This window comes from Sphingobacterium paludis (genome assembly GCF_004364125.1).
GTDB lineage: Bacteria > Bacteroidota > Bacteroidia > Sphingobacteriales > Sphingobacteriaceae > Sphingobacterium > Sphingobacterium paludis.
Genome location: NZ_SNZV01000005.1, coordinates 172089 through 229759, shown reverse-complemented (window position 1 = coordinate 229759; position 57671 = coordinate 172089). Strand labels below are relative to the sequence as shown.

The following is a 57671-nucleotide window of genomic DNA, read 5'->3' as shown; positions in this document are numbered from 1 at the left end:
CACACCTAAAGTTGATAGACTATATAGCATTAACTTTATGTGTAAAATTAGTTTATTATTGTCTTCCCCATTTTCTGTGTTTCTTCTTTTTCTTCATACGGTTGGCAAATGCCTGTTCATCGTAGTCTTCGCCCTGTGCTTCCGGCAATAGCCCTCCCAATCCGTCTATCCATAAATCATCGGTCGGCTGTTCTTTATTAAGGAAGTTAAAAAGTGAATGGGCTTCTTCTTTCTCTACGGTGGTGCCTGCGGTCGGCGACTGGTTTTGTGCGGTTGCTTTTTCAGCATCTTGACGTTGCCCGACTGCCTGCTCATTCCACCAATCATTAAAGACATTAGCCGATAGGTTTTTGCCCAAAGCTGAACCGTTCCAAACGGTACGGCTTTCATGGTCGATAAAGGTCATACCGTAGATACGCCCCTCATCGTTGCGCCGTACCACGGTATTGATGCCCTGCTCCAACAGTTGCTTTTTAAAATCGGCTTCGTTAGTGGCGGTGTGCATCGCTACTTCAATGGTGCTTTTCAGTACGGCTCTTGTGGGGTCGGCTTTCATTTTCTCCTTAGCCTGTGCAAATTGGTTTTGCAGTTCGTCCAGTCCTGCCTGTTTACCGAAAAGCGATGCTTTAAAAGGATTGCTCGCTTTTTCTCCCTGTTCGTTCAATGCAAAATAGACAAGCCCGTTTTTGGGCTGTCCGTGCAATTCCCCTTTGACTTCCTCTGCCGTAATATTGAAAAGCGAAAGCAAGGCATTGTATGCGCCGAGGCTTGCGTACCCATAATACTTCGGCAGGTGTCGCACCACCGATGCGATTTGGCTCTTAACGTCTCCGGCTCTGTAATCCACCGGACGGAATACCTGCTCGTTTCCGGTGCGCTGTTTTTCCGTGGCAGGTATAAGGTTGTACGTTTGTTCCAAATCCCGACAGATTGCCATCGAACGTGGATGGTCGTAACTGTCCGGTAGCTTCTTGCCGTCCAAACCCACACAGACCGTTACGATATGGATATGGGTGCGTTCAATATCGGTATGCTTAAAAACGATATAAGGTTGGTTGCCATACCCCATGCGCTCCATATACTCCTGCGCCATATTTACGAACTGCCCATCGCTGACCCTATCCGCAGGATCAGGGTTCAGCGATATGTGGCGCACAGGCTTTTCAGTTTTGATATTTGCGGACAGATACGGCTTAAAACACTGGTGCAGGTAAGCGGTCGAATAGGTATTATCCAATGTTTCGGGTATTCTGTTCAACAACTGAACCTGCCCGTTTTCGCTGTCAATCTTCTTTTGGTTATAGGAAATAGCACCGTACAAATTCTCACCCTTTCCAATCTTTGCTATCATATTATCTGTGTTTTTGCAGGTGTTCTTTTTCAAATTCCTGTGTTAGCTCAATCACTTTCCGGCACAAGTCCGCCATTTCTGCCGTCTGCTTTTCCAGTTTAAAGAGGTAAGCCGATGCCTTTTTCTCCGAGAAATTGCGGTAAAGTATCTTCACGATTTGATTATAATTCACGCCAACCGCTCTGAACTGGCTGTAAAAATTGGTCAGCCTCGTATGAAAATTGACTGCATCCATGTCAATTTTTACGGTCTTGATTGGCTTCTGAAAGATGCAGACTGTAATAAAATGTGCCATTACTTTCATTCCCGATTGCTCAAACAACGTAAGAAATTGTGCGTTTTCCATGTCGTTGAGACTAATCGAATAACGGTGGATGGCAGGGTCTTTCTTAGGCTTGCGACCAACTTTGTTTGTTCGGTTTCTTCTGTTGTCTTCCATATCTAAATCCATTAATAACCGAGCTTCAGCGAGCTCAACTTTAGTTAATTACTATAAACTGCGACTTCGGAGCGGTTTTCACCCCTCTGCAAGGGCAAGTGGTTTTGAGGTGCGGAATTTATTTCGAGCATCTCAAAACATAACTTGCTCTGTTCGGGTGAACAGAAAATCCGCCCTGCGGGTCGGATTGGATAAAGCGGAAAAAAACGGCTTTGTGCCGTTCCGCCCATAACTTCCATACTCCAATGATTTTTCCATCCACCCCTTGCATTTAAGCCCTTACAAAGTAAGGGTAGCTTGTTCAAAGCATTGCCCTTTCCGCCACGACCAAACATTGCCAAAAAATGCCGTGGATTACCGCTTTAAATCAATGGAACGGAATAACCTACTTCTTTGCGCTATCAGTCACGCAAGCCTGTTGGCAGACATCCGCTCCCGATGGCAGTTCTGAAATACGGAGCGCAGGAATGCCGGAACACTTGACGGCGTTCCGCATGGCAGGCAGGAATACCGGACGGCATGAAAGCTATCCGGTAGCCATTCCATCGGGCAGGACGACAGGCAAGCTATCGGTCTTGCCTGTGTGAAAGCCGGAATGACGGCACGGCTGACTGAACGAATGATGGCAAGCCCGACAGACGGGATTGTATCAAGACTGCCGGACGGTGTGCAGGGATGACAGCCCTGTTTCACGCCGGATGGCAGGCAGTCCACGGAAATAGAAACTTAAAAATAGAATAGAAATGGAAGCAACAAACAGGACAAAATTCATTGCTTTTTCAAGCCAAAAAGGGGGCGTTGGGAAAAGCACGTTTACAACAGTTATCGCAAGCGTACTCCATTACCAAATGGGTTATAATGTATCCGTCTTTGACTGCGATTATCCACAGCACAGCATCTGTCAAATGAGGGAACGGGATTTGAAAGCGGTCATGCAGAACGAAGTACTAAAAAAACTGGCACACCGCCAATTTTCCACCATCAACAAGAAAGCCTATCCAGTACTGCAAAGCAAGGCTGACAATGCCCTAACGGATGCGGAAGCATTCGTACAGTCCTCGACCGTTCCCGTGGATGTGGTTTTCTTTGATTTGACCGGAACGGTGAATACTTCGGGCTTGCTGAACACACTGGCAGGAATGCACCATATCTTTTCGCCCATAACGGCAGACCGTGTGGTCATGGAAAGCACATTGAGCTTTACCGATGTGCTGACCAATGTCCTTATGAAACAAGGTCAGACCTCCATCGAAACCATACGGCTGTTTTGGAACATGGTCGATGGCAGGGAAAAATCGCAATTGTACGAAATCTACGGCAACGTCATTAACGTGGTCGGACTGCAAGCAATGGAAACACGCATTGCCGATAGCAAACGCTTCCGCAAGGAAAGCGAGGCAACGGCAAAGACCGTCTTCCGCTCCACGCTGTTACCTCCCGACAAAAGATTGATGAAAGCCTCCGGCTTGGATTTGTTCATCAGTGAATTTTTAAGAACCGTCAAACTGTAACCGCTATGGAGAATGAAAACAAGAAAAAGCCGAATGCTCCGATTGACGAGGCATATCTCATGTCCATTATGGCAGGTGAAACAAAGAAGCCCCAACAGACGGTAGCCCCCCAAGAGCCGAGCGCAGAGCCGACAAAGGAAACGCCAACGGAAAAGCCCGTAGCCAAAGAGCGTACCCGACAAAAGAGGGCTTCCGATACGGGCTATGGCGAGCGTTTCCTCAATAGCCACACCATGACACGCCGTGGCGATAAGAGCATCTACATCCGGCAGGAATACCACGAACGGCTTTCCCGTATCGTGCAGGTTATTGGCGAAGACAAGATACCCCTATACGCCTATTTGGACAATATTCTCGAACATCATTTTGAACAGTTCGAGAAAGCCATCACCGATGATTTCAATAATAAGTTTAAACCCATTTTTTAAAGCATTCGATTATGAACAAGACACAGCAAAAACAACCGGAAAAGGTATTGCGCAAAGCGCATTACAAATCGGCATTTTTAAGACCGACAGGGGTCGTGGCAAGGTGCGGAAAATCGGTCTACATAAGCCCCGATTTCCATAAGAAATTATCCCGTATCGTCTTTCTGCTCGGAGAGGGAGAAATCACCCTTACAGATTACCTGCACAGTGTATTGAAACACCACTTTGAGGAGTTCGGAGACGAAATAAAGATTATCTACGCCGACAAGCAAAAGCCAATCTTATAGCTATGGAAACGTTGATTGTAATATGCCTTATCATCGTCATTATCCTTTTGCTGAAAGATAAGGTGGTCATCCATAAGAACGTCCGCAGGGAAATAAAGCCGGAAAAGAAAAGCCCCGACCTGCCGGATATTATGGGGCTTCCCAAGCCTGTGGAACGCCACACCTTGCCACCGAATGCCACAAAGAGACAATCGAGCGAACGTGACGGGATAGCTGATAATTTTGGTGCAGAAACCTACGGGATAGGTTTTGGATTGGAAAATCCGCAGATTGAGGGAGAGCCGGATGAAGTTTTCGGGAGTATGTCCGATTTTGAAAATGAGGAAGACGAATGGGATGAATACGGGTTTGAGGACAGCGACAATGAGTTTGCCACAGGGGTTACCTTTGATGAACTGACGACCGTGGGGGCATGGTTGGAGCAAGATACACTTGAACCTGCCCAGCAACAGAAAGCGGTAGATATAGTTCAGCGATTACAGGGAACGGAATTGTTAAGTCTGCTCGAAAACTCAATGGATGGGGCTTCACGGAAGATTGCAGAGTTGTTGGACAAGAGCCTCTCCGCCGGAACAGATTTCAGTTCTCCCGATTTGCGGAAAAGTGATTTAGAGGATTTCGACATTGGGGAGTTTGTCTGAAAAGACAGCTTCCCTTTGTTTATCAACTTAAAATAATCTATCAATCTAATCATCAAATTCAATAGTAGAATACCCATAATTATATTCAAGCAAATGAGGTGTTGGACTTTTGCCATTCGGATTATAGCGATTTACCCCCCTTGATGTTTCTGAAATCAAATGCAAATTTTTTCTGGCTCTGGACGCTAAAACATAAAGTAACTTTTTTGAATTTTCATAGCCATTTGTATCATTGAAATGTGGTACATAGTCATCGAGAAGAGCAAAACCGATAACTGTATCATATTCTTCTCCTTTTACGCCGTGAATAGTTGAGACTGTAATTCCATCTCTCTGTTTGAAAACTTTTCTGAAATTTTCAATCTCTCCAATAAAGGGATTTCCTTCATCAATAAGCCTTTGTATTCTACTTTCAGAACTCGCAAAAAAAGATGTATGATGTTCTTCAAGCAATGGGAAATTCTGAATTTGTATTTTTAGGTTTTCACAAATTCGTTCAAAGAAAGACCGTAAGTAGCTCAAACCATCACTTTCATCCACTTGAATAGAATTGCAGATTTTCAAAAATTCTTTATTTGATAAGTTTGATACATCTACCCCCGCAGCTTCAAGTTCATTCAAAACTTCTTTACTCCAACGCAAACGACGAACGTACATATAAGGCGATGGTTCTGTCAAGACAATTCTTGAAACTTTAAACCAAAAATTCTCAATATCCCGGGAGAACGGAGCCATTCCCGGTCCATCAAAACTAAAATCCGGAAGCCTAATCATAAGTTTCCTTGTAATACTTGCAATCTGTATCCATTGAGGTGCTGCGATACAAATTTCGTTAGGACTTATTCCTGCCTCTTGTACATTGAACAAAATCAATTTTGCAATTTCTTCTATCAAGTTATCTAAAGAAACTGATAAATTATACGTAATTAAACTGCTATATTCTTTCTCGTTACCGAATGCTACAATGGGGGTAGCAAATGTTTTATAATAATCAAAGTAATTTATTATAGCTTCAGAAGACCTGTAATTTTTGTCTAAACTCAATTGTGTCAAGTTAAACCCTAAAAGCTTTTCCAATTCATCCTTTGGCATCGGAAAACCACCTAAAGAGTGATAAATAGATTGGTTAGGGTCACCCACAATTAATGTTTTCGAACATCCGTTGTTTGCACTTAATATTTTGGAAATTATATGATATTGTATCTCTTTAGTGTCTTGGTATTCATCAATCAAAATAAATGGAAACAATTTGCACAGGATGGTACAAATGATTGGTTTTGATTTCAACAATTCATAGGCATAAAAAAGTATCTGCTCAAAATCCAGTTGATTATTTGCTTTTAATATCCCAAAATACTCTTGGAGAATAGCTTTTATATGCTCATTCTGATTACTATTTTTTGAAGTAAACTTGTATGTGCCATTTATGGTAGCATAGTATTGGAAATCATAAAAAGTAACTTTTGGATTGCTATATTTTTTACATAATTCGGTCAAGAGCTTTTCAGTATCAAAAGAATTACAAACTTTAAATCCGTTTTTCAACCTATCAGAATACAGGTGGTAAGGTTTTAATATCCATTCCATACAGAACGAATGAATGGTTCCAATCCACAATTGTGTAGTATCAACCCCCAATAATTCCACTCGTTCTTTAATTTCATCAGCGGCATTATTCGTGTATGTAATAGCAATAACGAACTCTTTATTGGAATTTAACCTGCTTAATTCATAGGCGATTTTGTATGTAAGTGTTCTCGTTTTTCCACTACCAGGGCAGGCAATCAAGAGTACACTGTCGTTCTCTAAGATTGCAGTTTCTTGTTCCTCGTTCAGACTTCTTTTTTCCCAAATGAACATAGCCTATTTCAATTTATCTATGAATGTTAATAGTTGGTCATCTGATATTATCAAGTCCAAGTCAAAAGCAAGGTCATTTAAAGTTGCTTCTTCGGCTCTATACTTTGTAAGGGTCTCCCTGCAAGATGAAAAATCCAAAGTATTATCATCATCGAAATGCTTGTTCATCCTATATTCAATGATATCTGCAACAATATTGTTAGCGTATGTTTCTTTGGCAAAAAGAATAGCATCAACGATATAATTCGGAATTTCTGTTTTAAAAGAAATATGTTTACCTAACATTATGGCAAACCAACCTTTACCTTCCTGCTTAGCCATTGTAAGGACACGCTTTCCGTAAATTGCAACATTACCATCTTCAATATCTGTTTTGGCTTGTACTCTTGTTGGTTGGTCTGTATATACTTGGTCTATTATAGCAATTACTTCATCCTTGTTACCTTCAGTTATAAAATCAACTTCAAAGGTGTAATCAGCATAAAATGCCTTTATCCAATCATTCCCTGCTTCAAAAGCATCTAATTTAGCCTTACGTCCCAATCCCTTTTGTTTAGATGCCTCGACTTTTCTTTTGTATTTTTTTAATCGGTCACTGTCGCCCTCATTAATTGTTGTATCACAAATCGCATCATCTAAATCTGTTAGAATTGCACATTTTCTTTTTATCCGGTTATCATGGAAAAGTTGGGCTACATTTTCAAACCCTGTACTTCGTATATTAATGAGGCTAATCCCAAGCTCGTCAAGACTTACACCAAATACTTTCTTGGCCATTATGGGTATTAAAATCTCCTCTGCATCTCCTTCAACCAATATTATTCCCTTTGCAAACAATAGATTGGTTCTTACAGCATCCAAATAACGCTGTATTTGATTGATGCTTTCAGGTGTTAAACCAGTTGATGGTTGATATACTTCCGCGAAATTTAATTTCTTTGCAAGGATGTTTATATTCTCAACATTACTTACTTCGGATATTTGTGTAGAATGAGTAGAATAGATAATTTGAGTATCTCCATAATCCAATTTGTCAAATAAGGTCTTTTGAATATGGTTATGTATATGGGCTTCCGGTTCCTCAATAATAAGGAAATTGGCAAATGTGTCTTTTGATTTTCTATACTTAAACTCAAGTAATTTCAGGGTTAAAAATATTAGATTAGCACCTCCTAAACTTAATTCGTGAATACCGCCCTCATATTCCTCTCCGGGTTCTCCGATAAAAAGTTTCAATGATTGTAACAATTTTTCGGCTTCATTAGGAACACTCGATTTAATAGACAATGAAGATGGAGAATAGGTAAGACCGACAGCATCCTGAATGGTTGATTTTATATCTGACCTTATATTTTGTACATCAGGCAAATCTTCGATACTTTCATTTAATTGCTCAACCAAATCGCTGATAGGTTGGTAATCTTCCTCTTTGATTTCTCCACTTTTATTTTTCAAAAGAGTTAGTAAAGGATTAGTTCTATTGTTATGAAAATCGCTTACTACATCCCTTAATGCTTGTATAAACGTGAAAGATGTTTCTTTGGAAACAGATAATTGATGTGGAATTTTAGAGCCAAATTTGGAAGTATCAATTGTAGATGGAAAAATAACATTTTCAAAATCGCCTACAAGTTCTTTATATACATCAGGGTCATTAAAATCGGCAGTGCTTTTGCCAGTGAAGAAAGTTTCGTAATTATCCAGAATTGTGATGCTATCGAGTATCGCTTGTAATCCGGCAGTATCGCCTTCAGCTAATTCGGAAAGTTTTTGTCTGATGTCCGCTTTAGGACGAAAGAAAAGGTTGTAAGTAGCTTTTTTCACATAATCTTCTGCGGCAATTCCAACACCGTGAATGAACAAGGATTGTATTGCTTCTTCATCGTTAAGCTCATCAAATTCAACACTGATAATAATCCAATGACCTTTCCATTTTCCCTTATCCAAAGACCTATTAAAATCTCCATCCGTCAATTTATAAGCATATTGCAGGGAAGCATCTTCTAATAACAACCTTATTGCCCTAAAGACATTTGTCTTTCCAGAACCGTTTTCTCCGATTATGGTATTTATTCCTTTATTGAATTGAAAACTTGCATTTGCAAAATTTCTATAATTTACCAAGCTGACTTTGGAGATATGCATTAAATATAAGGTTTAAATAATCAAGTGTTTTCAAATGTACTAATATAAGACATTTTCATTGCTCTATGCCATCCACTGCCAATTAATTCCACTGATTTCCAGTTTCCCATAACGCTTCGATTTCTATAAGACTTTTGTTGCGAAAGCCCGCACGAGGTGGGAAGTAGTAACAGTTTAATTCAGTTAAATCATGGAAAAACAAAGCAAAAAAGTGTTGCTGACAGGCGTTGCGTTCCTGTCGGCATTCGGTGTGTTCGCACAGGGCAACGGCTCGGCAGGCATCCAAGAAGCCACGCAGATGGTGACATCCTATTTTGACCCAGCAACCCAACTCATCTATGCGATTGGGGCAGTGGTCGGGCTAATCGGAGGCGTAAAGGTGTACAACAAATTTAGTAGCGGTGACCCTGATACAAGCAAGACTGCGGCATCGTGGTTTGGGGCTTGTATCTTCCTCATCGTAGCGGCGACCATTCTCCGCTCATTCTTCCTTTAAGCCGACGACCTATGAGCAATTACAATATCAATAAAGGTATCGGCAGGACGGTTGAGTTCAAAGGACTGAAAGCACAGTACCTGTTCATGTTCGCAGGTGGTCTGCTGGGCGTGCTTGTCCTTGTCATGGTTATGTACATGGCAGGCGTAAACTCCTATGTGTGCCTGCTTGTCGGGGTAGGCGGTGCATCGCTCATCGTTTGGCAAACATTCGCATTGAACGGTAAATACGGCGAACACGGATTGATGAAAGTCGGGGCAAAGAAAAGGCATCCGAAATACATCATCTGTCGCAGAGCCGTACACCGCTATTTGAAGTTCCACACTAAATCCAACGCCCTATGAGAAATACAGGAAAAGCCACAACGTTGGAAAGCAAGTTTCCATTACTGGCGGTGGAACAAAACTGCATCATTTCAAAGGATGCGGACATCACGGCTTGCTTTCGGGTACACCTGCCGGAACTGTTCACGGTCGCTTCGGCGGAGTACGATGCCATTCATTCGTCATGGCACAAAGCTATCAAGACCTTGCCGGACTACACCATTGTCCACAAACAGGACTGGTACATCAAGGAAAGTTATGCGCCGGATATTGCACAGGACGGATTGAGTTTCCTTGCTAAGTCCTATCAGCAACATTTCAATGAACGTCCTTTTTTAAACCACTACTGTTACCTGTTCCTAACCAAGACGACAAAAGAACGGATGCGGATGCAGAGCAACTTTAGTTCGCTTTGCAAAGGTGTCCTTATCCCGAAAGAAATAAGGGATAAAGAAACCGTCCGCAGGTTCATGGAAGCGGTGGCACAGTTTGAGCGCATCGTCAACGATAGCGGTTTTGTAAAACTGGAACGCTTGACCGAGGATGACATCATCGGCACAGGCGACACACAGGGATTGCTCGAACAGTACCTTACCCTGTCGAGTGAAGCCGGAACACCCATGCAGGATATAGCTTTGGGAAGCGAGGACGTGCGTATCGGCAACAAAAGACTGTGCCTGCACACCCTGTCCGATACGGACGATTTGCCCAACATGGTATCGGCAAATACGAGGTATGAAAAGCTGTCCACGGACAGAAGCGATTGCCTGTTGTCCTTTGCCTCTCCCGTGGGCCTGCTCCTTAGCTGTAACCATATCTATAACCAGTATCTGTTTTTGGATAACAGCGATGAGAACCTGCGCAAGTTTGAAAAGTCAGCCCGTAACATGCACTCACTGGCAAGGTACAGCCGTGCTAATCAGATTAACAAAGAGTGGATTGAAAGGTATCTGAACGAAGCGCACAGCTTCGGGCTATCCTCCATCCGTGCGCACTTCAATGTGATGGCGTGGTCGGATGACCCGAACGAGCTAAAACAGCTAAAGAACGATACGGGCAGTGCGCTCGCTTTGATGGAATGCAAGCCGAGGCACAACACGGTGGATGTTGCCACACTGTATTGGGCAGGCATGGCAGGTAATGCAGGTGACTTTCCGGCAGAGGAAAGTTTTTACACGTTCATTGAACCTGCGCTATGCTTCTTCACAGAGGAAACCAATTACCAAAATTCGGTATCACCTTTCGGTATCAAGATGGCGGACAGGCTGACGGGCAAACCCATCCATTTGGATATTTCCGACCTGCCCATGAAAAAAGGCATTATCACGAACCGCAACAAATTTATTTTGGGGCCATCGGGTTCGGGTAAGTCTTTTTTTACCAATCACATGGTGCGCCAATACTACGAACAGGGCGCACACGTCCTGCTCGTGGACACCGGAAATTCCTATCAAGGATTGTGCGAACTGATTAAGGGCAAGACCAAAGGCGAGGATGGTGTTTACTTTACCTATACCGAGGATAACCCCATTGCCTTTAATCCGTTTTACACGGACGATGGAATTTTCGACATCGAGAAAAGGGAAAGCATCAAAACGCTCATCCTTACGCTATGGAAGCGTGACGATGAACCGCCGACCCGTTCGGAGGAAGTGGCGTTGTCCAATGCGGTAAGCGGTTACATCGAGCGTATCAAGCAAAGCGGTGAATATCCCTCTTTCAACGGATTTTACGAGTATGTACGGGGCGACTACAAAACGGTACTGGAAGACAAACAGGTAAGGGAAAAAGACTTTGACCTTGCTGGCTTTCTGAACGTGCTTGAACCCTATTACAAGGGCGGAGAGTACGATTACCTGCTCAATTCAGACAAGCAACTCGACCTGCTTTCCAAACGCTTTATCGTGTTTGAAATAGATGCTATCAAAGACCACAAAATCCTCTTTCCCATAGTGACCATCATCATTATGGAGGTTTTCATCAACAAGATGCGCAGGCTCAAAGGTGTGCGTAAACTGATACTTATTGAGGAAGCATGGAAAGCCATTGCCACAGAGGGAATGGCGGAGTACATCAAGTACCTTTTTAAGACCGTCAGAAAATTTTTCGGAGAGGCGATAGTCGTCACCCAAGAGGTGGACGACATCATCCAATCACCCGTGGTCAAGGAAAGTATCATCAACAATTCCGACTGTAAAATCCTCTTAGACCAACGCAAGTACATGAACAAGTTTGACGACATCCAATCGATGCTCGGACTGACGGAAAAGGAAAAATCCCAAATCCTTTCCATCAATCAGAACAATGACCCGTCAAGGCTTTACAAAGAGGTATGGATTGGGCTTGGCGGTACGCATTCCGCCGTGTATGCCACAGAGGTTTCGCTCGAAGAATATTTGGCATACACCACCGAGGAAACCGAAAAAATGGAAGTCATGCAACTGGCATCCGAACTGGACGGTAATGTGGAACTGGCGATAAAACGCATTGCCCAACAGAGACGTGAGAACGCAAATAATTATTAATCATTTAAAAAAATCAGAGACAATGAAAAAAGTAATGTTACTGGTGTGTACGGCATTTATGCTTGCCGTTGCACCGTCCGCAAAGGCACAATGGATTGTGACCGACCCTGCAAACCTTGCATCGGGTATCATCAACAGCGCAAATGAAATCATACAGACTTCTTCCACGGTTTCAAACGTGGTAAAGAATTTCAACGAGGTAAAAAAAGTGTATGAACAGGGTAAGGAGTATTACGACAAACTGAAAGCCGTAAACAACTTGGTGAAAGATGCCCGAAAAGTTCAGCAAACGGTGCTACTCGTAGGCGATGTGTCCGAAATGTACGTGAACAATTTCGGCAAGATGTTGAACGACCCCAATTTCTCTCCGCAGGAACTCACGGCAATTGCCAACGGTTATTCCACGCTATTGAATGAGAGTACCGAACTGCTCAAAGAACTGAAACAGATTGTAAGCTCGACCGGACTTTCCCTAAATGATAAGGAACGTATGGACATCATCGACAGGGTTTACAAAGAGGTCAAGGACTACCATAGCCTTGTCCGCTATTTCACCAACAAGAATATCTCCGTAAGCATTTTGAGGGCTAAGAAACAGAACAACACCAAAAGGGTGCTTGAACTGTACGGAACTGCTGAACAAAAATACTGGTAAGCTATGGAATGGAAAAATCTTCACGAACTCCTGCGCTCGCTGTATGATGAGATGCTCCCACTGTCCGCCGATATGGCGACAGTGGCTAAGGGCATCGCCGGATTGGGCGCACTGTTCTACGTGGCACTGAAAGTGTGGCAGGCATTGAGCCGTGCAGAACCGATAGACGTGTTTCCGCTCCTGCGACCTTTCGCCATCGGGCTTTGCATTATGTTCTTCCCGACCATCGTATTGGGAACTATCAATGCGGTAATGTCTCCGGTGGTAAAAGGAACACACGCCATGCTCGAAAACCAAGTGCTTGACCTAAACCAATTGCAGGCACAAAAAGACCAGTTGGAACGGGAGGCGATGCTCCGCAATCCCGAAACCGCTTACCTCGTAAGCGATGAGGAATTTGATAAGAAACTGGACGAATTGGGATGGTCGCCGTCCGATTTGGCTACCATGTCGGGAATGTACCTTGACCGACAAGCCTATAAGATTGAGAAAGCCATAAAGGAATGGTTTCGCAATCTATTGGAGATACTTTTCCAAGCATCCGCTTTGGTCATAGACACCATACGGACGTTCTTTCTTATCGTGCTGTCCATTCTCGGGCCGATAGCCTTTGCGATAAGTGTATGGGATGGTTTTCAATCCACACTTACGCAATGGCTGACCCGATATATCAGCGTGTACCTGTGGTTGCCCATCGCCGATATGTTCAGCTCTATGCTTGCAAAAATTCAATCCCTCATCATCGAACGGGATATTGATATGCTTGCCGACCCGACCTACATCCCCGACACATCCAACACCGTGTATATCATCTTCATGATAATTGGCATAGTGGGCTACTTCACCGTTCCAACGGTGGCAGGTTGGGTAATACAGGCAGGGGGCGCAGGAAACTTCATGCGTAACGTAAACTCTACGGCATCGAAAACCGGAAACATCGCCGGAGCGGGAACGGGGGCTGTTGCAGGCAATATCGGTGGCAGGTTAATGAACAAATAAAAATCAAGAAGCAATGGAATTTAAGACACTAAGAAATATCGAAAACAGCTTTAGGCAAATACGGCTGTACGCTATTGTATTTGCGGTACTCTGCATCGCTGTGGTAGGTTATGCCCTATGGCAGTCCTACCAGTTTGCCGAGGCGCAACGCCAAAAAATATATGTACTGGACAAAGGCAAATCTTTGATGCTGGCACTGTCACAGGATGCAAGCATCAACAGACCTGTTGAGGCAAGGGAACACGTTAAGCGTTTCCATGAACTGTTCTTTACGCTCGCACCCGATAAGAACGCTATTGAAAGCAACATGAGAAGGGCTTTTAATCTTGCCGACAAATCGGCTTTTGATTATTACAAAGACCTCTCGGAAAAAGGGTATTACAACCGTATCATTTCGGGCAATGTGCAACAGCGTATCGAAGTGGACAGCGTGGTCTGCAACTTCGACACCTATCCCTATGCCGTAAGAACGTATGCCAAACAGTATATCATCCGTCCAAGCAACGTGACCAAACGGAATTTGGTCACTTCATGCCTATTGTTGAACTCGGTCAAGTCTGACAACAACCCACAGGGCTTCAATATCGAAAAGTTTGCCGTGTTGGAAAACAGGCATATAGAAGTCGTAGACCGTTAAAGTCAAGATTATGGAAGCAATATCAGATTTGAACACGTTCGCCAAAATCCTTACCGCAAAAGGGTATGACGGCTATTTCCATACGCAGGGTGCGTATGCCGGAAAACTGAAAGCAAGCATCAGCGAATATCTCGCCAACAGCCCCAAAGGTGTGGTTAAACAGGAGTTGTTGCTGACCTGCTTTCTGCAATGGGCAGGCGAAGACCTGCCCAGGGTAGAATGCCTTATGAGGGTGAAGTACCTAAACGGCAAATTCTTCCTTAACAGCATGGAAGTTGCGAAAAAAGACCGTTACGGGCAAGTGCTGAAACAATCGGAACTGACCGACCTGTCGGTCGTGACCGCTCCCAAAGCAAAGGAAGCAATCGCTATGGTCAGCGATGCACCTGCACAAAAGGCTACTTCCCAAAACAGGCGTTTCAAGCACTAAACATGGTCAAGGCATGAAAAATCTAAGAACAACAATCAATAATTGGTTTGACAGGCTCGATGGACAGTGGCGAGCGATGCCTGTTAGAAAACAGCACCGCTATACGCTACTGCTCTTTTTGGGCTATGCGCTATTGTCCGTTGCCGTACTGTTGAAAGTGTGCTACGATATAGCACATTCCGATAGCACCCTAACCATAGAGCATATCGAAAACCCGATTAACGGCCAAAATAAATCCTCGGTTTCTCCGCAGGACAGTATTAACAAAATCTTAAAACGTAAAATGTATGAAACCTGCATGAGTTGCCTCTAAAAGGGAAATAACATCAACTCATGCAAGCTTCATCGCCTTTAAAAAACAAATTATAAAGATGAAAAACAGTGAAAACAAGAGGGTAAGTTTTTTGGTCGAAGATGACGACCCGAAAAACGGAATGGATGCACCGCAGGACGGTGCGCAGAACAAAGCCGAAAAGCTAAAGAAGCCTATCATTTTTGCCCTTATGGGCGTGGTATTCTTCGGCTGTATGTACCTAATCTTCAAACCGTCCTCCGATAAGAAAACGGTTGAGGATATTGGTCTGAACGATGCCGTACCACAGGCGACAGATGCAGGGCTTCAATCCGATAAGCAAAAGGCTTATGAACAGGAAATGCTCGAACAGAAAATGCAGGAAAAGCGCAATGCGCTCCTGTCACTATCCGACTATTGGAGCGAGGACGGTAACGCCGATCCGGAAGCGGAGCAACCGGATGAGGGCTACGAAGACGGCTTCGCTTACGGCGGTGGTACACGCAGGAACAGCAACCCTGCATTAAACAGTTACCGAAGTGCGCAAAGTACGCTGACCTCGTTCTACGACAACAGCGATTACGAAACGAAGGAACTCCGCAGACAGGTTGAGGAACTGAAAGAGCAACTGGCGGAAAAAGACGTACCGCCTACAACGACCGTGGAAGACCAACTGGCTTTGATGGAAAAGTCATACGAAATGGCTTCCCGTTACCTCCCCTCAACTCCGGCACAGACGGGCAATGCTGACACAACAGCTTTGGCAAAGAGTACCTCGCAAAAAGAGCATTTCGTGGCATTCACCCCCGTAAGGAAAAATACGGTTTCCGCCTTGTACCGTGAACCGACCGACAGTGCTTTTTTGGCAAACTGGAACGAAACCCGAAACCGTGGCTTTTATACGGCAGGCGTTTCGGAACAGGTCATACAACCGAAAAACAGCATTAGGGCTGTAGTACAGGAAACACAGACCGTAACGGGTGAAAGCGGTGTGCGTTTACGCTTGTTGGAAACGGCACAAACTCCCGTCCGCTCCATTCCGGCAGGAACGGTACTGACGGCTAATGCCAAGTTTCAAAGTGGAAGGTTGCAGTTAAAGGTAACCTCCATCGAATTTGAGGGCAACATTATTCCGGTCGATATAACCGTGTATGACGTGGACGGACAACAAGGGCTATATGTGCCGTATTCCCCCGAAATGAATGCCCTTACCGAGATAGCCTCCAACATGAGCCAAACGGGGGGAACAAGTATCATGATGACACGCTCGGCAGGGCAACAGATGGCAGGCGACCTTTCCCGTGGGTTGGTGCAAGGGGTATCGGGGTACTTCTCCAAGAAAGTAAGGACACCGAAAGTAACCGTCAAAGCCGGTCATCAGCTATTCCTCGTTTCAAAAAATTAATGTTTAACTAAAATCAAAAAGAAGATGAAAGCAATATTTAAAAGCCTCATGGCAATGGTCTGTTTAATGGTCTTTATCACAGGTGCAAATGCACAGCAAATTGCATCCAGTACAAGAAAATTGAGTATGGGCAAGGTTGACCCTTACGAAATGCAGGTAACGTACAGCAAAACCTCGCACCTCATATTTCCGTCCGCCATCCGCTACGTGGATTTGGGCAGTGAATACCTTATTGCAGGCAAAGCCGAGGATGCGGAAAACGTACTGCGTATCAAGGCAAGCGTAAGGGATTTTGACGAGGAAACCAATTTTTCGGTTATCACGGACGATGGTCGGTTTTACAATTTCAATGTCTTTTACAGCCCTTATCCTGCAACATTGAATTATGATTTGCTGACCATGCAAAAGGCATCGGACAGGGAAAACGGTAACGATGTTCTGTTTGAGGAATTGGGAAGCAACTCGCCGTCACTGGCAGGCTTGCTCATGGAAACGATTTACAAAAAGAATAAAAGGATTGTAAAGCATATTGGGGCGAAAAGCTACGGCATACAATTCCTGCTAAAAGGTATCTACGTCCATAACGGAAAATTCTATTTCCATACGGAACTGCGCAACAAAAGCAATGTTCCGTTCAGCATTGACTTTGTGAATTTCAAGGTCGTGGACAAGAAAGTCGGCAAGCGTACCGTGGTGCAGGAAAAGGCAATGAACCCGTTGCGTATGTACAAAACGCTCGGTGAAATAACGGGCAATACCACTGACCAAAACGTGTTCCTGCTTGACCAGTTTACCATCACGGATGACAAAGTTTTGGTTATCGAAATTTTTGAAAAGAACGGGGGCAGACAACAGGTATTGCAGGTGGAAAACTCCGACCTCGTACACGCCAAGCTGATAAGCGATATGCACCTAAAGATTAATTAACCCAAAAAGAACGAACAATGATGAGATACATTTTTGCCATGGGGCTTGCCATGCTAAGCATGAAGGCGGTACAGGCACAGCGAATGCTCCCCAAACAAAAGGGATTGGAAATAAACGCAGGTATGCTGTCCAAAGAAATAAGCGACAATTACTATCTGAATTTGGCATTGACCGTGAACAGAAAGAACGGCAATTACTGGATATGGGGTGCGGAGTACACCCATCAGTTTTCCGATTACAGGGATGTACAGATACCGCTCGAAACCTATACGGGCGAAGTGGGTTACAGTCTTCAGCTATTGGGCGATGCAAGAAAGACCTTTACGCTGAATGCAGGGCTAACAGCCGTGGCAGGTTATGAAACCATCAACCGGAGTGAAGCAATGCTACCGGACGGCTCGACCATTCTCGACAAAGACAATTTTGTCTATGGTACGGGCGGACGGCTCACGCTCGAAACGTACCTGTCCGACCGCTTTGTCCTGCTCCTGCAAGGGCGGACAAAAGTATTATGGGGCACGGATTTGAAACAGTTCCGTCCATCGGCAGGGATTGGACTAAGGTTTAACTTTTAAAATTGATTTACGATGAAAATATTAATCAGAAAGTACGGCCTACATTTGCAGGCAATGTTCATGCTCTTGGCGATGTTGGTCTGCGCCGTGGTGCTGACTTCGTGTGAAAAAGACGAACTCGATATACAACAGAATTACCCTTTTGAGATACAGGTGATGCCTGTACCCAAAGAGGTAGCGAACGGACAGACCGTTGAAATACGGATTACCGTTCAACGGTCGGGCAATTTCAATGATGCGAAATACTACATCCGCTATTTCCAGTTTGACGGACAGGGAACATTGCGGTATTACAGCGAACCGCCGTATATGCCCAATGACGTGTACGTGTTGCCACAGACACAATTTAGGCTGTATTACACTTCCCAATCCACCGTATCACAGTCGTTTGATATTTGGATTTCGGACAACTTCGGGAACGAAAAGCAAATAAGTTTCCAGTTTAATAGCCGTGATTAAAGACGGCAAATCCCGTCCATAGTGGCGGGATTTTTTGATTAAACTGTGTTCTATTTTGCTGTGGAGCAAAACAAATAGATTTTGTAAATTTAGAGATTGAAATATAGGTGTTTATCGTTATGGGTGCATCACTGGTTTTAGGCATAATAGCATTGGTTTTGGGGTTAGTTCTGCGTTACTGGATTAACCGCAGGAAGTTTTACAGACGTAGCTCGACCGGAGCGGAGGGCTTTTCATCATATGAAAAATCGGTTGCGATTAAGTTTATCGAACGTGTGGGCAAATGGATAGCTTACGCCCTAATTATATTCGGTGTGCTTTTCCTGTGGAGTTATTCAAGGCAGAAAAAGGCATCCCAAAATACGGAGATTCAAAAACCATAAGTTTGCAAAAGAAATTAGTGTAATAGAAGACAACAACAAATACAGAAATAAAAAAGTAGATATGAGTAAACACAGATTTTTTATAGCTACAAGCGGTAATGATGATGATGCTTATAAAGAAGCAATGCGTTATGCTTGTGAACTTGCCGACAAAGACCAAGAAATCAAAAAAGTGATTATTTTAATACATACAAAAAATAATACAGGTTGGTTTGAGAGATTGTTTGGTATAGATGTCGTAAAACAATTATTTAAAGGAACGAAATTTAAAAATTGTAAACCAGTTTTTAAATTTGAAACAAAAAGAACTTATAAAGACAGTTACACTACCTCTGAAATTGTCATCACTTGTGGACTAGATAATGATGACTTATCCCCAATTGACGACTTTTATTCTGTAAAAGCAATAATTGCCATTCCTTGGCTCGCAAACGGACTGGATAAGTGGGTTCAGACTTGGAATCCGACCGAACTTCGTGGGAATCAACATGCTGTTTCAGCATATCCAGAGCCCTCTTGTATAGTAAAAAAAGCTATGAAGAGTCTGACAAACAGTATTAATATGTCAACGGGTATTTCTCATCATTCAGATGAGGAGCAAGCCAAAACATATATTCTTGCATTGCATAAATATGAACCATCTATAAATGCTGACATCATAGGAGCTTATCTTATTCGAGAACTAAATTGGGACACTGACCACGCAAAAGACATTGAAAAGCTAATTGATACCTTGAATAATGGAAAATACTTTCAAGGTGGCAGACGGACGGGGCTTCAAAATTATTATAAACGATGGAAGAAAGAATGTGAAGAATAGCAAAAAGATAAGCCCGCATCGCTAACAGGTATTTGGCAAGAAAGTGGAGTTGATTATCTAAATAAAGCTTTAATCCCTATCAAATTCAATTCTGGCATAAGTGTAGCACTTCGAAATCTACTGCTTTTCGAAGCTCCAAGCAGATATAAAAAAAATCAAATGCGACGAATACAACCTGAACTAACAGACGAATTGTTGAAACACTTTGGTGACCCGTCCAAAGTTGGTGCGAGTGATCCGTTTCCGGTTGAGACATTTAGAGAACTTGTTGAACACACGGCCAAATTAGCTTTCAAAAACAAAGACCATTTAATTTTTTATCGAGGACAGTCCAGAGACTATAAAAACAAGGCCGGGAGCTCTTCATTTTATCCCAGCATTTATCGAGGGGACTATTTACCAATTCGTGAACTTACAAATCGGTTTGACATTTTAGAAGGAGCAAGCAAGGCTTTGGTTGACCTCTTTGATAGCAAAAAGATAGAGGGTTACAAAGAACTCAAAAGAAGAAAAGCTGTTCAATGGAGTGTATTACAGCATTATGAAGTATGCCACACTCCTTATCTTGATTTTACCCATTCTTTAAGAGTTGCTTGTTCGTTTGCAACGATGGACAATGCGGAAGATTTTGCCTATGTTTTTGTTTTTGGACTTCCATATTTGACTAATAGAATTACAATTAATTCAGAACACGATTTAATAAATATTAGACTGTTAAGTATTTGCCCACCGACAGCTTTGCGACCATATTTTCAAGAAGGTTATTTAGCGGGTACAGATGACATTACAACAAGCTATGACACAAAAACTGAACTTGACTTCAACAACAGACTTCTTGCTAAATTTAAAATACCAAACAATAAATCGTTTTGGGGAAAAGGATTTGACCAAATTCCAATAAAATCATTGTATCCTGATAAAGACCCAATCTTCGAATTATGCCAACAAATAAAGTATATCGCTGACAAAGAGCTAAGAACAGGTGACTTAGGCGAGTTTCTTAAATCGTGGGCTGAACTTGAAGAAAAACTAATAACATTGGCTCGTAAGCAAACCGATAGATTTTTGAGTGTTCGTGAAGCTAATAGAATGTTGCTTGAAAACGGTTACCTTGATAAGGAACAATCTCTTCAAATTGACAGACTTAGAACCTTTAGAAATACTTTAGTGCATACGCCTAAAAAAGTTACGACAGGGCAAATTCTAGACTTCTTATATACACTTGATGAGATTCTAAAGACAGTAAAGAAATGAATAAACTGATTGAACACCATATTAGTAATGGAAACCGTACTAACTGGAAATTTCCGAAATTATAATGAACAAAAAAAACACAATGCAAGTGAATGAGATTGACAAAGTAGTTAAAAAGCTAAACGCTATCGAACAAGTTTTTGGCATTGGAGGAGTAATACTTGTAATTGCTCTGGCTGTAGTTCTTATCCTCACATGGAAATATTTAGTGAAGAGGTCAGAATTAATTGCTCAAGAGGTGTCAGAACAATCACTCAAGAAATTTCAGTCAAATCTTGACAAAGACCTTGTAAAATTTAAAACCAACCATCAAAAGCAAGTGGACGCAATTCATGACACTTTTCAGAAGTTTCAAAGAATGACATCAGTTATTAATTACATGATGAAAGGTGAAAAATTTACTCAACACATAAAGCCAGACGAAGAAGTAAGATATTTGATAAACTTCCGACACGAATTCAAAGACATTTATCATCAAAATCGACTTCTATTTCCTAAACAACTTTGCGAAAAAATTGATGCCCTCATTCCAACAGTTGACGAGTTTATTGAGACATATAATGGAGGATTGTTTCCCGAACAAACAGAGGAAGAAATGGAATTTAATGCGCAAAATAATGATGGGTACTATATAGCAGGAATCTGGAATATTGGTGCATTTGAAGGAACATTAACGGAACTTGAACAAATCTCCACAGAAATTGAGAACGAGTTTCGGAAGATATATGGAACGAATGATTAAGCTTAATTCGAGACATCTTCGATCGAATTGTAGGGCTGAGAATAAAGAATGAATATGCAAGATAAGAACATTATACGGTTGCGTAATAGAATCGACATCATTACCTTTGTAATTGTAAAATATTAAAATTCTTAAAGTGTTTTTGCTTTAAGTCTCGATACTGAAAACTGGTAATTTTTAAGACAACGAGACAATAAGTAGGAATACTCACGCCATAGGCGTGGGTGCTCGCTTATTCGTTGTCAGGCATACCAGTGCCCCAGTATCGGTAAGTGTAGTTGCCTGCGCTTTTTTTATTGCAGGTCGCTACTTTTAAAACAGATATTATGAATACTGGAAAAGACAATGAAAACAATGTCTATGTAGCGGTCATAGATGACAATCCACAGCTTCGGGATATGTCTGTAAAGCAACTTGAAAATTCGGGATATACGGTATTGTTCCATTCGGATTACGGGCAGGATGCCCTGCAAAAAATAAAAGAGAGTGGCAAGTTGCCGGATGTCTGTCTCATTGAGGAAGACTTTACTACGGCTAAACTTTTACTTGAAAAGCATCCCGATTTGAAAGTCCTAATTTCAAGTATGGAAGATGACACGGAAAGCATAACAGATATGCTAAAAGCAGGCGTTTCAGGTTATGTCTTGAAACTCTCCGACCCCGAAGAAATGGCGACAGCCGTTAAAGCGTTGAGCAGAAACAAAAAATATTTCAGTGTGGGTGTTAGCGAAATAGCATTGGAATATTTTAAAAGTCAACGATAAACGTAGGTTTCTTTGCTACTTTCTTTTTCGTTTCAACTCACGAAAGAAAGTAGAACGGCAATCTACAGCCTCTTTGGGAAATGCGGATATAGGGAGTTGTAGAGTGACTGCATTTAACAAAGGGGTTGTTCCGCTTTCCGCAAAAAGACGGTTCCGACCATCGAAAGGACCTGTCTTTTTGCCCACCGGATTTTAATAAAGATGGGAACGGCGCACCGTTCCCGAAGTTTTATGAATTGTAGAATACATGACCGCCATCACTCCAATAATCACCGCAAAACAGGTCATGGGCATAAGCCTCATAATCGAAGTACGTTTTTGCAAATTCGGGCAAGTCCATTTGCTCTACCTGTTCATAGGCAAAATCTTCCTCGTCCTTGTATTCCCCTATATAGTCATTGTCAAAGTCGCTTATTAGGTCATCAATATCCCCCTCGGATAGCTTACGGTGTTCGTTGTCGCACCATATTAGAAACGCCTTTTTTCGGGTTTCGTCCATATCTTCCAAAGCCTCCAAAAACTCAAATATGCTATCGCTTATCCAACTTTCGCCGATTAAGCCGTTCGGGATATTCTCGTAATCTTGAAACATAAATTCGGGGTCTTCCTCGTCATCGTGCAACTCCCTGCAAGCATCGTAAAATTCGTCTTTGTCCGCATATTCGGATAGCGTTAGCCATTCCCCGAAGATTGAACCGCCATTATATTTTGCGTATGTGCCGACATATACCCTTGCTTCCGATGTATTTATTTGATGTGTCATTTCTTTACTGTTTTGAATTAATTTTTTTTATTTATTCGGCAATGAGAGGTGGTGCTGTTGTTTTGTTTCAATACCATTTCCAATGCTTATATTCCTCATGCCTGACATTTTTTTTATTCGTGTAAAGAGCCGGAGTATGCTGTGTTTCGTTTCGGGAGCAGTTTAGGTTAGTGTTTAGGATGCACAAGGTTTTGGAAAACAAATACTACCCAACGGGTGGAGATTTTTCTTCAAACTTGCATGACCTTTTGCTTCCGTTAAGAACACGTCTAACCTTTGCTCCATGAAACGTGAACAACAGGCATATTCGCTTTTTAGGCATAACCAAACGTGGAAGTAATGAGGAACAGCATTGCCGAAATGGTTCTAAACAGGCAGACTATGCCAAGTAATTCAACCCAAAGACACAATCCAATATCCAGTCCATCAGTGCAATAAGTTTGTCTGTGCGGATTAATCCGTGTGGTTAACAAGCAAAAATCAGTTGAAGATGGAGAAAGAAAAAGCGAACGATTTAACCCCCGAAAGAGTTGTACAAATCTTGAAAAAGAAAGGAACAGAGGTCGATTTAGAGGAAGCGAAAACCATCTTGGGGTTTGTCAAGAAGATAGCTGACATTGCAGTTAACCAGTATCTAAGAGGAAAACTTTAATCTAATGAAAAAGGCAGATTTATACATACGTGTATCGACAGACGAGCAAGCGGATAAGGGATATTCGCAACGTGACCAAGAAGACCGATTAAGAAAATATTGTGAGATAAAAGGCATTCCGGTAAGGGATGTTTACGTAGAAGACCATTCGGCAAAATCGTTCAAACGTCCAGAGTGGCAGAAATATTTATCCAACCTACGCAAGACAAAGAACAACAAAGCGGGGTCGATAATATTATTTACCAAATGGGATAGGTTCAGTAGGAACGCAGGGGATGCCTATCAGATGATTAACCAGTTGCGGACACATGGCGCTGAGCCTGTTGCGATAGAACAGCCCTTAGACCTTACCATTCCCGAAAATAAAATCATGCTTGCGTTCTATCTTGCATCACCGGAAGTTGAGAACGACAGGCGTGCATTAAATGTGTTTCACGGGATGCGCAGGGCGAAAAAAGAGGGGCGGTATATGGGTACTGCTCCATTGGGATATGCCAATAAGATAACAGAGGGCAAAAAGAAGTTCATTGCACCCCATGAATTTGAAGCACCGCTTTTAAAATGGGCGTTTGAACAAATCGTTTCCAATAACTTCAATACCGAACAGATATGGAAGATGGTTCGGGAGAAAGCCGATGGAAAGGGGCGGTTCAGCAAAAATAACTTTTGGGTAGCTGTCCGAAATCCCTTGTACTGTGGCAAAATATTCATTCCTCCATACAAAGAGGAAAAGGGATATTTTGTCAAAGGACAGCATGAGCCATTAATCAGCGAAAAGACGTTTGCGGATGTACAGGATATTCTCGATGGGAGAAAGAGGGTTGTAAAGCCTAAAATTGTGGCTATGGACAATCTACCGCTTAGAGGGTTTATTAAATGCCCTAACCCTAATTGTAATAGGATGCTCACAGGGAGTGCCTCAAAGGGAAAGATGGGCAATTACTATTACTACTATCATTGCACTTCCTCCTGCGGAGTACGGTTCAAAGCCGAAACCGCCAATGAGGCTTTCTTAAAACAGTTACGGTATATGTCGCCAAAAGAGGGTATGGTCGATGTTTTTATCGAAGCCTTTATAAAAGACTCCAATAACAAAACCAAAGCCCAAAATACCGAACGGACAAATATCATAGGTGAGATTGATGCGTTGAACAAACGCTATCAAAATGCGCTTTTAAAGAATGCCGATGGAGAAATGGCAGATGACGATTTTCAAGAAGTAAAGAAATTGACCAAAGGAAAGATTGAGGTTTTGGAACGTAGATTAAACGACTTGGCAGTAGTGGGAACAGAGATAAAAGACTTGGTAGCATCCACCTTAAAAAAGGTCGCAAACATTGATAGACGCTATGAAAACGGCGATATTGAGGAAAAAAGGCTTATAGTGAGTTCGATGTTCCCCGATTTTTTGGAATTTGACGGAAAAAGACATCGAACTCCGAGACTAAATTCTGCTATTGCTCTTATCTATCAGGATAACAGCAAGTTACAGGGCAAAAAAAATGGGACAAGTCTATTATTTTTAGACTTGTCCCAAGACGTGATCCCGCTGGGATTCGAACCCAGGACCCATACATTAAAAGTGTATTGCTCTACCAGCTGAGCTACAGAATCGTTTTTCTTTATTACTGCGTTTAAAGAGACGCAAAGGTAGGAAAATCTGGCAAATTTGCAAATAAAAATATCGCTTTATTCGCTGATAAAATTTAAAGAAATTGTGTTAAACTAATAGCACAGATTTCCTCAAGTGCATAGATAAATTGCAAGGCATCTTATTAATCGTTTTTGCCGAGAAAATTACGGTCTTCTGCAGACAAATGTGGGTAGGGGTCAGCTGATACTTCGTCGTTTGCAGGTATGGGCTGATTGTCATGAGCTGAAGTCGTGCTCGTGGGCTTACGTCGCCTGCGAAACAGAATTCCACCCATAATAACTCCTAAAAGGAAAAAAATTCCAAGGATCAATAATTTTGATGTGCGTATCTCTCCGAAGAACCAAAAGCTCGCTTCTTCTTTATTATTGAATAGAACGATGATGACAACAGCGGCTAGCAAGCCAAATATGATAGTTTTTGGTTTCATGCTTAATATTAGTCTTAAAAGTTATACGGCCCAAGCGGATGATTCCATATGACATATATCGCATGGACATTTTCTTATATGTTCGTTTATAGTCACCGTTGGTATCGTATCTGTATGCAATAACAAAGAAACGAAAATAATGTTATTCTACATTTAAAAATAAATATAGAGGGGGGAGTGCGCTGTGGAAGCAAAAAAAAAGAGGGATATGATTGCTCATATCCCTCTTTTAATTCGTTCAAAGCGTAATTAGTCAGCAACGACTTCGAAAGGAACTTGAACTTTAACTTCTTTGTGTAAGTTTAAGTTAGCTACATACTCACCTAAATGCTTAGGCTCTTCTTCGAATGTGATGCGACGACGATCAACGTCAAAACCTTGTGCTTTCAAAGCTTCAGCAATTTGAATGCTATTTACTTTACCAAAGATTTTACCTGATTCACCAGCTTTTGCGCCGATAGAAAGTTTAACGCTTTCTAATTTACCAGCTAATTCTGTTGCATCTTTTTTGATCTTCTCTTGCTTGAATTGCGCTTGTTTGATATTCTCAGCCAATACTTTTTTTGCAGAAGAAGTTGCTAAAACAGCAAATCCTTGAGGGATTAAGTAGTTACGACCGTAACCTGGCTTTACAACCACTACATCGTCCTTTTCACCAAGGTGCTTAATGTCTTGTTTTAAAATGATTTCCATGTCGTATCCTCCTTATTTTAATGAATCAGCTACGTAAGGTAATAATCCAACGATACGTGCGCGTTTAACAGCTTGAGCAACTTTACGTTGAAATTTCAAAGATGTACCTGTAAGACGACGAGGTAAGATTTTACCTTGATCGTTCACAAATTTCATTAAGAAGTTCGCGTCTTTGTAGTCGATATATTTGATACCGTTCTTTTTGAAACGACAATATTTTTTACGGTTGTCCTCTACTTTAGGGGCAGTTACGTATTGGATGTTTTCGTTTGCCATTAGTTTGCTACCTCCTCAGTTTTAGTTTCTGCTTTTTTATTGAATGCACCGCTACGTTTTTTCTCGTTGTAAGCCAATGCATGTTTGTCTAGAGCAATAGTTAAGAAACGCATTACACGCTCATCACGCTTGTATTCGAGCTCTAATTTTTTAATTAATTCACCTGGAGCCTTGAATTCAGTTAAGTGATAAAATCCAGTCGTTTTTTTCTGGATTGGATACGCTAATTTTTTCAAACCCCAATTGTCTTCAGCGACAATCTCGGCTCCGCCTTCTGAAAGGATAGTTTTGAATTTTGCGATTACTTCTTTCGCAGCCTCCTCAGAAAGCAACGGGGTAAGAATGATGACAGATTCGTACTGTTGCATTTTTAATAAATTTGTTAATTAAATAATACTTTCCGCACTTACGGAAGTGCAAAGGTACAAAATAATTCTTTCTTTATGCAATGTCTATTAAAAAAATTAGGAAAGCAGCCGGCCATCGAGATAATACCATATTCCTCGATCTTTTTTGAAGCGTGATTTTTCGTGGTGCACGGCCGGCTCAAACTGTTTATCAAGGTAGTGGGCCTTAAACTCGACCGTAGTTGTACTGGCCTGTATAATTTCCAAATGCATCCATTTGTTTTCTTGCGCCCAAGCCGCTATCTCCTTCTTGTTTTGATAGCGCCGACTATCCGGATGAAAGCTGTCGTAAAGGAAATCGATCAGCGATCGGGTAAAAGCAGTATAGCGTGCCCGCATTAATTGTTCAGCTGTTATGGCTGCCTGTCTATCCTGATGCACAAGCAAACAGCAATCCGCATAAAAGCGGGCAGACCCACAATTACAATTTACCATGTTCATGAGGCTGATTACGTTTCCTATTCAGCGCCGCCTGGCTCTTTTTAAATGCCGATTGCTGTTTATAGGCTACCCATTTTCCTTTCCACAGTTTACGCATAAGCTTGTCCGTATACCGCATAACAAAAACTTCCTTGAGCATCTTTAAAAGACGCTTTGGCGAGGAAGGGAAGGAGCGGAGGGTTACCGAAAACCCCGCCTCAAGGTAACGGTTGAAATGCCAATATCCACTAGGCATAAATAGCGCATCGCCGTGTTCCATGAAAATTTCGTAACCCGCAGCATGTTCCAAAGCGGGAAATAGCGTGTAATCCGGATTCTCGTAGTCGATATTGTAAACCGTATGCACCGAAAGGGGAACTTTATAAAGATAGGGTGCTTGATCGGGTGGAAATAGCAAAACACGTTTTTTACCCTCAAACTGGAAATGTAGCAGATCACCAAGATCAACATCATAGTGCATTAATACACGCGCTTCGCTGCCACCAAAGAAGAGGGTGGGAATGCGTTTGAAATACTTAAACCCCAAGTCCGGGTACGTGAAGTTCTTCAATAATGCCGGCAGCTTATCCGTAATGATGTAAAAGAAAATGCGTAGATCCGATGGCTCGCTCTTGATCAGGCGGATGTATTCCCGCATCTTCATAAACGTAACAGGTTCATCGGTAGCTTTATTCGGATCGGCTGGCTTATTATCATATAATCCGACAACTTGATCACCTGCCTGCTCAAATATGTACTCTAAATTCCATTTATCATAAGCCTCCCAAGATTTCGCCAAGCCCTTGATTAAAACCGGTTTTTGAGGCCGGAAATACCTCTTTAAAAAATCCTCTTTACTTATATTTTCAACGGTATCAACTTTCGATAAAAGCATAACATCATTTTGGTAGCTAAATGTAACAAAAATATTTCTGTCAAAATAGTATCATTCCGATTTTCCGATAAACTAAGCAAAATATAATTACGTTATGCATATAGACTAAACATAAAACTATTTTTATGACATCACTCAAAAACGAATTGGTAGGAACTTGGAAACTTTTATCCTACATCGAAGTCCCCATAGCAGGTGATGATTCACTATTTCCGATGGGGAAGACCCCATACGGACTACTAATGTATACAACAGACGGCTACATGTCTGTGCAGATAAGCAAAGACAATAGGTTACCTTATAAAAGCGACGATAAGTTATTAGCGAGCCCTGAAGAGATGACATCATCCCTTCAAGGTTACATCGCGTTCTGTGGTAAATTTAAAGTTGATAACAGCTCGGCCATCGTGACCTACACTGTAGAAAGTTCGCTGTTTCCAAACTGGAAGAATAAAATACAGCGTCGGAAAATAGATTTCGAGGGCGATATACTTTACTTAAAGTCTACTGAAGCTATTTTATCGAATGGGGTATACGTTAATTCTTACATGACTTGGCAAAAAACAGATCGTTCAACAGATGATGCGTTGGCAGCGCGCGTACGCAGAGAACTGGCGGTATAAAAGATCGTGGTTAAGTAATATAACAAAAAAATGGACATCATTTCGATGTCCATTTTTTATTACCAATAGTGGTTATTTTAGTTTATAGCGTCGATTTTCGCTTGGATTTCAGCAGATTTTGCTTCATCTTGTTGGAAATCGTAGTAGCCTTTCAAACTACGTAATGCATCTTTATCTTCTGGATTTAACTCTACCACCTTGTCTAGATACGGTAAAGCCGTTTTGATCTTCTCTTTAAGTGCTGTTAACTTTGTATTGTAGTCAGTATTTGACAATTGCTTGTTTTCATTCAACGCATTCAATTCATCACGGACGCCATTGATAATGGTCGCTGCAGCGTTACGGTTTGCATCCGAGTAATTCGGATCTATCGACACGGCTTTCTTGTAAGCTTCGATCGCTTTGTCGTTGTTGTTCGACGCAGATTGCGCAATACCCAAATAGTAATACAATGATTTATTGTTACCATCTTTTGCAATTTGGTTTTCAATATCTGTAATTACCTTCGCTTCGTTACCGACGATTAAGTTCAGTTCAATATTCTGTACGGCAGCATCGTTATCATTAGGATACGCCTGTGCAGCTTGTGCAGCGTACTCGATAGCGTTTGCTGTATCCTGAGCAGATAAATACAACTTCGGAAGATCTACCATAACCGATTTATGTGACGAAAACTCTTTCGCTGGAACCAATTCTTTGAATTTTTTGATAGCGTTAGGGTAATCCTGATTTTGAATGGCCGCTAAACCCGAGTAGTAGGTCAGCGTCGTGTCACCTGGCAGGTAACCCAATGCTTGATCAAAAGAGCCGTAGGCCGTTTTGAAATCTTGTTTTTCCCATGCCGCTACACCTTGATTGAAGTTAAACTGGCCTAACAATTGGCCTGCAACCTTGATATTTTCTGCATTTTTACCATCCTTATCCAGTTCAGTAGCTTTCTTAATACCTTCCGACGCAGCAGTAGCAGCTTCGGATGTGCTATTTAAAGAAGCTAGATTTGCATTGACTAACGCGTAAAACGTCCAAGTTTCTGCATCATCTTTAGTTTTATCATGCGTGATAGCTTGATCAATTGCTTCTTTTGCGGCATCTAAGTTGCTTTTTCCTAACTCAGCAGAGCCAGCTGCTTGGAGTTCTTGGAACTTCTGAAGCGAAGTTTTTGCTTTTCGCAAGTTACTCGTCTGTGCAAAAGTGGTGCTGCCTGCGGCTACCAGTAATGAAAATACTATTGCTTTTTTTACATTCATACCTAATTATTTGATAGTTGATTCAATAATAATTTAACACGATCTAGTTGTGCTAGATCGCCTGATTTCTCATAATATAATGAGAGAGACTTCAAAGCATTAACGTCATACGGACGAATTTCGTTTGCCTTCAGCAACAAATTTTGCGCATTATACTGCGCTTCATTGTCATTTTCGTCACGTAAGAAGTCGTTTAAGTAGATGAGTCCGAGTGCCAGGTTCGATTCGTAATTGTTCTCGTTGAGCTGCAATACTTGTTGATAGTATTTTTTTGCGACCTCGAGGTTTCCAACAGTTTCGTTTGAATAACCAGCAAGGTAATTTAGTTCAACGTTTTGCGGCTCATATTTAATGGCCTCATCGATTAGCGGAACAATAGCTTTGTACTCGGTATTTTGTGCGAACTCTTGAATTAAACGCATCAATACGTTCTTGCTGTCGGGGAATTTCGTGCGAGCGGTTTGCAACGTGTTTAAGACCGCCTGCTTGTTGCCAAGTTGATTGTAGACATTTACCAATTCCAAATAGCGGCTAGCAGATGGATCATCATTTTTGAGAATCTGGTTGTAATAGCCGACCGCAGAATCGTATTGCTTGGTCTGTACAGCCAACAACGCTAAATTATAGGTCACGTCATAGTTCGCAATGTTCAAATCACGCACTTTTAGGTAGCTGTTATAGGCTGCCGTATAATCTTGCTTTGCCAATGCCTTATTCGCATTGGAAATATGGGCTGCGGCAAGGTTTTGCTTCACATACTTCATTTCTGCCGCATAATTCTGCACATCTCTAGCCTTTATTTTTCCCAAGGAATTATACGTGATATTGATCGGGTCAGTCGCATTTTTGATGGTGCGAGCCGAATCAGCGTAAGCCATGGAACTATAAATCATCGCCCGCAGCACATTCACCCGGGTGTTGGTTGAATCCCGGCGGGTCTGGTAAGCGGCATCGATAAATTTTTTCGCACTTTCCAGGTTTTTTAGATCGCCTGTCTGTGTGTAAAAGGCAAAGCTGTTGCTGCTCTCTTTGTAGTTTGATTGCGCCACACTATTAGCCGAAATACAAAGCAACACCCCCGAAACGAGGGCGTGCAATGTGGAAAATTTTTTATTGCTCCTTGTCATCTGTATCTGTCGATCCGTTTGATTCTTCATTATCATCTGTATTGATGTCCAAATCTTCTTCCAACTCGGCTTCCTCTTCCTCCTCGCGTGCAACTTTCGTGATGGATGCAATAGCGTCCGATTCCTTCAGTGTAATCAAGCGCACACCCTGTGTCGCTCTACCCATCACCCGAAGTGTCTCGACTCCTATGCGAATCACAATGCCTGATTTGTTAATCATCATCAGATCATCGGCATCGGTCACCCCTTTAATGGCCACAAGTCCGCCCGTTTTATCGGTTACATTAATCGTTTTTACACCTTTTCCTCCACGATTCGTGACGCGGTAGTCTTCGATGTATGTACGCTTGCCATATCCTTTCTCGGAAACGACAAGAACCGTGGTATCTGAACTATCTACAGCAATCATGCCAACAACCTCATCGGTTTCACTTGCTAGCGTGATACCACGTACACCTGTTGCTGTTCGACCCATTGGCCTTACGTTGCCTTCATTGAAACGAATAGCTCGTCCAGAACGTAGCGCCATAACAATCTCGCTGCCACCGGTAGTTAAGCAGGCTTCAAGTAGCTCGTCGCCCTCGTTAATGTTGATGGCATTGATACCATTGGCACGCGGACGCGAATACGCTTCCAGCGACGTCTTCTTAATTGTACCTTTTTTGGTACACATGATGATGAAGTTATTCTCCAAGTATTCCTGATCTTTCAGGTTTATAATCTTGATGAAAGCCTTGATCTTTTCCTCCTTCGGCACATTGATGATGTTTTGTAATGCACGACCGCGAGATGTTCGGCTTCCTTCCGGTATTTCGAATGCACGCAACCAGAAGCAGTGTCCCTTATCAGTAAACAGTAATAAGTAGTTGTGGGCAGATGCCGTGATAATGTGCTCGGTGAAGTCTTCTTCGCGAGTCGAAGAGCCTATGGCACCTTTGCCGCCACGTCCTTGCCTACGGTACTCCGTTAGCGGCGTGCGCTTCACGTAGGAGTTATGCGAGATCGTAATGACAATCTCTTCATCATCGATGAAGTCTTCCATACGCATATCTTCAGCGGAGTGAACAATTACCGAACGGCGTTCATCACCATACTTCTCTTTAACCTCAACGAGCTCTTCTTTGATAATCTTCATACGTAGACCTTCGTCTGCCAATACTTCCCTCAAATACTCGATAGTTTTCATCAGTTCGGCGTATTCCTCTTTGATCTTATCACGCTCTAGTCCGGTAAGCCGTCTTAGCGTCATATCCAAAATGGCGCGCGCCTGGATATCCGTAAGGCCGAATTGCTCCATTAATCCTAAACGCGCATCCTCCGGCGTGGCAGAAGCACGGATTAACTTGATTACTTCGTCTAGGTGATCCAAAGCGATCAGGTAGCCCTCCAATATATGTGCGCGCTTTTCAGCTTCGGCAAGCTCAAACTTCGTGCGGCGAATAACCACCTCATGCCTATGCTCCACAAATTCATGGATCATGTCTTTCAAATTCAGCAACATAGGACGCCCTTTAACAAGCGCAATGTTATTAACTGAAAATGAAGTTTGTAGCGCTGTATACTTATAGAGATTATTCAACACCACATTGGCATTGGCTTCTCGTTTTATTTCGTAAACAATACGGAATCCTTCCCGGTCAGACTCATCGCGGATGGTTGCTATACCTTCGATTTTTTTCTCGTTAACCAACTCTGCTGTACGCTCGATCATGTTGGCTTTATTGACTTGGTAAGGGATCTCCGTTACGATGATACACTCCCGCCCATTCTTTAGGGTTTCAATTTCCGCCTTGCCGCGCATAACCACCCGGCCACGTCCCGTTTCGAACGCATCTTTCACGCCATTGTAACCATAAATGATACCGCCGGTTGGAAAATCCGGACCTTTTATATGTTGCATAAGTTCCGCAACCTCAATCTCCCGATTATCAATATAAGCCACGGTACCGTCTATCACTTCGGAAAGGTTGTGCGGAGCCATGTTAGTAGCCATACCTACAGCGATACCCGAAGCGCCATTGACCAAGAGGTTCGGAATGCGTGTAGGCAATACCGTTGGCTCTTGCAAGGAGTCATCAAAATTTAATTGAAAATCAACAGTATCCTTATTGATATCCGACAAAATTTCCTCTGCAATTTTCTTCAGTCTGGCTTCGGTATAACGCATTGCCGCCGGAGGGTCTCCATCTACGGAACCGTAGTTACCCTGACCATCGACTAGCGGATAGCGCATACTCCAATCTTGCGCCAAACGCACCATTGCATCGTAAACAGAAGAGTCACCATGTGGGTGGTATTTACCTAAAACGTCTCCAACGATACGGGCAGATTTTTTATAAGGTTTTCCACTCGTAACCCCTAAGTCTAACATGCCGTAAAGTACACGTCTGTGTACCGGCTTCATTCCATCTCTGGCATCGGGTAGTGCGCGGGAAACAATGACTGACATAGAATAATCTATGTAGGCAGATTTCATTTGATCCTCGATGTTAATAGGGATGATCCTGTCGTTAGCAGGGACTAAATTGTTTTCGTTTTCTGTTTCTTCAGCCATATTTATGCGGTTTCGATAAAACTTGATATGTCAAGAGATTGCACACATCGCATGCGAAGTTACGATTTTTTTTAATTTTAAGGTATATATAAGGCCGCTAAAAAGTGTGCCCTATTTCGCTGCTTTTGCACGACCTGCACAAACTCAGTACCTTGCATCGATGGCAGAGGTGTACCGACAGCTGTAGACGGTGAATCACGCTTATTCAGGTATGTCATATTTCTATTAAAAAAACGTAATATTTGTATTTTTTTTAACAAAAGTTATAAATGCATGAAAAAATTTAAAAAATATGCTATTTTTGCTTTTCATTTAACCGATGCAGGTTAGGTGGCTATGTTATAATTTATTTACTATTAATATATTAACGATGAAACACAATTTTGGGGCAGGACCATGCATTCTTCCAAAGGAAGTATTTCAAGAAGCTTCCGAAGCAGTTATTGACTTTAACAATACCGGGCTTTCTATTCTTGAGATATCGCACCGTTCCAAAGAGTTCGAGCAGGTTGTTGTGGAAGCTGAAGCACTGGTGAGGGAGTTGCTTGACGTTCCTGCCGATTACTCGGTGCTTTTTTTACAAGGTGGTGCCAGTCAGCAATTTGCGATGGTGCCAATGAACATTTTACCGGAAGGTGGAAAAGCAGCCTATTTGGACACCGGCGTGTGGGCAACGAAGGCGGCTAAAGAAGCCTCCAAACTCGGTCATGTGGAAATCGTTGCGTCTTCATCGGATAAAAATTACACCTACATACCGAAGGACTTTGCGGTGCCCGCGGATGCATCATATTTTCATTATACATCAAACAATACGATCTACGGAACGGAAATATTTGACAAACCGAAAGTCAGTGTTCCTACCGTAGTGGATATGTCTTCAGATATATTGAGCCGTGTTATCAACGTCGCCGATTTCGATTTGATCTATGCAGGTGCACAGAAAAATATGGGCCCAGCCGGGGTAACCTTGGTTATTGTTAAGAATGATTTGTTTGGCAAATCCGGACGTATTGTCCCCAGTATCTTCGATTACCAGCAGCATGCTAAAGCCGGTTCGATGTACAATACACCGCCCGTGTACTCTATATATGTTTCCCTGCTTAACCTTCGCTGGTTAAAAGCAAAAGGTGGGGTGTCTGTCATTGAGCAAGAAAATATAATCAAAGCACGTACGCTGTACGAAGAAATAGAGCGCAACCCATTCTTCAAGGGAACAGCAAGCGAAGAAGACCGGTCCCGGATGAATGTGACGTTCGTTATGGATACGGAAGAACAAGAAGCGGCCTTTTTAGCATTAGCCAAAGAACGCGGTTTGATAGGACTGAAAGGACATCGTTCAGTGGGGGGCTTCCGTGCGTCAATCTACAACGCTTTAACCATATCATCCGTCAACGCTTTAGTGGATGCGATGAAAGAGTTTGAGGAAAAGCAAAAATCGTAAGCGATAATGTCAAAGCAATCGTCGTCATTTTTAAATTTCGATGTGTTACTTTTGACTTTTAACTTATCACTTTTAACTTTTTAATTTAAAAAATGAGAATTTTAGCAAACGACGGTATTGATGCAACAGGTAAGAAGCTGTTGGAGGATGCCGGTTTTGAAGTAGATACAAACCATATACCGCAGGACGAACTGGCGGAGAAGCTAAATGCCTATGACGCCGTTACGGTGCGTAGTGCTACGAAGCTGAGGCAAGCGTTGATCGATGTTTGCCCAAATATCAAGGCGATAGGCCGCGGTGGTGTAGGGATGGACAATATTGACGTGGAATACGCGCGTTCGAAAGGAATTGCAGTGATCAATACGCCGGCGGCATCTTCGTTATCTGTGGCCGAGTTGGTCTTTGCGCATCTGTTGAATGGTGTACGATTCCTATATGATGCCAATCGTAAAATGCCTATCGAGGGCGATACAAATTTCGCAGGACTAAAGAAAGCCTACGCCAAGGGTGTCGAGTTGCGTGGCAAAACCTTGGGTGTTGTCGGTTTTGGCCGTATCGGTCGAGAGACGGCAAAGGTGGCATTAGGGTTGGGTATGGATGTCGTGTATACAGATTTGTTTGATGGCCCAAAAACCTTGACCGTAACATTTTCTGGGGGCGTCACTGTTGACCTGCCCGTCAAGCAAGTTAGTTTCGAGGAGGTTTTGACAACATCAGATTTCATTACCTTACATGTTCCCTTCTTAGATAAGCCTGCCATAGGAAAAGAAGAATTTTCTTTACTGAAAGACGGAGTAGGGCTTGTTAACGCATCACGGGGTGGGGTGATTGATGAATTAGCCCTTGTAGAAGCGTTAGACGCCGGTAAAGTGGCCTTTGCGGCCTTGGATGTGTTTGATGATGAACCCACACCAAGAAAAGAGATATTAGCTCATCCGCGTATATCCTTGACCCCCCATATTGGTGCGGCGACCAATGAAGCGCAGGAGCGTATCGGTATCGAGCTTGCTTCCTTGCTTATTGAGCAACTGAAGAAGTAGGACTTCCGCATAACACATTTTATGCGGCACAATAGCTATGGAAAGCGGTTGTGCCGCATTTTTATTTAAAATCAAATCTGAAATAATTACTTTTACACGTTTTATAGAATAGTTTATTCGAATTATGAAAATTTTAAAGTTCGGCGGCACATCGGTAGGTAGTGCGCAGCGCATCAAAGGACTGCTCGATATTGTAGATCCAAAAGAGCGACAAATTGTTGTATTATCCGCCGTAGCAGGCACAACCAATGCGTTGGTGGAGATTAGCCAGGCATTTCTAGCCGGGAAAAGAGAAACGGCTATTGAACTGATCAAAACACATAAGAATAAGTATGAGCATTTGATCAAGGAACTTTTCCAAACCGAGCAAGGACAAGAAAAAGGTAAAAATCTGATCGATTACCATTTTAACTATATATCTTCTTTAGGAAATGAAATGTTCACTCCTGTAGAAGAGAAGATTACCTTAGCGCAAGGTGAGTTGCTATCAACGACTTTATTTCACTTCCATCTGGAAGAGATCGGCGTTCCTTCGGTGTTATTGCCAGCTTTGGATTTCATGAAGATTGATGAGGATAATGAACCCATAGTGGAGTACATTGCGGAGAAATTATCTAACCTGATCAGCATTCACGGAAGCAACCAGTTATTTATCACACAGGGCTATATTTGTCGCAATTCTTTTGGCGAAATAGATAACCTCCGTCGCGGCGGATCAGATTACACCGCTTCGCTAATCGGCGCCGCCATACAGGCTGACGAGGTGCAGATCTGGACCGATATTGATGGCATGCACAATAATGATCCGCGTGTGGTGAAAAACACCTCGCCGATAGCAAATTTGAGTTTTGATGAGGCCGCTGAATTAGCCTACTTCGGAGCGAAAATATTACATCCACAAAGTGTATTTCCTGCGCAAAAGTACAATGTGCCCGTGCGGCTGTTGAATACGATGGATCCGCAAGCAACCGGAACCCTGATAAGTAAAGAAGGTGGCACAACGGGTCAAATAAGAGCGATTGCGGCAAAGGATGATATCACGGCCATCCATATACACTCTTCACGTATGCTCTTGGCGTATGGATTTCTGAGAAAGATTTTCGAAATATTCGAGCGCTACAAAACGCCAATCGATATGATTACCACCTCCGAGGTAGCCGTTTCTTTAACAATCGATGATACGCGGAACTTAGGCGATATCATTAAAGAAGTTGAAGATTTCGGTCGCGTCAGCGTAGATCACAACCAAACCATAGTGTGCGTAGTGGGTGATTTTAGTGCAAATACGCATGGCTATGCTGCGCGCGTACTTGACGCCGTGAAGCACCTTCCGCTACGGATGGTTTCCTATGGCGGTTCGGACTATAATGTATCGATGGTATTGGATACCGAACACAAAACGGAAGCGTTAAGGTCGTTGCACAACAGATTATTTTAACTATTAAGGGCGTATGTTGTTTAACAAATTGCAAGAAGAAAAAATTAAGAACTTCGAAACACCATTTTATTATTACGATCTGAACCTTTTGCAGGAAACCTTGACCAAAGCCAAGCGTGCAGCAGATCTGCGAGGCTTTCATGTGCATTACGCCTTGAAAGCAAATTTCAACGATCGCTTGCTGGCTGAGATACAGCAGCAAGGCTTTGGCGCGGATTGCGTGAGTGGTAATGAAGTACAGAAAGCCATTGACACCGGGTTCCCGGCCAACCAGATCACTTTTGCTGGTGTGGGTAAATCGGATAAGGAGATTCGTATGGCCCTTCAGCATGGAATTTTCACGTTCAACGTCGAATCCATACAAGAGATGGAAGTCATCAACGAACTGGCTGCCGAGGCGGGGGTAATGGCGAATGTTTCGTTACGCATCAACCCAAATGTTGATGCGCATACACATCATTATATCACCACGGGGTTAGATGAGAATAAATTTGGCGTACCGACCTCGGAGTTAGAGCAAGCTGCTGCTGTCATCCGAAAATCGACGAATGTGGAACTGATGGGTTTGCATTTCCATGTAGGATCGCAGATTACCGATATGAATGTGTTCAAAAGCTTATGCGTGAAAGTAAACGAGTGGAAAACCTGGTTTGAGGAGCGGGGTACCCAAATCCGTATTCTTAACGTTGGTGGCGGACTCGGCGTGGATTATCAACATCCGGATACCAATCCCATTCCCGATTTTGAAGCGTATTTCAATGTGTTTGATAAATTCCTTGAGCGCACCGCACAGCAGGAGGTACATTTTGAACTTGGCCGTGCGTTAATCGCGCAATGTGGATCTTTAGTAAGTAAAGTGCTCTACACAAAAAGCGGTGTCAAAAAGCATTTTCTGGTGCTGGATGCCGGTATGACAGAACTGATGCGCCCCGCGCTCTATCAAGCTTATCATAAGATAGAACGTGTAGGTGAAGATCAACAAGCGAAGCTCAACTACGATGTCGTGGGTCCAATTTGTGAAAGCTCAGATTGCTTCGGGAAAGAAGTTCCACTGCCGGAATCCAAGCGCGGCGATTTGATAGCCATCCGCACCGCCGGTGCATATGGTGAAGTGATGGCATCCCGATATAACCTTCGCGATGAGATTCGATATGTCTACAGCAGTGATTTGTAAATCGCGCGACATGTATAAGGGCTTCCGGTTTTATGGGAGCCCTTTTGCATAGGCCGATAGTATTCATCGGATAAGAAATATGCGCTAAGGTTCCGATATACGAAAAATAAACCCCGAGCCGTATACCGTTTCGATGGATAGCCGTTGAGAATGTTTCAGGAATTTTCGGATACGGGAGATAAATACGTCAAGACTTCGCCCCATAAAGTAGTCATTCTCGCCCCATATCTGTACCAAGATATCTTCTCTGCGTAAAAGCTTTCCTTGATTCCTATACAGAAAAAGCATAACCTGCATTTCCCGCAACGTAAGATCGATCTGCTTGCCATCCGGAAAATGCATTTTATGGGTGTTTTGGTTAATCTGCATGTCGCCAATTTGGGTCACAACAGGATCCGTTGGTTCGGTCGCCGCCTTTATATGTTGAAAATCTAAACGTTTTAAAATATTCCGGATACGTAACACCAATTCGTCAACATCGAAAGGTTTGGTAATGTAGTCATCAGCGCCAATATTAAGCCCCTGAAGACGATCTTTTTTCTCTCGCCGTGCGGTCAGAAACAAAAAAGCTTGGCTATCCGATCGCTCGCTAATCTCTTCCGCTAATTGGAAGCCATTATAATCCGGAAGCTGCACGTCGATAAGCATCAAATCAAAAGTTGGTAAGGAACAAAATGCATCGTGCGCGTCCGAAGCGCTTTTCACCCAAACGACTTCGAATCCGACCATTTCCAGGTATTGGGATACCACATTGCCTAAGTCTGCCTCATCTTCAACATATAACAACCTTCTTTTTTTCTCCATCGCAAATGCCTATTTAATGTCGATTAATTAATCCAAATGGTAAAAATGGTCCCCACGTTTTTTACACTTGCAATCTCCAAACGCCAGCCATGTGCCTCGGCGACCTTTTTTACATAAAATAATCCTAATCCAAGTCCCGGTCTGTTCAGGTATTCTTTACCCCGATAAAATTTCTGAAAAATAGTCTGAAATTGCTCCTCATGCATGCCGATGCCGTTGTCGCTTATTTCAATACCAATCAAGTCTTGCTTCTCCAGCAACCTGATTTTGATGGTCTTTATGGTAGCCGTATTATATTTGACGGCATTGTCAAAAATATTATACACCGCGGTTGTGAATAGAAACTTGTTTAGTTTTATCTCCATATCGGGGTGCTGCAACTCGTTTATAAATTTTAGCTTGACATCCTGCTTAACAGATAGCGTATAATCACTGACCGATTCTGTTAATAAGGGCACCAATTTAAAATTCTCTTTCTCGAGATTGTACTCGTTTAATTCCGTAATATTTAAGGCTTGTTTAATCAGCTTTTGTAGGCGCAACGATTGCCGTGCGATAATAGACGTAAACTCATGGATCTTCTCGGGAGTCGCTGCGCGCTCCAAATTTTCTATACTTCGGTTGGCCACGATGATTGTAGTAATAGGGGTATGAAATTCATGCGTGATGCTATTTAAAAAGTCAGATGTCATTTCCGTCATTTTCTTTTGTCTGACCCAGCTTCGGTAGGTCAGAAAATAGATCCCTATAACCAAGGATATGGCAATGACCGATAAGATTAGTGTAGGTGCCATCTGCCTAATTATTCGGTAGAAACGTGAATCGGGATTATCAGCATGCAACTCAAACGCAATCTTGTACGAGTTGTCTTGCGGGCTGCTTACCGTAAGTCCTGTAATCTGATTTTGTTTATCGACGACATTCAGTGTGCCATCAATCACGATATAAGGCCTGTCATGGTTTAGCTGCCACCTACCTTTCAAAATCTTGTGGTAATTTCTTCCGTCAAACGTAATCTCAAAGTCCGTAATGATCAAGACATAGTTGAGCGTGGTATCCAGCGAAGCATTCGCGATAAGCTCACGGAATAGGCTGTCTGCGTTACTGCGCGACTGCAGCGAGGTGAATAGGGTGTCGCAAAACCTTTGCGCGACTCGGTCAAACTCATCAGGCCCGCGCTCTTCAGCAGCCCGAAAAATAGGATAGTAAGGCCGGATGATAGAATCAATAAGTTGCTGCCCGCCTGGGAAAAGCTTATCATTCAACATCAGACTACGGTAGGCGCTGTCCAGAATCTTGCGCTCCTGTACCTGGTATTGGTTATTTCGTAAGACGAAGGTGTTGTAAATCAATATATATTGTACCGCAAACAGTATAGCGAAACTGACGATCGATATGGGGATGTGTTTTTTATTCATGTGTTCGTGCGGAGCTCCTATTGCACGTCGATTCGACGTCAAACTTTATGCGATATTACGATAAAAATCGAATATATTCTTTCTTGATGATTTAGAAAATTGCCATTAACAATCCGTTAACAATTCATTAGGAAGTCATTAACAGCTATCTCGCGAAAGAAGGTCTTAATTTGCTGATAGTTAGTTTGGGATGTATTATACATTGCCTAAATCGGAAATCATCTGAACGAGCTGGTATGCATCTAAATGCACAACAAAAACCCTTCACTAAAGTATGACAAACAAGACAACTAAGAATTGGCTGATGGTTTTGCTGGGAATAGGTATGTTCCAAAGCCCCGCGATCATGGCACAACAACAGCAGGCTGACAAGGCTAGAAAAAGCAGTCTGTCGATTGCGGAACAGCCAGCATTGGCACCCGTAGACTATGTAAACACGCTGATGGGCACAGACTCCAAAGTGTCGCTATCGAATGGCAATACGTATCCCGCCGTAGGTCTGCCATGGGGTATGAATATGTGGACGCCACAAACCGGTAAGAATGGTGATGGCTGGCAATACACCTACGCGTCGGATAAGATTCGGGGTATCAAACAGACGCATCAACCTTCGCCTTGGATGAATGATTATGGACAGTTCTCGCTGATGCCTATATCTGGGCACGCCGAATTTGACCAGGATAAAAGGGCAAGTTGGTTTTCACATAAATCAGAAATTGCAAAGCCCTACTATTATGGTGTTTATCTAGCTGATCATCATGTGATGGCGGAGGTAACGCCAACAGAAAGAGCGTCCATGTTTCGCTTCACCTTTACTGGTGCTGACAGCGCTTTCGTTGTGCTAGACGCTTTCGACCGAGGTTCAGCGATTGAAGTTATCCCGGAGAAGAATATGGTAATTGGCTATTCCAGCCGTTATAGTCGCGGAAAACTTCCAAATTTTAAAAACCATTTCATCATCGTCTTTGACAAGCCTATCGACAATTTTCAAATTTTGGAAGAAGGTAAAAAACTGGACGGAAAGAAAACATCAGGAAAACATGCAGGAGCTATTATCGGCTTTGCCAAAAGTGGCAAACAGCAGGTTGTGCAAGCAAAAGTAGCATCATCATTCATTAGCGCAGAACAGGCGCAGCTGAACCTGCAGGAGCTCAAAGATAATTCTTTCGAAACCATTAAACAGCAGGGCCGCCAAAAGTGGAATGAGGTATTGGGCAAAATAGAGATCGAAGGGGCTACCGATGAACAGTACCGTACTTTTTACAGCACCTTGTATCGCACGGTGTTCTTCCCGAATAAACTCTACGAGATCAATAAGCAGGGTGAGGTCGTACATTACAGCCCATATACAGGCGAAGTGCTTCCTGGCTATATGTTTGCCGGTACGGGTTTTTGGGATACATTCCGGGCGCTCTACCCGTTGTTGAATATGTTGTACCCATCCATTAATAAAGAAATGCAGGAAGGACTGCTCAACTGTTATAAGGAAGGTGGTTTTTTGCCGGAATGGAGCAGCCCGGGCTTTGCCGATATTATGGTGGGCAACAACTCTGCGTCCGTCGTAGCTGAAGCTTACCTCAAAGGGCTGCGGGGTTACGATATCGAAACACTTTATAAAGCGCTTCAGCATGGTGCAAATAACGAAGGGCCAATGACGGCAGTAGGACGCAAGGGCGTAGCCTATTATAACGAATTAGGATACGTGCCTTACGATGTCGGTATCAATGAGAACGCAGCTCGAACACTGGAATACGCTTATGACGATTTCGCGATCTACCGCTTGGCAAAAGCTTTGAAACGCCCGAAAGAGGAAATCAAGCTATACGCAGAGCGCTCACAAAACTACAAGAAGCTTTTTGACCCAGAAACAAAACTCATGCGCGGCAAAAATAAGGACGGTAAATTTCAATCGCCCTTCAATCCCTTAAAGTGGGGAGACGCCTTCACGGAAGGCAACAGCTGGCATTATTCCTGGTCGGTGTTTCACGACGTGCAGGGGCTTATCGATTTAATGGGAGGGAACACCGTATTTGTCAATATGCTGGACTCTGTATTTAATCAGGTGCCCGCTTTTGATGATAGTTATTACAGAGGCGTTATCCATGAAATCCGGGAGATGCAGATTGCCAATATGGGACAATACGCACATGGAAATCAACCTATCCAACATATGATTTATCTGTATAATTATGCGGGTGAGCCTTGGAAGGCGCAATATTGGACGCGGGAGGTGCTTAACCGCATGTACAAACCTACGCCAGACGGTTATTGCGGCGACGAAGATAACGGACAAACCTCCGCTTGGTATGTTTTCTCCGCACTAGGCTTTTATCCGGTATGTCCGGCGATGGATCAATACGTTGTGGGTGCGCCACTTTTTAAAAAGGCGACCATACACCTGGAGAATGGAAAAACATTTACCATCGAATCGCCGAGCAACAGCGCGGATAACCGGTACATCAAGTCTGCAAAACTGAATAATAAGACATTTGATAAAAACTGGATTGGCCACGAAACCATATTGAATGGGGGCAATCTTGCTGTGGACATGGACAGTCAACCCAATACCTCGCGTGGAACGAAAAAGGAATCGGTTCCCTACTCATTTACATTAGATAACGACAAGTATTAATTTAAATAACAAGCAGATATACGATGAAAAAGTTGTTTTTTACAGCCTTGCTCAGTGGGCTGGCATTCCTAGCAAACGCACAAGATAGGTGGAGTCGTCTAGACAAAGATATGGAGGTTGCCGTAGCTGTAGATACGTTGACGAAAGGTAAATACAGTCTGGTTTACATTGATAAAGTGAAAGGTTTCGATGCTGTTGTGAAGCAACGGTTGATCGATACCTTTTTTAAAACCTATCCCAAATTGGCAAAGCAATATAATAAGCAAGCAACTACCAAAGTTGTCTTTGTGATGGATCCAGATTACGATGGAATTGCTGCGGCAGGCGGTGGCGTCATACGTTTTAATCCAGCGTGGTTTGCGAAAAATCCAGGCGATATTGATATTGTGACGCATGAAGGTATGCATTTGGTGCAAGCCTATCCAGGAAATGCTGGTCCCGGGTGGATCACCGAGGGTATTGCGGATTACGTCCGCTTTGTGGATGGCGTCGATAACGCCGGAGCAAACTGGAAGCTGCCTGATTTAAAACCTGAGCACACGTACGAAAATTCCTATAGAATCACGGCTCGGTTCTTCTACTGGCTGGAAACGAAAGTCAAAAAAGGAACCATAGTAAAATTAGATAAGACTATGCGCGAAAAGAAGTACGAAGCTTCGTTCTGGGAGAAACAAACGGGTAAATCTTTACAGGCACTTTGGGAGAGTTACAAAGCGAATCCAGCCATTTAGAAAATAATGATTAAGTTCGTGTGAAAGAAGACCGAATTGGGGCGAATGGCTTCAATTTGGTCTTCTTCATAAAAGAAGATATGATGAAATTAAGACATTTAGGTTTACTATTATTTTTACCCATTTTCGCTGCTGCTCAGAAGAATGAGCTCGTACAGTATGTATCGCCAATCATCGGCACGGCGAAAATGGGACATACGTTTCCCGGTGCGACGGTGCCATTTGGTGCGGTGCAGTTAAGTCCGGATACCGATACCATACCCTATGCTATGAACGGCAAATACAACGGGGAAGTTTACCAATATTGTGCAGGTTACCAATACAAAGACCAAACGATAGTAGGATTTAGCCATACGCATTTCAGCGGAACCGGCCATTCGGATTTGGGCGACATCGCCGTTATGCCAACCGTGGGGAAAGTACAACTAAACCCGGGGACGGCTGAACATCCGGAACAGGGCTACCGTTCGCGTTTCGATCATGCTAAGGAAACGGCCGAAGCAAATTATTACAAAGTGTTTTTGGATGATCCTAAAGTAACGGCAGAGATGACCACTTCCAATCGCGTTGGTTTTCACCGGTATACTTTTCCGAAAACGGAGGATGCTCACATCATTGTGGATTTAAAATCCAGCATTTATAACTATGATGATAAGAATGTATGGACTGTTGTCCGTGTCGTAAACGATAGCTTGATCACAGGGTATATGCAAAGTAATGGGTGGGCAAGGACGCGAACAGTATATTTCGCGATGCGCTTTTCAAAACCTTTTAAAAATTACGGTGCGAAGTTCGATGGCAAAGAACAGGTGTACAAAGGTTTTTGGCGAAAGTTTGATCAGACTGATAACTTTCCAGACCTCGCCGGCAAACAACTGAAAATGCATTTCGACTTTTCGGTAGCTGATGCTGAGCAGGTGCAAATGAAGGTCGCGTTAAGTCCCGTCAGTATGCGCAATGCGCTACAGAATATGGACGAAGAGGTGCCACATTGGGACTTCGAGCGGGTGAAAGAAGCTGGGCAGCAACTTTGGGAATCGGAATTGCAAAAGATCAAAGTAGATATGTTAGCGAAAGACGATTACGTTAACTTCTATACGGCTATGTACCATGCTGCGTTGATGCCTACCGTATACATGGATGCAAATGGGGAATACAAAGGGTTGGATCAAGAAGTGCACAAGGCCGATGGCTTCGTGAACTATACCTCGTTTTCACTTTGGGATACGTTCCGAGCTTTCCACCCCTATATGAATCTCGTTAACCCGGCACGCAATGCCGATATGGTGGCATCGATGATGGCGCATTATGATCAAAGTGCATTGAAGATGCTTCCTATCTGGTCACACTATGCCAATGATAATTGGTGTATGAGTGGTTACCATGCCGTGTCAGTAATCGCAGATGCCATTATTAAAGGCGTTTATAAAGGGGATGCGCGGGCGGCCTTGGCTGCTTGTGTGCAAACGGCAAATACAAGGCGCTATGAGGGTATAGGGCCCTATATCGACTTGGGCTACGTACCCGACGAGCTTTCTGGCACCTCCGTTTCCAATACATTGGAGTACGCTTATGATGATTGGTGTATCGCGCAATTAGCAAAACATTTGGGCGAAGAAGAGACGTATCAGACCTTCTCAAAGCGAGCAGAAAACTGGAAAAACCTGTTTGATGACCGTATAGGTTTTATGCGACCAAAAGATTCGAAAGGTAACTTCCGCGCAAAATTTGATGTCTTGGAAACGCATGGCCAAGGTTTTATTGAAGGAAATACATGGAACTACAGTCTCTATGTGCCGCATAATCCGGAGGGATTGATGGAGCTTATGGGCGGTAAGAAGCGTTTAGCTGTTTATTTGGACTCCTTGTTTACGATGCATTTGCCCGATAAGTTTTTCGCCAATACCGAGGATATTACGCGAGAAGGCATCATTGGTAATTATGTACACGGCAATGAGCCGGCTCATCACGTGGTGTACTTGCATAATCTTGCAGGCACGGCGTGGAAAGGGCAGGAGCGCATCCGAATGATTCTTAAGAACCAATACCATACGGGCTATGATGGACTAGGCGGGAACGACGATTGTGGACAGATGAGTGCTTGGTATCTTTTCAGTTCGCTAGGCTTTTATCCGGTGAGCCCTGCTAGTGACGAATACTGGCTAGGTAGTCCGGCGGTGAAACAGGCAACACTGACGCTCGCAGATGGTAAACTCTTCGAGGTGAAGGCTATAAACCAATCTGCAAAAAATGTGTATGTCAAAGAGGTGCTGCTCAATGGTAAAAAGCTTGATGGCTACAAAATCAAGCAGGCAGACATCGCTTCTGGAGGCAACCTAACCTTCGTCATGAGTAGCAAACCTACTAAATAAATACGTTAGGTACGGCTAGAAGCGTTGTGATGGAATAGGCTTAAAAAAAGCGCCGGGGATTAGCCCTGGCGCTTTTTTTTATAAATTAGCCTGTGGTCATCACAACTGTGCCACCTTGGCGTGTGTGATGTATTGAAAGGCAGCTGCATTATTTCATGTTCACGACCTTATCTACGACATAACGCGTATTGCCACGCCAAGGTAACACGCCATGATATTCTTTATAATGCAGGTCGAAGTACTTGCCGCTGTTTACCTCCAGTACGTTGAAAATCGAATCACTGACGATAGAGAATTCAAACTCATTGCTGGATATACCAGTACCCATTTTAGAACGCCCAAACCCTTCTTGGATGAGTTTGCCTTCGTAGGTCTTAAATAGGTTGCCTTTTTTAACAGCATAGTTAAGGTATCCGGATTTGACCCCCTCGCCGAAGACAAAATAATACCGGTAGTACACATATCCGCCGCCACAGAGTAGTAGTAAGACGAGGATCCAGCCTAACACTTTTTTGAGGGTTCCAGCTCTTTTATTTTCTGCATTATAAGTTGTTGCCATGGTTTTGATATTAGTTCATGTAGGTAAATATATCAACTTTTGTAATTAAACCATTTAATAAGCTCCTTAAAGCTCGCTTTTTTTCCATACATCAATATGCCTGTCTTGTAAATCCGGCCAGCCACCCAGGTGGTGAAAAGGAAACCAGCTATCAAGATAAGCAGTGACACCACAATTTGCCAAGTGGGAACACCGAACGGCACCCGCACCAGCATAGCGATGGGAGACGTGAATGGAATGAAGCTTAACCAGGTCGCAATTGTCCCATTAGGGTCATTGACTAACACGCCAAATGACAAGATGTAGGTCAATAGCAGAGGCATGGTGATGGGCATAGTGAACTGTGTTGCTTCCGTTTCACTGTCGACGGCCGATCCCACTGCTGCAAATAAGGCACTATAAAGGAAATATCCGCCTAGAAAAAAGAGGAAGAAGCAAACCAGCAGTTCGGCAACGTTGATCGATTGCAGCGCGTTCAAGAAATCCATGCCTTGGGCGGCGGCTTGACCTTGTCCCCCTTGCAGTGATTGTGCTGCCGCCTGCGAGCTGATATCTTGTTGATCGAAGATTAACGTCGTAGCTGCGCTCGTCAAAGCGAAAGTAAGCACCAACCACAATAGAAACTGCGTCAGTCCAACGAGCCCAATGCCGATGATTTTACCCATCATCAATTGGAAAGGTTTAACAGATGAAATAATCACCTCGACAATGCGGCTCGTTTTTTCTTCGATAATACCGCGCATTACCTGTGCGCCGTAAAGAAACAGGGATAAATACACCAACACCGACAGCGCCATCGCGATGCCCATAGCAACCTCCGTATGGCTTTCTTTTGCATCTCCATCTTCGCCGAGCTCCTTAGCCGTGATTAGTATCGTATCATCAATTTTTTTTATGTTTTCCCCATCGAGCCCCAGACGTTCATATTCTGCATTACGAATGATGTCCCTAAGTTGGTCCTTAACCTCGTTTTGGGTCGTGATATTGGGTTTGCCTGATGATAGCAACTCCACACGCCGTGTCTCGAAAAAATCTTTTGAAACGACTAGGATATTCGTGTTATCTTCTTCTTTTTTAAGATCTTCTATTTCTTTTTGTAATGCAACACTAGATGTGGTGAAGGTGAGATTTTTATTGCTCTTTAACCGATTGGCAACCGTGCCCTGCTCGTCGACAATATGCACAATAGCATGGGAGTCATCAAAACTCTTTTTTGTGAGGTAGAAAACCCCGACATACATCCCTATAAAAAAAAGAGGGACTAGAAATGTCGTCAGTAAAAAAGACTTCTTTTTGACGCGGCTGAAATATTCGCGTTGTATGATTAATGGAATTTTGTTCATAATGGATTAAAATGCGGGAGTGGTGCGGATTTGTGTGACTTTATCAATAAAAATATCGTGCATGGATGGGACGATCTCTTTGACCTGCTGTATCTCTACGCGTTGAATAAGGTAGGATAGGAGGTCATTCAAAGACGTTTGATCGGCAATTCGTATGGTCATTTCCCGTTCGTCATGCTCATGGTGTACCACCTGTTGTTCGACTATGTCGAAAAGATCATTGCTTTCCATCGTGAAATATCCTGCAAATTTCGGCTTGTAGGCGATCAGGAAGGTTTGGTTTTTGTAAGAACGTTTGATCGCAGAAACAGCCCCGTCCAAAATATTTTCCGATTTATTGATCAAGGCAATATAGTCACAAAGCTCCTCAACAGATTCCATGCGGTGTGTGGAATAAATAATGGTGGCCCCTTTTTGGTTAAGTTCCAATATTTCTTTTTGTATAATCTGCGCATTGACGGGATCAAAACCAGAGAAAGGCTCATCTAAAATAATCAAATCCGGTTCGTGCAGCACCGTAGCGACAAACTGTACCTTTTGCTGCATCCCCTTACTTAGGTCTTCCACCTTCTTGTCCCACCACGATTGCATCTCGAGCTTTTCAAACCAGTAGCGAATCTTAGTCGTCGCATCTGATTTTTTCAACCCCTTTAATTGGGCTAGGTACAGCATCTGTTCACCAATTTTCATTTTCTTGTACAAACCGCGCTCTTCCGGCAGGTAACCGATTCTTTCGATATGTTTAGGTTTAAGCGGCTCGCCATCAAAAAAAATCTCCCCACTATCGGGCGCTGTAATTTGATTGATGATGCGGATGAGTGACGTTTTACCAGCGCCGTTAGGTCCCAAAAGTCCGAAAATGCATCCTTTCGGCACCGAGATGGAGACATCGTGGAGAGCGAGATGGCTACTGTATTGTTTTACAATATTCTTAATTTCAAGCATCGAGGATATAATTTTCTCTAAAAATAACGGAAAAAAATGGGAAAATAGTGGTTCGCACGAAAAAAGGAGTTGTTTTTAGCTTCGAGAATTCTTTACCTTTGCGTATGATCATAAAGTCTGCAGAGTTTGTTTGTAGTAATACAGATGTAAAACTATTGCCTGCGCCTCAACTACCGGAATATGCTTTTATCGGCCGGTCGAACGTCGGCAAATCATCCCTTATCAACGCCTTAACACGGAAGAAGGGCTTAGCAAAAACATCCCAAAAGCCAGGGAAAACCCAGCTTATCAATCATTTTATCATCAACGGTGAATGGTATCTGGTGGATCTGCCGGGATATGGTTTTGCGCAAACCTCGAAAAAGAATAAAGCCGAATGGGAGAAGTTTATCCGTGCATACCTTACCAAGCGCGAAAACCTACAATGCATATTTGTCTTGATAGATAGCAGGCATGAACCTCAGAAGATAGACGTTGACTTTTGCTATTGGCTAGGCGAACAGGGCCTACCATTCCAGTTGGTATTTACTAAAGCAGACAAGCAGTCGGCCGTAAAGACGGATCAAAATGTTGCCAAATTCCGCAAAACATTACTCAAGTGGTTTGAGGAAGTACCTGCACATTTTATTACATCCGCGGAGATGAAAGCCGGAACAGAAGAAATACTACAGATGATTCATGGCGTTAATAGCGGTTTCGAAGCGCCCTCAATGCCATCAAGTTGATGAAAAAGTACCTTTCTTTGGTGCTTTTTGCACACAGTATATTTGCTTTGCCTTTTGCCATTATCGGTTTTTTCCTGGCGCTGCAAACAACGAACCATGCTTTCGAATGGAAAAAGTTGGTATTGATGCTCGTCTGTATGGTGACGGCCAGAAATGCTGCGATGGCCTTTAACCGCTATCTCGATCGGGATATTGATGCCGTCAATCCACGTACGGCTATGCGCGACATCCCGGCGGGAAAAATTTCGGCAAGAAACGCGCTATCATTTACCATACTTAACTGCTTGGTATTTATCGCCGCCACGTATTTCATCAATACCTTATGTTTAGTGTTGGCGCCCGTGGCCCTATTCGTCGTGTTGTTCTATAGTTATACCAAACGCATTACGCCCCTCTGTCATCTCGTACTTGGTATTGGCTTGGGCCTCGCGCCCATTGGAGCCTATCTGGTGGTAACCAACGCATTTCATATTGTTCCGGTATTGTTTGGCCTTGCAGTCATGTGTTGGGCAGGTGGCTTTGATATCATCTATGCCTTGCAGGACGAAGAGTTTGACCGACAACATGGACTAAATTCTATTCCGGCATATTTTGGCGGTCGTAAAGCGTTACGTATTTCAGAAGGATTGCATATGCTATCTTTCCTTTTCGTGCTTTTGCCTGCGTTCTACATCAGCGTAAGCTGGTTTTATTACGCAGGGCTCTTGTTTTACGGCGCACTGCTTATCTACCAACATCGTATTGTGTCACCGACGGATTTAACGCGCGTAAATCGCGCTTTCATGACCACCAACGGAATAGCATCTGTTATTTTTGCGGGGTTTTATTTATTGGATATTATCTTTCTTGTTTAGAGGAAGGTTATCCATATTTTTTGGAGGAAGTGACAAAAAGTATTGTCATTCCATTTTGAAATAGCTTTATTTGCAAAAATCATTCAATTTATAGATGGCAAAAAATTTATTGATAGTAGAGTCACCGGCGAAAGCCAAAACAATAGAAGGATACTTAGGAAAGGATTTTTTAGTGAAATCCAGTTACGGCCATATCCGGGATTTGGTAAAGACCGATGACGCTATTGATACAGAAAATAACTTTGAACAAAAATATGAGGTTCCATCTGATAAGAAGTCCGTTGTCAGTGAGTTAAAGAAGCTAGCTAAAGCCGCAGAGATGGTTTGGTTAGCGTCCGATGAAGACCGCGAGGGAGAAGCAATATCTTGGCATCTTTATGAAACACTTGCCCTGAATGATAGCAAAACGAAACGTATCGTTTTTCATGAAATAACAAAACCTGCTATACTGAAGGCGATTGACCAGCCACGGAAAATTGATTACAACTTGGTGAACGCGCAACAAGCTCGGCGCGTGCTCGATCGGTTGGTCGGTTTTGAACTTTCGCCCGTATTGTGGAAAAAAGTAAAGCCATCCCTTTCTGCTGGGCGTGTTCAATCGGTAGCCGTTCGTTTGATCGTAGAGCGTGAACGCGATATTAATAAATTTCAAGCCGAAGCCTCTTTTAAAATTGTAGCACAATTTACAACAGGAAAAGGCAAAGAGCAGTTTAAAGCTGAACTACCACATAGATTTGAAAAGAAAGAAGAGGCCAAGCAGTTTCTGCAAGATTGCCTGCAAGCATCTTTTGAAATCTCTTCCCTAGAAAAGAAGCCGGCCAAACGTACGCCGTCCGCGCCCTTCACAACGTCTACGTTACAGCAGGAAGCGAGCAGGAAATTAGGATTTTCCGTAGCACGGACCATGCAGGTCGCCCAGCGACTCTATGAAGCTGGACGTATTACCTATATGCGTACAGACTCGGTAAACCTGAGCGATACAGCTATTGCAGCGGCTGAGGAGGAGATTATAAAAGCTTATGGTGATCGTTATCACAAAGTTCGCCGCTATAAAACGAAGTCTGCGGGCGCGCAGGAAGCGCACGAAGCTATCCGTCCGACCTATTTTTCCGAACATAGCGTGGAAGGCGACAACGCCGAACGGAGATTGTACGAACTGATATGGAAACGGGCAATTGCCTCACAAATGAGTGAAGCCGAATTTGAGAAGACGACCGCAAGAATTGATGTTTCTACGCGAACAGAGGATCTTGTTGCTACGGGCGAGATCATGAAATTTGACGGCTTCCTTAAAGTATACATGGAATCTACTGACGATGACAACGATGCTGGCCAGGAGCAAGAAGGGGACAATGCGCTGCTTCCTCCTTTAGAGAAAGGGCAGGCGTTGAATTTGAAGGATATGAATGCCACCGAGCGCTTCTCGAGGCCACCAGCTCGTTACACCGAAGCTTCGCTAGTCAAAAAATTAGAAGAATTGGGTATTGGCCGCCCGTCTACGTATGCACCTACTATATCAACCATTCAAAATCGTGGCTACGTGGTAAAAGAAGACCGCGATGGTAGAGAACGACAGTATACCGTGCTCGCGATGGAAAATGGCCAGGTCATAGAAAACATAAAGTCAGAGATGACGGGGGCAGAACGCTCCAAGATGTTCCCTACAGATATTGGCGTTTTGGTCAACGATTTCCTTGTCGAACATTTCAACGATATTATCGATTACCATTTTACCGCAAAGGTGGAAAAGGAATTCGACGAAATTGCACAAGGTGATAAAGAATGGACAGCGATGCTGAAGGCGTTTTATGGTCCGTTTCACGATGGCATTCAAGATACCTTGGAAAATGCAGATCGGGCAAGCCACGAACGCGAGTTGGGCGTAGATCCCGCATCAGGCAAGCCGGTCACGGTCCGGGTAGGAAGATTTGGCCCACTCGTGCAAATAGGCAGTGCGGACGACGAAGAGAAACCGCGGTTTGCATCGCTGCGCAAGGGGCAGATGATCGAAACCATTACGTTCGAAGAGGCAATGGATCTTTTCAAGCTTCCGAAGAAAGTTGGTGAATTTGAAGAAAAAGAAATGACGGTAGCCATAGGCCGCTTTGGTCCGTATATTCGGCATGCAAGCGCGTTTTATTCGCTTCCGAAAGGAATGGATCCGATGGATGTTTCCGAGGAAGAGGCCATCCAGATTATTAAAGATAAACGTCAGAAAGATATAGAAAAAGTCATCCGTGTGTTCGAAGAAAATGCAGAAGCTCAAATCGAGAACGGACGCTGGGGGCCTTTTATCCGTTTGGGTAAGCAGAACATAAAAATTCCGAAAGGCACGGATATAGAGAAGATCACCTACGAGGATGTGTTGAAGTGGGCCGATGCAGATCCAAAAGGAAAAGCAGCGGCAGCGAAAAAATCGGCTGCAAAAACGGCTACCACAAAGAAAAGTACGACGAAGAAAACCACAACAAAAAAAGCAGCCCCGAAAGCAAAAACGAAGAAATAAACAATGAAAAAGGATCTGCCGGAAAATATCGTGGAAGATATTTCCATTGCCATTGTGCTTGAAAGCGAAACACCGCTGGAAAAGATATGGAATGTATATTTGGTTAATGAGAAAAACCACGATATCAGCAATGTGTTGGTTTCTTCAAAAGGCTATGGTCAAAAAGATGGTCGAGAAGTGAAGACAACTACCCTCCGACATTTTATAGGAGACGTCTCGGCTCAAAGTGCCGTTAAAATCGAAGCCATCGATACGCAGGTTTTCGGACTAACGAATGAATATTGGTTAAGCTATTATATCGACAAGACCATTTACGACAAGAAGTACATCTTCCTGCCGGAAAGTATTGTCGACGAGAACCTGATGAAGGTACCGCTGGTCAACAAAGCAGGCATATTAATAGGAGGGACGCGCTAATGGCGAGGAACAATTTTGTTATCGCAATTGACGGCTTTTCATCATGTGGAAAAAGTACCGTGGCCAAAGCTTTGGCTAAAAAGTTACATTTTGTGTTTATTGATAGTGGCGCAATGTACAGGGCTGTCACGCTATTTTTTCTACGAAATAATATCGACCTTCAGGATACAAGCGCAATCGAATCTGCATTGGAAAATATACATATAGATTTTGTTCCAAATGCCGGTAAGCTACAGATCCTATTGAATGAGGAAGATGTAACGGAAGAAATCAGGATGATGTACATTTCGGATATGGTGAGTGAGATCAGCGCCATTAAGGAGGTACGACATGCCATGGTCGCACAGCAGCAAAAATTGGGTCGGCGAAGAAATATTGTTATGGACGGCCGAGATATCGGAACAACTGTATTTCCAGATGCTGATCTCAAAATTTTTATGACTGCAAACCCCAGGGTTCGCGCAGAGCGACGCTTTGCAGAGCTGGCAGCAAAGGGCGAAACTGTCACGATGGAGGAGGTAATCGATAATCTAGCACATCGTGACCATATTGATAGCACCCGTGAAGAGAGCCCGCTGCGGCAGGCCGAAGATGCCTTCGTGCTCGACAATTCTTCATTGGATCAAGAGCAGCAACTCGCCATCGTTTTAGCGCAATACGAAAAAAGAAAAAGGGATCGGTAAATGATAATAACCGATCCCTTTTTGTTGTTTAAAAACTATCCCGCTCGTCGAAGAATTGCCGTATAGACTTTTCATCGTCCTTAATTTGCTCTTTCATCGCATGAAGCGATTCAAACCATTGATCGTGTCGGATAAATTTTAAAAACTTCACGCGCAAGGTTTTTGTATAAATATCATCTTTAAAATCGAGGAGGTTGATCTCAATCTTACGGTTCATTCCATCCACTGTAGGTCGCGTGCCGATATAAGCCATACCTTTGGCAATGCGTTCGGGTTGTGGGTCGATATAATCGCCTGTTTCGATGAAGGGCACCGTTGGATATATTTCAGCTTGCACGGCGTAAATGCCATAGGCCGGAATCAGCTTATGGGCTTCGTGCACATTTAAGTTAGCGGTTGGGAAACCTATTTCCCGTCCGATCTGATCGCCACGAACCACGGTACCCGTCAATTCAAATGGGTAGCCCAAATATTTATTAGCAGTTTCTATATCGCCCTTGATCAGCGACTCCCGGATTCGTGTTGATGACACCGCGACATCTTCGATATCCTGTTCCGGAATCTGCTCGACGGCATAATCATAAATTTCCGAGAAATGTTTGAGATCTTTTATGGAGCCTTTTCGATCTTTACCGAAATGGTGGTCATAGCCGATTACAATTTGCTTTGTACCCAATTTTCCAACCAGCACATTGCTGATATATTCTTCGGGGGTTTGATTCGAAAAATCGCGTGTAAAGGGCGTGATGATAAGGTGATCAATACCGGATAGTGCCAATCGATGAGACTTCTCTTCAATGTCGTTTATTAATCGAAGGTTATCATCATTCGGATTGATAATCAACCGCGGATGCGGGAAAAATGTCAATAGTACAGTCTCTCCGCCGATCTCGTTAGCACATTCTTTTAATTTCGATAAAATCTTTTGATGACCGATATGGACGCCATCAAAAGTACCTATAGTGACGACAGCATTTGACAAGGTCTCAAACTCATCCAGGCTTCTGTATATTTTCATTCCTTTGCTTAGGATTATTTATTCTTGATTAGTGGTTTTCTGTAATTTAATCTTTTCGATTAGATTTTGCAACTGCCAAGCATCTTTTACGTCGAAATTCCCACTTTTTGTTCTGCGCAGTTTGCTGAGATGCGCGCCTACCCCAAGCGCTTTGCCAAAGTCGTGCGCAATGGATCGGATATATGTTCCTTTCGAACATGTAATTCTGAAATGAACCTCAGGCAGTGCAATTTTCTCAATAGTAAATTGGGCGATCCGGATGTTTCGTGCTTTGAGCTCAACCTCTTCACCACGCCGCGCCTTCTCATATACCCGCTCACCATTTATTTTTATGGCAGAATGCGCTGGAGGGTATTGTGCGATATCACCTAAAAATGAAGCCGTGGCCGCATGAATTTCTTCGTCAGTAAGGTGTTCGTAATCTGAGGGATGGTCGATGGACGTTTCGAGGTCATACGAGGGCGTAGATCCGCTCAGGTTGATGATCCCGGTATACTCCTTGTCCTCTGCCTGAAAAGAGTCTATCCGCTTAGTAAACTTCCCGGTACATATAATCAATAGTCCGGTAGCCAAAGGGTCTAGCGTACCGGCATGACCAACCTTTATTTTTAAAGGCTTCATGCTATTTCTCAACTTTCCAACCACGTCAAAACTGGTCCATTCCAGTGGTTTATCTACCAAAAGTACCTCGCCCTCCGCAAATTGAAATGCCGAAGAGCTGGTTTCTGCCATATCTGTCATTTATATAAGTTGCAGACTTTGCCCGCTCAATATGAATCCAATAATCACGAGTCCCACAATAATTCTATACCATCCGAAGACTTTAAAACCATATTTCGTCAGTAGGTTTATAAAGGTTTTGATAGCGATGATAGCGACGATAAACCCAATGACGTTTCCCACGATTAACAAGTTTACCTCTTCACCAGAAAAGGTGTGACCTTCCTTCAAAAATTTGTAGAGTTTCACGATGGAGGCCCCTAACATCATAGGAATGGCAAGGAAGAATGAGAATTCTGCCGCTGCTTTACGCGTCAAATTTTGTGTCATTGCACCGACGATGGTGCTGGCTGACCGCGAAGTCCCGGGAATTAATGCCAAACATTGGTACAATCCAATGATAAAAGATTGCTTATACGAGATGTCGTCCGAATTATCAATTTGAGGCTTGTTAAACCATTTGTCGACAAATAAAAGAGCCAAGCCACCTATCACCAGCATAACGGCTACAGTGAGTGGGCTTTCTAAAAGTGAATCTATAAAATCATTGAGCAAGAGGCCTAAAACGGAGGCAGGAATAGCTGCTACAACGAGCTTATAGTAAAAATCCAGTGATCTAAAGAACCGTTTGAAATAGAGGACTAATACGGATAAGATCGTTCCTAATTGTATCACAATAGTAAAAAGCTTCACAAACGGAGAGGGCTCCATGCCCATCAATGCTGTCCCTATAATCATATGACCCGTTGAAGATACCGGTAAAAA

General features: G+C 43.1%; 57 protein-coding genes, 1 tRNA gene and 1 pseudogene (1 of these 59 only partly in view). 36 read left to right on the top strand and 23 right to left on the bottom strand.

The genetic code is table 11. The annotated features are described in order from the left end of the window. Positions 1 to 55: 55 nt before the first annotated feature. Entirely contained in the window at positions 56 to 1351 is a 1296-nt protein-coding gene (gene mobB, locus B0I21_RS11340) for a conjugal transfer protein MobB (protein WP_133640586.1), read from the bottom strand. Between the two features lies 1 nt (position 1352). After that, positions 1353 to 1790 (bottom strand): conjugal transfer protein MobA, encoded by a 438-nt coding sequence (gene mobA, locus B0I21_RS11335; protein ID WP_133640585.1) that lies wholly within the window; start codon positions 1788 to 1790, stop codon positions 1353 to 1355. Between the two features lie 344 nt (positions 1791 to 2134). On the opposite strand from mobA, the gene B0I21_RS11330 reads away from it, so the two are divergent. From B0I21_RS11330 to B0I21_RS11310, 5 genes are all read left to right on the top strand, one after another. After that, positions 2135 to 2377 (top strand): hypothetical protein, encoded by a 243-nt coding sequence (locus B0I21_RS11330; protein ID WP_133640584.1) that lies wholly within the window; start codon positions 2135 to 2137, stop codon positions 2375 to 2377. Between the two features lie 156 nt (positions 2378 to 2533). Further along, positions 2534 to 3301 carry a ParA family protein gene (locus tag B0I21_RS11325; protein WP_133640583.1) on the top strand — a complete coding sequence of 256 codons (768 nt, stop codon included), beginning with the start codon at positions 2534 to 2536 and terminating at the stop codon, positions 3299 to 3301. A 5-nt stretch (positions 3302 to 3306) separates the two neighbouring features. Continuing rightward, positions 3307 to 3729 (top strand): DUF3408 domain-containing protein, encoded by a 423-nt coding sequence (locus B0I21_RS11320; protein ID WP_133640582.1) that lies wholly within the window; start codon positions 3307 to 3309, stop codon positions 3727 to 3729. Between the two features lie 11 nt (positions 3730 to 3740). Then, the gene (locus B0I21_RS11315; protein ID WP_045756031.1) at positions 3741 to 4016 is read left to right on the top strand and encodes a DUF3408 domain-containing protein; all 276 of its coding nucleotides are present in this window, start codon (positions 3741 to 3743) and stop codon (positions 4014 to 4016) included. A 2-nt stretch (positions 4017 to 4018) separates the two neighbouring features. Next, positions 4019 to 4657 (top strand): conjugal transfer protein TraD, encoded by a 639-nt coding sequence (locus B0I21_RS11310; protein WP_133640581.1) that lies wholly within the window; start codon positions 4019 to 4021, stop codon positions 4655 to 4657. A 45-nt stretch (positions 4658 to 4702) separates the two neighbouring features. On the opposite strand, the gene B0I21_RS11305 is transcribed toward B0I21_RS11310, so the two are convergent. Next, a complete protein-coding gene (locus B0I21_RS11305; RefSeq protein WP_133640580.1) occupies positions 4703 to 6517 on the bottom strand; it encodes a UvrD-helicase domain-containing protein in 1815 nt (604 codons plus the stop codon). Between the two features lie 3 nt (positions 6518 to 6520). Continuing rightward, the gene (locus B0I21_RS11300; RefSeq protein WP_133640579.1) at positions 6521 to 8662 is read right to left on the bottom strand and encodes an ATP-dependent nuclease; all 2142 of its coding nucleotides are present in this window, start codon (positions 8660 to 8662) and stop codon (positions 6521 to 6523) included. A gap of 190 nt (positions 8663 to 8852) precedes the next feature. Between B0I21_RS11300 and B0I21_RS11295 the strand changes: the two genes are divergently transcribed. The 16 genes from B0I21_RS11295 to B0I21_RS11215 all read left to right on the top strand — a co-directional run bounded on the left by B0I21_RS11295 (position 8853) and on the right by B0I21_RS11215 (position 22348). Then, a complete protein-coding gene (locus B0I21_RS11295) occupies positions 8853 to 9158 on the top strand; it encodes a DUF4134 domain-containing protein (RefSeq protein ID WP_021192140.1) in 306 nt (101 codons plus the stop codon). 11 nt (positions 9159 to 9169) lie between these two features. Further along, complete coding sequence (locus B0I21_RS11290; RefSeq protein ID WP_133640578.1) at positions 9170 to 9502, top strand: DUF4133 domain-containing protein; 333 nt, start codon at positions 9170 to 9172, stop codon at positions 9500 to 9502. Further along, entirely contained in the window at positions 9499 to 12006 is a 2508-nt protein-coding gene (locus tag B0I21_RS11285) for a TraG family conjugative transposon ATPase (protein WP_133640577.1), read from the top strand. The genes B0I21_RS11290 and B0I21_RS11285 overlap by 4 nt, the downstream gene beginning before the upstream one ends. Before the next feature lie 22 nt (positions 12007 to 12028). Beyond that, on the top strand, positions 12029 to 12661 hold the full coding sequence (locus tag B0I21_RS11280) for a DUF4141 domain-containing protein (RefSeq protein WP_133640576.1): 633 nt from the start codon (positions 12029 to 12031) through the stop codon (positions 12659 to 12661). Positions 12662 to 12664: 3 nt separating this feature from the next. Beyond that, positions 12665 to 13660, top strand: coding sequence for a conjugative transposon protein TraJ (gene traJ / locus B0I21_RS11275; protein WP_133640575.1), 996 nt, complete (start codon positions 12665 to 12667; stop codon positions 13658 to 13660). Positions 13661 to 13673: 13 nt separating this feature from the next. Beyond that, positions 13674 to 14297, top strand: coding sequence for a conjugative transposon protein TraK (gene traK, locus B0I21_RS11270; RefSeq protein WP_133640574.1), 624 nt, complete (start codon positions 13674 to 13676; stop codon positions 14295 to 14297). Between the two features lie 10 nt (positions 14298 to 14307). After that, entirely contained in the window at positions 14308 to 14727 is a 420-nt protein-coding gene (locus B0I21_RS11265) for a hypothetical protein (RefSeq protein ID WP_133640573.1), read from the top strand. Positions 14728 to 14740: 13 nt separating this feature from the next. Next, positions 14741 to 15040 (top strand): nitrogen regulatory IIA protein, encoded by a 300-nt coding sequence (locus B0I21_RS11260; RefSeq protein WP_133640572.1) that lies wholly within the window; start codon positions 14741 to 14743, stop codon positions 15038 to 15040. A gap of 58 nt (positions 15041 to 15098) precedes the next feature. Next, the gene (gene traM, locus B0I21_RS11255; RefSeq protein ID WP_133640571.1) at positions 15099 to 16424 is read left to right on the top strand and encodes a conjugative transposon protein TraM; all 1326 of its coding nucleotides are present in this window, start codon (positions 15099 to 15101) and stop codon (positions 16422 to 16424) included. 24 nt (positions 16425 to 16448) lie between these two features. After that, on the top strand, positions 16449 to 17351 hold the full coding sequence (gene traN, locus B0I21_RS11250; protein WP_133640570.1) for a conjugative transposon protein TraN: 903 nt from the start codon (positions 16449 to 16451) through the stop codon (positions 17349 to 17351). A 17-nt stretch (positions 17352 to 17368) separates the two neighbouring features. Further along, entirely contained in the window at positions 17369 to 17926 is a 558-nt protein-coding gene (locus tag B0I21_RS11245) for a conjugal transfer protein TraO (RefSeq protein WP_133640569.1), read from the top strand. A gap of 54 nt (positions 17927 to 17980) precedes the next feature. After that, entirely contained in the window at positions 17981 to 18385 is a 405-nt protein-coding gene (locus B0I21_RS11240) for a DUF3872 domain-containing protein (protein ID WP_394346358.1), read from the top strand. 444 nt (positions 18386 to 18829) lie between these two features. Beyond that, positions 18830 to 19588, top strand: coding sequence for a hypothetical protein (locus tag B0I21_RS11230; protein WP_133640566.1), 759 nt, complete (start codon positions 18830 to 18832; stop codon positions 19586 to 19588). 159 nt (positions 19589 to 19747) lie between these two features. Continuing rightward, positions 19748 to 20842 carry an FRG domain-containing protein gene (locus tag B0I21_RS11225; protein ID WP_133640565.1) on the top strand — a complete coding sequence of 365 codons (1095 nt, stop codon included), beginning with the start codon at positions 19748 to 19750 and terminating at the stop codon, positions 20840 to 20842. 64 nt (positions 20843 to 20906) lie between these two features. Further along, positions 20907 to 21584 carry a hypothetical protein gene (locus B0I21_RS11220; protein ID WP_133640564.1) on the top strand — a complete coding sequence of 226 codons (678 nt, stop codon included), beginning with the start codon at positions 20907 to 20909 and terminating at the stop codon, positions 21582 to 21584. 326 nt (positions 21585 to 21910) lie between these two features. After that, a complete protein-coding gene (locus B0I21_RS11215; protein WP_133640563.1) occupies positions 21911 to 22348 on the top strand; it encodes a response regulator in 438 nt (145 codons plus the stop codon). Positions 22349 to 22577: 229 nt separating this feature from the next. On the opposite strand, the gene B0I21_RS11210 is transcribed toward B0I21_RS11215, so the two are convergent. Further along, positions 22578 to 23111, bottom strand: coding sequence for an antirestriction protein ArdA (locus B0I21_RS11210; RefSeq protein ID WP_133640562.1), 534 nt, complete (start codon positions 23109 to 23111; stop codon positions 22578 to 22580). A 490-nt stretch (positions 23112 to 23601) separates the two neighbouring features. On the opposite strand from B0I21_RS11210, the gene B0I21_RS20145 reads away from it, so the two are divergent. Together B0I21_RS20145 and B0I21_RS20380 are read left to right on the top strand one after the other, a co-directional pair. Next, positions 23602 to 23763 (top strand): hypothetical protein, encoded by a 162-nt coding sequence (locus B0I21_RS20145; RefSeq protein WP_166637837.1) that lies wholly within the window; start codon positions 23602 to 23604, stop codon positions 23761 to 23763. A gap of 4 nt (positions 23764 to 23767) precedes the next feature. After that, positions 23768 to 24565 (top strand): annotated as a pseudogene (locus tag B0I21_RS20380) (recombinase family protein); the annotation flags it as partial. 739 nt (positions 24566 to 25304) lie between these two features. Here the strand turns inward: B0I21_RS20380 and B0I21_RS11200 are convergent. From B0I21_RS11200 to B0I21_RS11170, 7 genes are all read right to left on the bottom strand, one after another. After that, positions 25305 to 25377, bottom strand: a tRNA-Lys gene (locus tag B0I21_RS11200). 161 nt (positions 25378 to 25538) lie between these two features. Next, the gene (locus B0I21_RS11195; RefSeq protein WP_133640561.1) at positions 25539 to 25844 is read right to left on the bottom strand and encodes an LPXTG cell wall anchor domain-containing protein; all 306 of its coding nucleotides are present in this window, start codon (positions 25842 to 25844) and stop codon (positions 25539 to 25541) included. Between the two features lie 249 nt (positions 25845 to 26093). Beyond that, positions 26094 to 26537: a 50S ribosomal protein L9 gene (gene rplI / locus B0I21_RS11190; protein ID WP_133640560.1), complete on the bottom strand. Its 444-nt coding sequence runs from the start codon at positions 26535 to 26537 to the stop codon at positions 26094 to 26096. A gap of 12 nt (positions 26538 to 26549) precedes the next feature. Next, positions 26550 to 26813 (bottom strand): 30S ribosomal protein S18, encoded by a 264-nt coding sequence (rpsR, locus tag B0I21_RS11185; protein ID WP_037502742.1) that lies wholly within the window; start codon positions 26811 to 26813, stop codon positions 26550 to 26552. Then, complete coding sequence (gene rpsF, locus B0I21_RS11180) at positions 26813 to 27181, bottom strand: 30S ribosomal protein S6 (protein WP_037502740.1); 369 nt, start codon at positions 27179 to 27181, stop codon at positions 26813 to 26815. The genes rpsR and rpsF overlap by 1 nt, the downstream gene beginning before the upstream one ends. A 96-nt stretch (positions 27182 to 27277) precedes the next feature. Next, positions 27278 to 27655 (bottom strand): YchJ family protein, encoded by a 378-nt coding sequence (locus B0I21_RS11175; RefSeq protein WP_133640559.1) that lies wholly within the window; start codon positions 27653 to 27655, stop codon positions 27278 to 27280. After that, positions 27642 to 28535: a cupin-like domain-containing protein gene (locus B0I21_RS11170; RefSeq protein ID WP_133640558.1), complete on the bottom strand. Its 894-nt coding sequence runs from the start codon at positions 28533 to 28535 to the stop codon at positions 27642 to 27644. The genes B0I21_RS11175 and B0I21_RS11170 overlap by 14 nt, the downstream gene beginning before the upstream one ends. A 125-nt stretch (positions 28536 to 28660) precedes the next feature. Between B0I21_RS11170 and B0I21_RS11165 the strand changes: the two genes are divergently transcribed. Then, the gene (locus B0I21_RS11165; RefSeq protein WP_133640557.1) at positions 28661 to 29158 is read left to right on the top strand and encodes a lipocalin-like domain-containing protein; all 498 of its coding nucleotides are present in this window, start codon (positions 28661 to 28663) and stop codon (positions 29156 to 29158) included. Between the two features lie 77 nt (positions 29159 to 29235). Here B0I21_RS11165 and B0I21_RS11160 read toward each other — a convergent pair whose 3' ends face one another. Genes B0I21_RS11160 through gyrA form a run of 3 tightly spaced genes read right to left on the bottom strand, consistent with a single transcriptional unit; the run spans position 29236 to position 34086 of the window. Continuing rightward, positions 29236 to 30405 carry a tetratricopeptide repeat protein gene (locus tag B0I21_RS11160; RefSeq protein WP_133640556.1) on the bottom strand — a complete coding sequence of 390 codons (1170 nt, stop codon included), beginning with the start codon at positions 30403 to 30405 and terminating at the stop codon, positions 29236 to 29238. Positions 30406 to 30407: 2 nt separating this feature from the next. After that, the gene (locus tag B0I21_RS11155) at positions 30408 to 31562 is read right to left on the bottom strand and encodes a tetratricopeptide repeat protein (RefSeq protein WP_243836059.1); all 1155 of its coding nucleotides are present in this window, start codon (positions 31560 to 31562) and stop codon (positions 30408 to 30410) included. Next, positions 31516 to 34086 carry a DNA gyrase subunit A gene (gene gyrA, locus B0I21_RS11150; protein WP_133640555.1) on the bottom strand — a complete coding sequence of 857 codons (2571 nt, stop codon included), beginning with the start codon at positions 34084 to 34086 and terminating at the stop codon, positions 31516 to 31518. The genes B0I21_RS11155 and gyrA overlap by 47 nt, the downstream gene beginning before the upstream one ends. A gap of 370 nt (positions 34087 to 34456) precedes the next feature. Between gyrA and serC the strand changes: the two genes are divergently transcribed. The 4 genes from serC (at position 34457) to lysA (ending at position 39179) form a co-directional block, all read left to right on the top strand. Continuing rightward, positions 34457 to 35527, top strand: a complete 1071-nt coding sequence (serC, locus tag B0I21_RS11145) for a 3-phosphoserine/phosphohydroxythreonine transaminase (protein ID WP_133640554.1) — start codon at positions 34457 to 34459, stop codon at positions 35525 to 35527. Positions 35528 to 35619: 92 nt separating this feature from the next. Further along, positions 35620 to 36567, top strand: a complete 948-nt coding sequence (locus B0I21_RS11140) for a D-2-hydroxyacid dehydrogenase (RefSeq protein WP_133640553.1) — start codon at positions 35620 to 35622, stop codon at positions 36565 to 36567. 124 nt (positions 36568 to 36691) lie between these two features. Next, entirely contained in the window at positions 36692 to 38005 is a 1314-nt protein-coding gene (locus B0I21_RS11135; protein ID WP_133640552.1) for an aspartate kinase, read from the top strand. Between the two features lie 16 nt (positions 38006 to 38021). Continuing rightward, positions 38022 to 39179: a diaminopimelate decarboxylase gene (gene lysA, locus B0I21_RS11130; RefSeq protein WP_394346357.1), complete on the top strand. Its 1158-nt coding sequence runs from the start codon at positions 38022 to 38024 to the stop codon at positions 39177 to 39179. An 84-nt stretch (positions 39180 to 39263) separates the two neighbouring features. Here lysA and B0I21_RS11125 read toward each other — a convergent pair whose 3' ends face one another. Both B0I21_RS11125 and B0I21_RS11120 read right to left on the bottom strand, forming a co-directional pair. Further along, positions 39264 to 39983, bottom strand: coding sequence for a response regulator transcription factor (locus tag B0I21_RS11125; protein WP_133640550.1), 720 nt, complete (start codon positions 39981 to 39983; stop codon positions 39264 to 39266). A gap of 23 nt (positions 39984 to 40006) precedes the next feature. Then, positions 40007 to 41401 (bottom strand): sensor histidine kinase, encoded by a 1395-nt coding sequence (locus tag B0I21_RS11120; RefSeq protein WP_133640549.1) that lies wholly within the window; start codon positions 41399 to 41401, stop codon positions 40007 to 40009. 346 nt (positions 41402 to 41747) lie between these two features. Between B0I21_RS11120 and B0I21_RS11115 the strand changes: the two genes are divergently transcribed. The 3 genes from B0I21_RS11115 (at position 41748) to B0I21_RS11105 (ending at position 47136) form a co-directional block, all read left to right on the top strand. After that, the gene (locus B0I21_RS11115) at positions 41748 to 44033 is read left to right on the top strand and encodes a GH92 family glycosyl hydrolase (RefSeq protein WP_133640778.1); all 2286 of its coding nucleotides are present in this window, start codon (positions 41748 to 41750) and stop codon (positions 44031 to 44033) included. Positions 44034 to 44056: 23 nt separating this feature from the next. Beyond that, positions 44057 to 44764 carry a basic secretory protein-like protein gene (locus B0I21_RS11110; protein WP_133640548.1) on the top strand — a complete coding sequence of 236 codons (708 nt, stop codon included), beginning with the start codon at positions 44057 to 44059 and terminating at the stop codon, positions 44762 to 44764. An 83-nt stretch (positions 44765 to 44847) separates the two neighbouring features. Then, positions 44848 to 47136, top strand: coding sequence for a GH92 family glycosyl hydrolase (locus B0I21_RS11105; protein ID WP_394346356.1), 2289 nt, complete (start codon positions 44848 to 44850; stop codon positions 47134 to 47136). 148 nt (positions 47137 to 47284) lie between these two features. Here the strand turns inward: B0I21_RS11105 and B0I21_RS11100 are convergent, their stop codons facing one another. Genes B0I21_RS11100 through B0I21_RS11090 form a run of 3 tightly spaced genes read right to left on the bottom strand, consistent with a single transcriptional unit; the run spans position 47285 to position 49983 of the window. Further along, positions 47285 to 47695, bottom strand: a complete 411-nt coding sequence (locus B0I21_RS11100; protein WP_133640546.1) for a hypothetical protein — start codon at positions 47693 to 47695, stop codon at positions 47285 to 47287. A gap of 32 nt (positions 47696 to 47727) precedes the next feature. Then, on the bottom strand, positions 47728 to 49038 hold the full coding sequence (locus B0I21_RS11095) for an ABC transporter permease (RefSeq protein WP_133640545.1): 1311 nt from the start codon (positions 49036 to 49038) through the stop codon (positions 47728 to 47730). A gap of 6 nt (positions 49039 to 49044) precedes the next feature. Next, positions 49045 to 49983, bottom strand: a complete 939-nt coding sequence (locus B0I21_RS11090; protein ID WP_133640544.1) for an ABC transporter ATP-binding protein — start codon at positions 49981 to 49983, stop codon at positions 49045 to 49047. Between the two features lie 104 nt (positions 49984 to 50087). Here B0I21_RS11090 and yihA point away from each other — a divergent pair, with 104 nt between their 5' ends. From yihA to cmk, 5 genes are all read left to right on the top strand, one after another. Beyond that, positions 50088 to 50708, top strand: a complete 621-nt coding sequence (yihA, locus tag B0I21_RS11085; protein WP_133640543.1) for a ribosome biogenesis GTP-binding protein YihA/YsxC — start codon at positions 50088 to 50090, stop codon at positions 50706 to 50708. Continuing rightward, complete coding sequence (locus tag B0I21_RS11080; RefSeq protein ID WP_133640542.1) at positions 50708 to 51562, top strand: UbiA-like polyprenyltransferase; 855 nt, start codon at positions 50708 to 50710, stop codon at positions 51560 to 51562. Before yihA ends, B0I21_RS11080 begins: the two co-directional genes overlap by 1 nt. A gap of 94 nt (positions 51563 to 51656) precedes the next feature. After that, positions 51657 to 54068 carry a type I DNA topoisomerase gene (gene topA, locus B0I21_RS11075; RefSeq protein ID WP_133640541.1) on the top strand — a complete coding sequence of 804 codons (2412 nt, stop codon included), beginning with the start codon at positions 51657 to 51659 and terminating at the stop codon, positions 54066 to 54068. A gap of 3 nt (positions 54069 to 54071) precedes the next feature. Next, positions 54072 to 54485, top strand: a complete 414-nt coding sequence (locus B0I21_RS11070) for a hypothetical protein (protein ID WP_133640540.1) — start codon at positions 54072 to 54074, stop codon at positions 54483 to 54485. Further along, on the top strand, positions 54485 to 55168 hold the full coding sequence (cmk, locus tag B0I21_RS11065; RefSeq protein WP_133640539.1) for a (d)CMP kinase: 684 nt from the start codon (positions 54485 to 54487) through the stop codon (positions 55166 to 55168). The genes B0I21_RS11070 and cmk overlap by 1 nt, the downstream gene beginning before the upstream one ends. 28 nt (positions 55169 to 55196) lie before the next feature. On the opposite strand, the gene B0I21_RS11060 is transcribed toward cmk, so the two are convergent. The 3 genes in view from B0I21_RS11060 to B0I21_RS11050 are tightly spaced (at most 18 nt apart) and all read right to left on the bottom strand, a layout consistent with a single transcriptional unit that may run on beyond the window. After that, positions 55197 to 56186 (bottom strand): bifunctional riboflavin kinase/FAD synthetase, encoded by a 990-nt coding sequence (locus tag B0I21_RS11060; RefSeq protein WP_133640538.1) that lies wholly within the window; start codon positions 56184 to 56186, stop codon positions 55197 to 55199. Positions 56187 to 56204: 18 nt separating this feature from the next. After that, positions 56205 to 56927 carry a tRNA pseudouridine(55) synthase TruB gene (gene truB, locus B0I21_RS11055; protein ID WP_133640537.1) on the bottom strand — a complete coding sequence of 241 codons (723 nt, stop codon included), beginning with the start codon at positions 56925 to 56927 and terminating at the stop codon, positions 56205 to 56207. Continuing rightward, positions 56928 to 57671: the 3' portion of an undecaprenyl-diphosphate phosphatase gene (locus B0I21_RS11050; protein WP_133640536.1), read on the bottom strand. Its footprint extends 51 nt past the window's final position; 744 of the gene's 795 nt are visible here — the last part of the coding sequence; its start codon lies off the right edge, out of view; its stop codon occupies positions 56928 to 56930.

Excerpts from the sequence above, each read along its gene's own strand:
- mobB (WP_133640586.1), bottom strand. The coding sequence starts at position 1,351 with ATGATAGCAAAGATTGGAAAGGGTGAGAATTTGTACGGTGCTATTTCC.
- mobA (WP_133640585.1), bottom strand. The coding sequence starts at position 1,790 with ATGGAAGACAACAGAAGAAACCGAACAAACAAAGTTGGTCGCAAGCCT.
- B0I21_RS11330 (WP_133640584.1), top strand. The coding sequence starts at position 2,135 with ATGCCGTGGATTACCGCTTTAAATCAATGGAACGGAATAACCTACTTC.
- B0I21_RS11325 (WP_133640583.1), top strand. The coding sequence starts at position 2,534 with ATGGAAGCAACAAACAGGACAAAATTCATTGCTTTTTCAAGCCAAAAA.
- B0I21_RS11320 (WP_133640582.1), top strand. The coding sequence starts at position 3,307 with ATGGAGAATGAAAACAAGAAAAAGCCGAATGCTCCGATTGACGAGGCA.
- B0I21_RS11315 (WP_045756031.1), top strand. The coding sequence starts at position 3,741 with ATGAACAAGACACAGCAAAAACAACCGGAAAAGGTATTGCGCAAAGCG.
- B0I21_RS11310 (WP_133640581.1), top strand. The coding sequence starts at position 4,019 with ATGGAAACGTTGATTGTAATATGCCTTATCATCGTCATTATCCTTTTG.
- B0I21_RS11305 (WP_133640580.1), bottom strand. The coding sequence starts at position 6,517 with ATGTTCATTTGGGAAAAAAGAAGTCTGAACGAGGAACAAGAAACTGCA.
- B0I21_RS11300 (WP_133640579.1), bottom strand. The coding sequence starts at position 8,662 with ATGCATATCTCCAAAGTCAGCTTGGTAAATTATAGAAATTTTGCAAAT.
- B0I21_RS11295 (WP_021192140.1), top strand. The coding sequence starts at position 8,853 with ATGGAAAAACAAAGCAAAAAAGTGTTGCTGACAGGCGTTGCGTTCCTG.
- B0I21_RS11290 (WP_133640578.1), top strand. The coding sequence starts at position 9,170 with ATGAGCAATTACAATATCAATAAAGGTATCGGCAGGACGGTTGAGTTC.
- B0I21_RS11285 (WP_133640577.1), top strand. The coding sequence starts at position 9,499 with ATGAGAAATACAGGAAAAGCCACAACGTTGGAAAGCAAGTTTCCATTA.
- B0I21_RS11280 (WP_133640576.1), top strand. The coding sequence starts at position 12,029 with ATGAAAAAAGTAATGTTACTGGTGTGTACGGCATTTATGCTTGCCGTT.
- traJ (WP_133640575.1), top strand. The coding sequence starts at position 12,665 with ATGGAATGGAAAAATCTTCACGAACTCCTGCGCTCGCTGTATGATGAG.
- traK (WP_133640574.1), top strand. The coding sequence starts at position 13,674 with ATGGAATTTAAGACACTAAGAAATATCGAAAACAGCTTTAGGCAAATA.
- B0I21_RS11265 (WP_133640573.1), top strand. The coding sequence starts at position 14,308 with ATGGAAGCAATATCAGATTTGAACACGTTCGCCAAAATCCTTACCGCA.
- B0I21_RS11260 (WP_133640572.1), top strand. The coding sequence starts at position 14,741 with ATGAAAAATCTAAGAACAACAATCAATAATTGGTTTGACAGGCTCGAT.
- traM (WP_133640571.1), top strand. The coding sequence starts at position 15,099 with ATGAAAAACAGTGAAAACAAGAGGGTAAGTTTTTTGGTCGAAGATGAC.
- traN (WP_133640570.1), top strand. The coding sequence starts at position 16,449 with ATGAAAGCAATATTTAAAAGCCTCATGGCAATGGTCTGTTTAATGGTC.
- B0I21_RS11245 (WP_133640569.1), top strand. The coding sequence starts at position 17,369 with ATGATGAGATACATTTTTGCCATGGGGCTTGCCATGCTAAGCATGAAG.
- B0I21_RS11240 (WP_394346358.1), top strand. The coding sequence starts at position 17,981 with ATGTTCATGCTCTTGGCGATGTTGGTCTGCGCCGTGGTGCTGACTTCG.
- B0I21_RS11230 (WP_133640566.1), top strand. The coding sequence starts at position 18,830 with ATGAGTAAACACAGATTTTTTATAGCTACAAGCGGTAATGATGATGAT.
- B0I21_RS11225 (WP_133640565.1), top strand. The coding sequence starts at position 19,748 with ATGCGACGAATACAACCTGAACTAACAGACGAATTGTTGAAACACTTT.
- B0I21_RS11220 (WP_133640564.1), top strand. The coding sequence starts at position 20,907 with ATGAACAAAAAAAACACAATGCAAGTGAATGAGATTGACAAAGTAGTT.
- B0I21_RS11215 (WP_133640563.1), top strand. The coding sequence starts at position 21,911 with ATGAATACTGGAAAAGACAATGAAAACAATGTCTATGTAGCGGTCATA.
- B0I21_RS11210 (WP_133640562.1), bottom strand. The coding sequence starts at position 23,111 with ATGACACATCAAATAAATACATCGGAAGCAAGGGTATATGTCGGCACA.
- B0I21_RS20145 (WP_166637837.1), top strand. The coding sequence starts at position 23,602 with ATGGAGAAAGAAAAAGCGAACGATTTAACCCCCGAAAGAGTTGTACAA.
- B0I21_RS11195 (WP_133640561.1), bottom strand. The coding sequence starts at position 25,844 with ATGAAACCAAAAACTATCATATTTGGCTTGCTAGCCGCTGTTGTCATC.
- rplI (WP_133640560.1), bottom strand. The coding sequence starts at position 26,537 with ATGGAAATCATTTTAAAACAAGACATTAAGCACCTTGGTGAAAAGGAC.
- rpsR (WP_037502742.1), bottom strand. The coding sequence starts at position 26,813 with ATGGCAAACGAAAACATCCAATACGTAACTGCCCCTAAAGTAGAGGAC.
- rpsF (WP_037502740.1), bottom strand. The coding sequence starts at position 27,181 with ATGCAACAGTACGAATCTGTCATCATTCTTACCCCGTTGCTTTCTGAG.
- B0I21_RS11175 (WP_133640559.1), bottom strand. The coding sequence starts at position 27,655 with ATGGTAAATTGTAATTGTGGGTCTGCCCGCTTTTATGCGGATTGCTGT.
- B0I21_RS11170 (WP_133640558.1), bottom strand. The coding sequence starts at position 28,535 with ATGCTTTTATCGAAAGTTGATACCGTTGAAAATATAAGTAAAGAGGAT.
- B0I21_RS11165 (WP_133640557.1), top strand. The coding sequence starts at position 28,661 with ATGACATCACTCAAAAACGAATTGGTAGGAACTTGGAAACTTTTATCC.
- B0I21_RS11160 (WP_133640556.1), bottom strand. The coding sequence starts at position 30,405 with ATGAATGTAAAAAAAGCAATAGTATTTTCATTACTGGTAGCCGCAGGC.
- B0I21_RS11155 (WP_243836059.1), bottom strand. The coding sequence starts at position 31,562 with ATGAAGAATCAAACGGATCGACAGATACAGATGACAAGGAGCAATAAA.
- gyrA (WP_133640555.1), bottom strand. The coding sequence starts at position 34,086 with ATGGCTGAAGAAACAGAAAACGAAAACAATTTAGTCCCTGCTAACGAC.
- serC (WP_133640554.1), top strand. The coding sequence starts at position 34,457 with ATGAAACACAATTTTGGGGCAGGACCATGCATTCTTCCAAAGGAAGTA.
- B0I21_RS11140 (WP_133640553.1), top strand. The coding sequence starts at position 35,620 with ATGAGAATTTTAGCAAACGACGGTATTGATGCAACAGGTAAGAAGCTG.
- B0I21_RS11135 (WP_133640552.1), top strand. The coding sequence starts at position 36,692 with ATGAAAATTTTAAAGTTCGGCGGCACATCGGTAGGTAGTGCGCAGCGC.
- B0I21_RS11125 (WP_133640550.1), bottom strand. The coding sequence starts at position 39,983 with ATGGAGAAAAAAAGAAGGTTGTTATATGTTGAAGATGAGGCAGACTTA.
- B0I21_RS11120 (WP_133640549.1), bottom strand. The coding sequence starts at position 41,401 with ATGAATAAAAAACACATCCCCATATCGATCGTCAGTTTCGCTATACTG.
- B0I21_RS11115 (WP_133640778.1), top strand. The coding sequence starts at position 41,748 with ATGGCACAACAACAGCAGGCTGACAAGGCTAGAAAAAGCAGTCTGTCG.
- B0I21_RS11110 (WP_133640548.1), top strand. The coding sequence starts at position 44,057 with ATGAAAAAGTTGTTTTTTACAGCCTTGCTCAGTGGGCTGGCATTCCTA.
- B0I21_RS11105 (WP_394346356.1), top strand. The coding sequence starts at position 44,848 with ATGAAATTAAGACATTTAGGTTTACTATTATTTTTACCCATTTTCGCT.
- B0I21_RS11100 (WP_133640546.1), bottom strand. The coding sequence starts at position 47,695 with ATGGCAACAACTTATAATGCAGAAAATAAAAGAGCTGGAACCCTCAAA.
- B0I21_RS11095 (WP_133640545.1), bottom strand. The coding sequence starts at position 49,038 with ATGAACAAAATTCCATTAATCATACAACGCGAATATTTCAGCCGCGTC.
- B0I21_RS11090 (WP_133640544.1), bottom strand. The coding sequence starts at position 49,983 with ATGCTTGAAATTAAGAATATTGTAAAACAATACAGTAGCCATCTCGCT.
- yihA (WP_133640543.1), top strand. The coding sequence starts at position 50,088 with ATGATCATAAAGTCTGCAGAGTTTGTTTGTAGTAATACAGATGTAAAA.
- B0I21_RS11080 (WP_133640542.1), top strand. The coding sequence starts at position 50,708 with ATGAAAAAGTACCTTTCTTTGGTGCTTTTTGCACACAGTATATTTGCT.
- topA (WP_133640541.1), top strand. The coding sequence starts at position 51,657 with ATGGCAAAAAATTTATTGATAGTAGAGTCACCGGCGAAAGCCAAAACA.
- B0I21_RS11070 (WP_133640540.1), top strand. The coding sequence starts at position 54,072 with ATGAAAAAGGATCTGCCGGAAAATATCGTGGAAGATATTTCCATTGCC.
- cmk (WP_133640539.1), top strand. The coding sequence starts at position 54,485 with ATGGCGAGGAACAATTTTGTTATCGCAATTGACGGCTTTTCATCATGT.
- B0I21_RS11060 (WP_133640538.1), bottom strand. The coding sequence starts at position 56,186 with ATGAAAATATACAGAAGCCTGGATGAGTTTGAGACCTTGTCAAATGCT.
- truB (WP_133640537.1), bottom strand. The coding sequence starts at position 56,927 with ATGACAGATATGGCAGAAACCAGCTCTTCGGCATTTCAATTTGCGGAG.